Annotated in this window: 53 protein-coding genes, 1 other RNA gene and 1 pseudogene (1 of these 55 running past the window's edge); 32 read left to right on the top strand and 23 right to left on the bottom strand. The window is 45.7% G+C overall.

Annotation, left to right across the window (positions count from 1 at the left end):
• From tyrS to Q366_RS14670, 20 genes are all read right to left on the bottom strand, one after another.
• Positions 1-77 carry the 5' portion of a tyrosine--tRNA ligase gene (gene tyrS / locus Q366_RS14760; RefSeq protein WP_035240359.1) on the bottom strand. 1,210 nt of this gene lie to the left of the window's left edge, so the window shows 77 of its 1,287 coding nt (coding positions 1-77); it begins with the start codon at positions 75-77; its stop codon lies beyond the left edge, outside the window.
• A gap of 15 nt (positions 78-92) precedes the next feature.
• The gene (gene rny / locus Q366_RS14755; RefSeq protein WP_035240358.1) at positions 93-1,655 is read right to left on the bottom strand and encodes a ribonuclease Y; all 1,563 of its coding nucleotides are present in this window, start codon (positions 1,653-1,655) and stop codon (positions 93-95) included.
• Between the two features lie 126 nt (positions 1,656-1,781).
• Positions 1,782-1,971: non-coding RNA, 6S RNA (gene ssrS / locus Q366_RS20950), on the bottom strand.
• Positions 1,972-1,998: 27 nt separating this feature from the next.
• Complete coding sequence (locus tag Q366_RS14750) at positions 1,999-2,295, bottom strand: cell division protein ZapA (protein WP_035240357.1); 297 nt, start codon at positions 2,293-2,295, stop codon at positions 1,999-2,001.
• A 37-nt stretch (positions 2,296-2,332) separates the two neighbouring features.
• Complete coding sequence (locus Q366_RS14745) at positions 2,333-2,593, bottom strand: hypothetical protein (RefSeq protein ID WP_245619978.1); 261 nt, start codon at positions 2,591-2,593, stop codon at positions 2,333-2,335.
• A gap of 63 nt (positions 2,594-2,656) precedes the next feature.
• On the bottom strand, positions 2,657-3,409 hold the full coding sequence (locus Q366_RS14740) for a sugar phosphate nucleotidyltransferase (protein ID WP_035240355.1): 753 nt from the start codon (positions 3,407-3,409) through the stop codon (positions 2,657-2,659).
• A gap of 134 nt (positions 3,410-3,543) precedes the next feature.
• Complete coding sequence (locus Q366_RS14735) at positions 3,544-3,951, bottom strand: F0F1 ATP synthase subunit epsilon (protein WP_035240354.1); 408 nt, start codon at positions 3,949-3,951, stop codon at positions 3,544-3,546.
• A gap of 18 nt (positions 3,952-3,969) precedes the next feature.
• Positions 3,970-5,376, bottom strand: a complete 1,407-nt coding sequence (atpD, locus tag Q366_RS14730) for a F0F1 ATP synthase subunit beta (protein ID WP_035240353.1) — start codon at positions 5,374-5,376, stop codon at positions 3,970-3,972.
• 47 nt (positions 5,377-5,423) lie between these two features.
• Complete coding sequence (atpG, locus tag Q366_RS14725) at positions 5,424-6,323, bottom strand: ATP synthase F1 subunit gamma (protein ID WP_035240352.1); 900 nt, start codon at positions 6,321-6,323, stop codon at positions 5,424-5,426.
• Between the two features lie 64 nt (positions 6,324-6,387).
• Positions 6,388-7,905, bottom strand: a complete 1,518-nt coding sequence (gene atpA, locus Q366_RS14720; RefSeq protein WP_035240351.1) for a F0F1 ATP synthase subunit alpha — start codon at positions 7,903-7,905, stop codon at positions 6,388-6,390.
• Positions 7,905-8,456, bottom strand: coding sequence for an ATP synthase F1 subunit delta (atpH, locus tag Q366_RS14715; RefSeq protein ID WP_035240350.1), 552 nt, complete (start codon positions 8,454-8,456; stop codon positions 7,905-7,907). The genes atpA and atpH overlap by 1 nt, the downstream gene beginning before the upstream one ends.
• Positions 8,456-9,049, bottom strand: a complete 594-nt coding sequence (gene atpF / locus Q366_RS14710) for a F0F1 ATP synthase subunit B (protein ID WP_035240349.1) — start codon at positions 9,047-9,049, stop codon at positions 8,456-8,458. Before atpF ends, atpH begins: the two co-directional genes overlap by 1 nt.
• Complete coding sequence (locus Q366_RS14705) at positions 9,049-9,480, bottom strand: F0F1 ATP synthase subunit B family protein (protein WP_035240348.1); 432 nt, start codon at positions 9,478-9,480, stop codon at positions 9,049-9,051. The genes atpF and Q366_RS14705 overlap by 1 nt, the downstream gene beginning before the upstream one ends.
• A gap of 189 nt (positions 9,481-9,669) precedes the next feature.
• A complete protein-coding gene (gene rodA / locus Q366_RS14700) occupies positions 9,670-10,779 on the bottom strand; it encodes a rod shape-determining protein RodA (RefSeq protein WP_035240347.1) in 1,110 nt (369 codons plus the stop codon).
• 16 nt (positions 10,780-10,795) lie between these two features.
• Positions 10,796-12,661: a penicillin-binding protein 2 gene (mrdA, locus tag Q366_RS14695; protein ID WP_035240346.1), complete on the bottom strand. Its 1,866-nt coding sequence runs from the start codon at positions 12,659-12,661 to the stop codon at positions 10,796-10,798.
• Position 12,662: 1 nt separating this feature from the next.
• Entirely contained in the window at positions 12,663-13,196 is a 534-nt protein-coding gene (locus tag Q366_RS14690) for a hypothetical protein (RefSeq protein ID WP_035240345.1), read from the bottom strand.
• Between the two features lie 18 nt (positions 13,197-13,214).
• The gene (gene mreC / locus Q366_RS14685) at positions 13,215-14,027 is read right to left on the bottom strand and encodes a rod shape-determining protein MreC (RefSeq protein ID WP_156968187.1); all 813 of its coding nucleotides are present in this window, start codon (positions 14,025-14,027) and stop codon (positions 13,215-13,217) included.
• A 5-nt stretch (positions 14,028-14,032) separates the two neighbouring features.
• The gene (locus Q366_RS14680; RefSeq protein WP_035240344.1) at positions 14,033-15,079 is read right to left on the bottom strand and encodes a rod shape-determining protein; all 1,047 of its coding nucleotides are present in this window, start codon (positions 15,077-15,079) and stop codon (positions 14,033-14,035) included.
• 111 nt (positions 15,080-15,190) lie between these two features.
• Positions 15,191-16,321: a serine hydrolase domain-containing protein gene (locus Q366_RS14675; protein ID WP_035240342.1), complete on the bottom strand. Its 1,131-nt coding sequence runs from the start codon at positions 16,319-16,321 to the stop codon at positions 15,191-15,193.
• A complete protein-coding gene (locus Q366_RS14670; RefSeq protein ID WP_035240336.1) occupies positions 16,318-17,223 on the bottom strand; it encodes a S66 peptidase family protein in 906 nt (301 codons plus the stop codon). The genes Q366_RS14675 and Q366_RS14670 overlap by 4 nt, the downstream gene beginning before the upstream one ends.
• 205 nt (positions 17,224-17,428) lie before the next feature.
• Between Q366_RS14670 and Q366_RS14665 the strand changes: the two genes are divergently transcribed.
• The 4 genes from Q366_RS14665 to Q366_RS20425 all read left to right on the top strand — a co-directional run bounded on the left by Q366_RS14665 (position 17,429) and on the right by Q366_RS20425 (position 20,442).
• The gene (locus Q366_RS14665; RefSeq protein WP_035240334.1) at positions 17,429-17,878 is read left to right on the top strand and encodes a hypothetical protein; all 450 of its coding nucleotides are present in this window, start codon (positions 17,429-17,431) and stop codon (positions 17,876-17,878) included.
• Positions 17,879-17,919: 41 nt separating this feature from the next.
• Positions 17,920-18,189, top strand: coding sequence for a Nif11 family protein (locus Q366_RS14660; protein WP_035240333.1), 270 nt, complete (start codon positions 17,920-17,922; stop codon positions 18,187-18,189).
• Between the two features lie 153 nt (positions 18,190-18,342).
• Positions 18,343-19,635: a sodium:solute symporter family protein gene (locus tag Q366_RS14655; RefSeq protein ID WP_035240367.1), complete on the top strand. Its 1,293-nt coding sequence runs from the start codon at positions 18,343-18,345 to the stop codon at positions 19,633-19,635.
• Positions 19,636-19,827: 192 nt separating this feature from the next.
• Positions 19,828-20,442: an Ada metal-binding domain-containing protein gene (locus Q366_RS20425; RefSeq protein WP_051958078.1), complete on the top strand. Its 615-nt coding sequence runs from the start codon at positions 19,828-19,830 to the stop codon at positions 20,440-20,442.
• A gap of 49 nt (positions 20,443-20,491) precedes the next feature.
• Here Q366_RS20425 and Q366_RS14640 read toward each other — a convergent pair whose 3' ends face one another.
• Positions 20,492-20,821 (bottom strand): cupin domain-containing protein, encoded by a 330-nt coding sequence (locus Q366_RS14640; RefSeq protein WP_035240332.1) that lies wholly within the window; start codon positions 20,819-20,821, stop codon positions 20,492-20,494.
• 154 nt (positions 20,822-20,975) lie between these two features.
• Between Q366_RS14640 and Q366_RS14635 the strand changes: the two genes are divergently transcribed.
• Entirely contained in the window at positions 20,976-22,976 is a 2,001-nt protein-coding gene (locus Q366_RS14635) for a peptidase U32 family protein (protein WP_035240331.1), read from the top strand.
• Positions 22,977-22,989: 13 nt separating this feature from the next.
• On the opposite strand, the gene Q366_RS14630 is transcribed toward Q366_RS14635, so the two are convergent.
• A complete protein-coding gene (locus Q366_RS14630; protein WP_035240327.1) occupies positions 22,990-24,405 on the bottom strand; it encodes a transferase in 1,416 nt (471 codons plus the stop codon).
• 463 nt (positions 24,406-24,868) lie between these two features.
• On the opposite strand from Q366_RS14630, the gene Q366_RS14625 reads away from it, so the two are divergent.
• The 27 genes from Q366_RS14625 to Q366_RS14500 all read left to right on the top strand — a co-directional run bounded on the left by Q366_RS14625 (position 24,869) and on the right by Q366_RS14500 (position 56,940).
• Entirely contained in the window at positions 24,869-26,290 is a 1,422-nt protein-coding gene (locus Q366_RS14625) for a sigma-54 interaction domain-containing protein (protein ID WP_035240325.1), read from the top strand.
• A 160-nt stretch (positions 26,291-26,450) separates the two neighbouring features.
• A complete protein-coding gene (locus tag Q366_RS14620) occupies positions 26,451-26,813 on the top strand; it encodes a hypothetical protein (RefSeq protein ID WP_035240323.1) in 363 nt (120 codons plus the stop codon).
• 186 nt (positions 26,814-26,999) lie between these two features.
• Positions 27,000-27,881: a cytidylate kinase family protein gene (locus tag Q366_RS14615; RefSeq protein ID WP_035240322.1), complete on the top strand. Its 882-nt coding sequence runs from the start codon at positions 27,000-27,002 to the stop codon at positions 27,879-27,881.
• 110 nt (positions 27,882-27,991) lie between these two features.
• Positions 27,992-29,461 carry an SLC13 family permease gene (locus Q366_RS14610; protein ID WP_035240321.1) on the top strand — a complete coding sequence of 490 codons (1,470 nt, stop codon included), beginning with the start codon at positions 27,992-27,994 and terminating at the stop codon, positions 29,459-29,461.
• A 217-nt stretch (positions 29,462-29,678) separates the two neighbouring features.
• Entirely contained in the window at positions 29,679-31,373 is a 1,695-nt protein-coding gene (locus tag Q366_RS14605) for a bifunctional sulfate adenylyltransferase/adenylylsulfate kinase (protein ID WP_035240319.1), read from the top strand.
• 45 nt (positions 31,374-31,418) lie between these two features.
• Positions 31,419-32,783, top strand: coding sequence for a Trk system potassium transporter TrkA (gene trkA, locus Q366_RS14600; protein ID WP_035240317.1), 1,365 nt, complete (start codon positions 31,419-31,421; stop codon positions 32,781-32,783).
• The gene (locus Q366_RS14595) at positions 32,783-34,234 is read left to right on the top strand and encodes a TrkH family potassium uptake protein (protein ID WP_035240315.1); all 1,452 of its coding nucleotides are present in this window, start codon (positions 32,783-32,785) and stop codon (positions 34,232-34,234) included. Before trkA ends, Q366_RS14595 begins: the two co-directional genes overlap by 1 nt.
• A gap of 464 nt (positions 34,235-34,698) precedes the next feature.
• Entirely contained in the window at positions 34,699-34,917 is a 219-nt protein-coding gene (locus tag Q366_RS14590; RefSeq protein ID WP_156968186.1) for a hypothetical protein, read from the top strand.
• 157 nt (positions 34,918-35,074) lie between these two features.
• Positions 35,075-37,483 (top strand): SLBB domain-containing protein, encoded by a 2,409-nt coding sequence (locus Q366_RS14585; protein WP_035240314.1) that lies wholly within the window; start codon positions 35,075-35,077, stop codon positions 37,481-37,483.
• Entirely contained in the window at positions 37,473-39,629 is a 2,157-nt protein-coding gene (locus Q366_RS14580) for a YjbH domain-containing protein (protein ID WP_035240309.1), read from the top strand. The genes Q366_RS14585 and Q366_RS14580 overlap by 11 nt, the downstream gene beginning before the upstream one ends.
• 227 nt (positions 39,630-39,856) lie before the next feature.
• Positions 39,857-40,819 carry a PD-(D/E)XK nuclease domain-containing protein gene (locus tag Q366_RS14575; RefSeq protein ID WP_051958076.1) on the top strand — a complete coding sequence of 321 codons (963 nt, stop codon included), beginning with the start codon at positions 39,857-39,859 and terminating at the stop codon, positions 40,817-40,819.
• Positions 40,820-41,032: 213 nt separating this feature from the next.
• Entirely contained in the window at positions 41,033-42,589 is a 1,557-nt protein-coding gene (locus Q366_RS14570; RefSeq protein WP_035240306.1) for an ATP-binding protein, read from the top strand.
• Positions 42,590-42,986: 397 nt separating this feature from the next.
• Positions 42,987-43,874: an RpnC/YadD family protein gene (locus Q366_RS14565; protein WP_035240303.1), complete on the top strand. Its 888-nt coding sequence runs from the start codon at positions 42,987-42,989 to the stop codon at positions 43,872-43,874.
• A complete protein-coding gene (locus Q366_RS14560; protein WP_245619977.1) occupies positions 43,831-45,522 on the top strand; it encodes an ATP-binding protein in 1,692 nt (563 codons plus the stop codon). Before Q366_RS14565 ends, Q366_RS14560 begins: the two co-directional genes overlap by 44 nt.
• A gap of 292 nt (positions 45,523-45,814) precedes the next feature.
• Positions 45,815-47,368: an ATP-binding protein gene (locus Q366_RS14555; RefSeq protein ID WP_211251903.1), complete on the top strand. Its 1,554-nt coding sequence runs from the start codon at positions 45,815-45,817 to the stop codon at positions 47,366-47,368.
• A 130-nt stretch (positions 47,369-47,498) separates the two neighbouring features.
• On the top strand, positions 47,499-47,870 hold the full coding sequence (locus Q366_RS14550; protein ID WP_035240300.1) for a four helix bundle protein: 372 nt from the start codon (positions 47,499-47,501) through the stop codon (positions 47,868-47,870).
• Between the two features lie 170 nt (positions 47,871-48,040).
• A complete protein-coding gene (locus tag Q366_RS14545; RefSeq protein ID WP_035240297.1) occupies positions 48,041-48,340 on the top strand; it encodes a nucleotidyltransferase family protein in 300 nt (99 codons plus the stop codon).
• Entirely contained in the window at positions 48,321-48,482 is a 162-nt protein-coding gene (locus Q366_RS22285) for a HepT-like ribonuclease domain-containing protein (protein ID WP_342668599.1), read from the top strand. The genes Q366_RS14545 and Q366_RS22285 overlap by 20 nt, the downstream gene beginning before the upstream one ends.
• A gap of 219 nt (positions 48,483-48,701) precedes the next feature.
• Positions 48,702-49,121, top strand: a complete 420-nt coding sequence (locus Q366_RS14540) for a nucleotidyltransferase substrate binding protein (RefSeq protein ID WP_035240294.1) — start codon at positions 48,702-48,704, stop codon at positions 49,119-49,121.
• The gene (locus tag Q366_RS14535; protein ID WP_035240292.1) at positions 49,118-49,429 is read left to right on the top strand and encodes a nucleotidyltransferase domain-containing protein; all 312 of its coding nucleotides are present in this window, start codon (positions 49,118-49,120) and stop codon (positions 49,427-49,429) included. Before Q366_RS14540 ends, Q366_RS14535 begins: the two co-directional genes overlap by 4 nt.
• Before the next feature lie 213 nt (positions 49,430-49,642).
• The gene (gene rfbA, locus Q366_RS14530; protein WP_035240290.1) at positions 49,643-50,521 is read left to right on the top strand and encodes a glucose-1-phosphate thymidylyltransferase RfbA; all 879 of its coding nucleotides are present in this window, start codon (positions 49,643-49,645) and stop codon (positions 50,519-50,521) included.
• Entirely contained in the window at positions 50,518-51,060 is a 543-nt protein-coding gene (gene rfbC / locus Q366_RS14525) for a dTDP-4-dehydrorhamnose 3,5-epimerase (RefSeq protein ID WP_035240288.1), read from the top strand. The genes rfbA and rfbC overlap by 4 nt, the downstream gene beginning before the upstream one ends.
• Complete coding sequence (gene rfbD / locus Q366_RS14520; protein WP_035240286.1) at positions 51,057-51,917, top strand: dTDP-4-dehydrorhamnose reductase; 861 nt, start codon at positions 51,057-51,059, stop codon at positions 51,915-51,917. The genes rfbC and rfbD overlap by 4 nt, the downstream gene beginning before the upstream one ends.
• The gene (gene rfbB, locus Q366_RS14515) at positions 51,914-53,011 is read left to right on the top strand and encodes a dTDP-glucose 4,6-dehydratase (RefSeq protein WP_035240284.1); all 1,098 of its coding nucleotides are present in this window, start codon (positions 51,914-51,916) and stop codon (positions 53,009-53,011) included. Before rfbD ends, rfbB begins: the two co-directional genes overlap by 4 nt.
• Before the next feature lie 39 nt (positions 53,012-53,050).
• A complete protein-coding gene (locus Q366_RS14510; protein WP_035240282.1) occupies positions 53,051-54,046 on the top strand; it encodes a Wzz/FepE/Etk N-terminal domain-containing protein in 996 nt (331 codons plus the stop codon).
• Between the two features lie 541 nt (positions 54,047-54,587).
• Positions 54,588-55,916 (top strand): flippase, encoded by a 1,329-nt coding sequence (locus Q366_RS14505; RefSeq protein ID WP_051958075.1) that lies wholly within the window; start codon positions 54,588-54,590, stop codon positions 55,914-55,916.
• Between the two features lie 211 nt (positions 55,917-56,127).
• Positions 56,128-56,940 carry a sulfotransferase domain-containing protein gene (locus Q366_RS14500; protein WP_035240280.1) on the top strand — a complete coding sequence of 271 codons (813 nt, stop codon included), beginning with the start codon at positions 56,128-56,130 and terminating at the stop codon, positions 56,938-56,940.
• Between the two features lie 420 nt (positions 56,941-57,360).
• Here Q366_RS14500 and Q366_RS21600 read toward each other — a convergent pair.
• A pseudogene (locus Q366_RS21600) lies at positions 57,361-57,671 on the bottom strand (IS4 family transposase); the annotation flags it as partial.

Here is a 57,671-nt window from a genome sequence, read left to right as displayed (position 1 = left end):
AAATAGTCTTCAAGCTCCTGGGTATGGGTTGTTGCCTCTATGAATCCACGTTCTTTTAAAACCGATAAAACACCCATTCTGTTTTTTCCTTATCATTTCCTGGTATATTCAACTGCTCTGGTTTCCCGAATCACAACAACTTTAACCTGGCCCGGAAATGTCAGATTTTCTTCAATCTGCCGGGCAATATCCTTTGAAAGCAGCATTGCACTTTCATCGGTAATTTTTTCACTTTCAGTGATGACCCGGATCTCACGACCGGCCTGAATGGCATAGGTATTTACCACACCGTCAAAACTATTCGCAATATTTTCAAGGTCTTCTAAGCGCTTTACATAATTTTCAAGGCTCTCTTTTCGGGCACCGGGCCTGGCACCGGAAAGCGCATCCGCGGATTGAACGATAAAATCATAAACACTTTCAGGCATCTGGTCTTCATGGTGGGCTGCAATGGCATTAACAACACTTTGTTTTTCACCGTACTTTTTAGCAAGGTTGGCGCCAATAATGGCATGGGCACCATCGACTTCATGATCCACAGCTTTTCCAATATCGTGAAGCAGCCCCATACGTTTGGCAAGTTTTATATCCAGACCAAGCTCTGCAGCTATGACCCCGGCCAGAAACGCCACTTCAACCGAGTGCTGCAGGACATTCTGGGCATAGGATGTCCTGAATTTAAGTTTGCCGAGCACCTTGATAAGTTCAGGATCAATGCCGTGTACCCCTAAGTCAAATGCAGCCTGCTCACCTGCTTCTTTGATAGCCAGATCAACTTCTTCCGTTGCACGCGCCACAACATCTTCGATACGGGCCGGATGTATTCTTCCATCTGAAATCAACTTTTCAAGGGAAAGTCTTGCCACTTCCCGTCTGACTGGGTTGAATCCTGACAAGATAACAGCTTCCGGGGTATCGTCAATAATCAGATCAATACCGGTTGCGGCTTCCAAAGCCCGGATATTGCGTCCTTCCCTGCCGATAATCCGCCCCTTCATTTCATCTCCGGGCAGGTTAACCACAGAAACCGTGCGCTCAGCCACATAGTCGCCCGCATAGCGCTGGATGGCAGTAGATATAATCTTTTTAGCCTCTTTATCCGCGTTTTCTTTAACTTCGGTTGTGATCTTTTTAACCATTTTGGCACCTTCATGTCTGGCTTCGTCCTCCATGGTTTTAAGCAGCAGCGCTTTGGCCTGCTCAAGGGTCATCCCAGAAACTTTTTCAAGCTCTTTTTTTGTATCTTCAAGAAGCTGGGCATAATATTCCTCCTTCTGAATTACAGATTCGAGTTTTTCCGCAACATCCCGTTCATTTTTTTCTATGGATCTCTCTCTTTTGACACATTGATCTTCGAGATTATCAAGCTTTTCACTTTTTTTAGAAAGTCGTCGTTCCTCTTTTTTCAATTCAGCCCGGGTCTCTTCTGTCTCGGCATCAAAGGTGCTTTTCATTTCAAGCAGGCGGGAACGGGCCTCAAGTTGTGCTTCCTTAAGCAGCGTTTGCGCTTTTTTAGTGGCGCCTTCCATGGCAACGCGTTGTTCTTCATAAAAATCAAGTTTCTGCTGATCAAGTTTTGTTTTTATCACATATAAAATGACCGCACCAACAGCCAGCAGCACCAGCATTAATGCAAGCATCATTGTAGAATTCATACAATTCATCTCCTGGAATAATGGGACACAAAAAAATGTATACCCGTGTTTCATTTCGGTAAAAGAAAAAGAATAATACTTTAGGATTAGGAGGGGATGCGGCAAAGCGTCTTTAAGATTACAACAAAATCCCCCACAGCTGCCGTGCTGTTTTTAAGGCTTTGAACCAAGGGTCCAAAAGACGGGGATTCAATAATACCTTTAGGCTTTTCCCCTGTATTCAAGGGAACGTGCTCACCAGTATCAGCGTGCGTCCCCTAAGTATTTATGCGTTAGGCTAAAGGCTGTCATACAATCACGCACATTGCAGGGGATTTTGTTATAATTTTAAAACAATGAAAATTTATTTCATTGTTTTGTCTATTTTCTCCAATAAGGATGATACTCTGTTTTCAATGTCTTTTTCAAGGTCGGAATACTTCAAACGCAGTTCATGATAATCCTTGGATAAATTCATGGCTGCAAGAAGCAGAATAGCCATCCTGTTTTTACTGCTGGTTTTGTTCTGGAAGAGGCCTTCTGCTTCATTTATATATTCCTTGACATGCGCTGCAATCTTTACCGGATCATATGTTTGATCTTTTTCCGGTTTAAACTTAAATTCTTCCCCGAAAAGCTCAATTTTAACGATTTCATCCAAGGAAATCCCTTTACCGAGTTAATATATTCATAACACTTTATAACTTTTCATCCCCGGGTACGATTTCCGAAAAACCATCCAGTTTTGAAAGGAGTCTGTCAATTTTTTCATTCATCATGGACTCCTGTCCGACATAGACATCTTCTTTTTTTATTTTCTGTTCCAGCTGATCTTCAAGCTCTTTAATTTTTGCTAAAAGCTCTGTGTTTTCTTTTTGAAAACTCTGACAAGATTCTATTAAAAAGTCGACATGAATGTTAATGTCATCAAACTTGGTTGCTATATCCTGATTATCCAATTTCTTAAGTCTCATAAAATAGTAATAAATTAGCTACTAATATATTCAGCAGCCGGATGAAAGTCAAGATAATTCATTTGATATCTTGTGAAACGCTGTATTGATGCGGCTTAACTGCGCAATGTTATTAACGCCCATGACCTGTTCAGCGTCTTGGATTATCTGAACAAATGCCTTGGCTCTGTTCCGGGCAGCTATTTCCACAAGGTCGGTAAGATAATATTCTGCCTGACTGTTATTGTTTTTAATCTGCTCTAAACCGAATTCAAGAAATTGTTTTTCAAAACAGAAAATCCCCGAATTGACGATGCAAATCTGTTTTTCCAAATCAGTTGCATCTGCCTCCTCACGTATGGCAAGAAGTTTTCCGTTGTTATCCTGGATAATTCTGCCATAACCGGTTGGGTCATTTACCTTTACTGCGAGAACAGTCAAATCTGCCTTTAGGTTTTGGTGCGCTGAGACTAAATCCGCGATGGTCTGCGTTCTTATCAACGGAACGTCGCCGCACAAAACCACAACGTGCTGAATACAGGCATCAACCCCCGGCAATGCAGCCCTAACCGCATCCCCTGTTCCCAACAACTCTTTTTGAAGGGCAAAATACACATTATGTTTTTTTAGGACATCCTTCCGAACTTGTTCGGCCTGGTGTCCGACCACGACATGAATATGACCGGAAGCAACAGGGAGAGCCGCTTCGATCACGTGGTGGATCATGCTTTTACCTGCGACTTTATGGAGCACCTTGGCCAAATCCGATTTCATGCGGCTGCCTTTTCCGGCAGCCAATATGATCACTGCAATATTGTTCATTCATCCCCCATTTCAAATAACAAATCAAGGCAATGAAAACAAAAAAGGGATGCCTTAAAAGGCATCCCTTTTTTATTCCATATTTTTTGACATTACAGGCCAGATGGTTGTCAAACCATCAGACAAGCAGGACCTCAGCGGGTTCCGGCAATTTTAGTCCGAAACATAGCCCGCTGCAAAGCAGCCTGAGCACGAACAATATCCGTATCTGCTGCTTTATCACTCAACCGCTTCTCAGCACGGCTCTGGGCCTCTCTTGCCCGGTCTATATTAATATCCTTACGACGTTCAGCAGATTCAGCAAGGATAGTCACTTTATCCGGAAGCACTTCGGCAAATCCGCCGCTGACAAAGAGCATGCGTTCTTTACCGGATGCATCTTTATAACGGATACCGCCGATTTTCAATGCGGCCAGAAAAGTTGTATGCCCTTTCAAGGCACAGAACTCACCTTCGCTGCCAGGTGCTGAAATGCTTTGGATCTCTTCACTGACAATTGCCTTTTGCGGCGTTACAACTTCAAGAAAAAATTTATCAGCCATTATGAACCTCCGAATGGGTTATTCAGCTTTGGCTTTTTCAATGGCGTCTTCGATGGCTCCCACCATATAGAAAGCATTTTCGGGAAGATCATCATGCTTACCTTCGATAATCTCTTTGAAAGACCTGACAGTATCTTCAACCTTTACAAACACGCCGGCCATACCGGTAAAGGTTTCAGCTACATGGAAAGGCTGGGACAAAAACTTCTGCAGTTTTCTGGCCCGCTGTACAGTAACTTTATCCTCGTCAGATAATTCATCCATACCAAGGATGGCAATGATGTCCTGGAGTTCTTTGTATTTTTGCAGGGTCTGCTGAACCACCCGGGCAACACTGTAATGCTCTTGGCCAATGTAAGCCGCATCAAGAATTCTGGATGTGGAGTCAAGGGGATCCACTGCCGGATAAATACCAAGCTCTGCAATCTGACGGGAAAGTACAACCGTTCCGTCAAGATGGGCGAATGTGGTGGCAGGGGCCGGGTCAGTCAAGTCATCAGCAGGCACGTAAACGCACTGTACCGCGGTGATGGAGCCCTTGTCTGTTGATGTAATACGTTCCTGAAGCTCACCCATGTCAACCGCCAGTGTCGGCTGGTAACCAACAGCAGAGGGCATACGGCCCAGGGTTGCAGAGACCTCTGAACCGGCCTGGGTGAAACGGAAGATATTATCCACAAAAAGAAGCACGTCCTGGCCTTCTTCATCACGAAAATACTCAGCACAGGTCAACGCGGAAAGCGCAACGCGGGCACGGGCTCCGGGAGGTTCTGTCATCTGACCGTAAACCAGCGCACATTTGGGAAGAACGCCGGAGTCCTTCATTTCATGGTAAAGGTCGTTACCTTCACGGGTTCTTTCACCAACACCGCCAAATACAGAGATACCGCCATGCTGCATGGCGATATTGTTAACCATTTCCATCATGATAACGGTTTTGCCAACGCCGGCACCGCCGAACATGCCCATTTTACCGCCGCGGGGGAAGGGAACCAGAAGATCGATAACCTTTACACCAGTCTCAAGAACACGAACACTGGTGTCCTGCTCTGTAAATGCGGGCGCATGTCTGTGAATGGGTCTTTGTTTTTCTCTTGAAATCTCGCCAAGACCGTCAACTGCACGACCGACAACATTAAGAACCCGACCCAGAGAAGCTTCGCCAACCGGCATCATGATGGGCGCGCCCGTATCTTTTACAGGCATGCCTCTTTGAAGACCGTCGGTAACATCCATACCGATGCAGCGAACAACATTGTCACCCAGGTGCTGGGCAACCTCAATTACAAGGTTATCTTCCATGTCCCCGATGGTGGGGTTGGTAATGGTCAAAGCGGTCAGTACCGGAGGAAGTTTTCCGGGCTCAAACTCAACGTCAACAACAGCGCCGAGGACCTGTGAAATTTTACCTATATTTTCAGCCATTTTATTCTCCTATAAAGCTGTTTTATCTATGCCTGTCTATCTGTTAATTATCCCTTAAGGGCTTCGGCACCGCCGACAATATCCATAAGGTCTGCCGTAATAGCAGCCTGACGGGTTTTATTAAATATGGTCTGCAGTTCACCCACCATATCTTCACATGCCTTGGTCGCATTCTCCATGGCCCGCATACGGGCAGCATGCTCGGATGTGGATGTTTGAAGCAGTGCGTCATATATCTGAATAAAAACATTCTTGGGGAGCATTTCACCCAGGAGCGCGTCAGATGACGGCTCGCAGATATGTTCCGGCAGGAAGGCTTCGTCTTCGGCAGGAGACTGAAGCTCATCTGCCACCACTTCATCAAGAGATGGAATGGGAAGAATCTGTTTGACCGTAGGAACCTGTTTTGCCATTCCCTGGAAGTCAGAATAAATCAGATATACTTCATCAACAGCGCCCTCAAGGAAACTGTTAATCAATGTCTGGCCTGATCCGGAAGCCACTGAGAATTCCACATTGCCGCCCACAACACCGATATACTCGGCATCCCTGGTATGGCCCTGTTTCCTGGCCCAGTCACGTCCCTTTTTGCCATAGCAGACAAAAGAGACCTCTTTTCCTTCAAGCTCAGATGTGAGCATTTTTTCAGCTTTATCAATCAGATTGATGTTAAATCCGCCACACAAGCCCCTGTCAGACGTGCACAGAAGCAGGGCCACCTTTTTTACTTCTTCCCTGGGCACCAAAAGAGGGGATGCATCCTCTCCTGATTTCCCGGCAATGGAGCCCAGAACTTCGGCAAATTTGGAAGCATAGGGTTTAAATGCTTCCATTGCATTCTGGGCACCGCGCAATCTTGAAGTGGCGACCATTTTCATGGCAGAGGTAATCTGTCTAGTCTTTTTAACACTGACTATTTTCGATTGTACTTCTTTTAACGTTGCCATATGATCTACCTTTGCGCCTATAAGTTAGTGTTTGTTTTCACAAATCCGTCCAAATCCGTCCTGATTACTTCAGGGTTTCCTTGAATTCTTCGTCATAGGCTGCAAGGCATTTTTTGAGCTTGGCCTCGAGTTCGTCATCAATCTTTTGTTTCTCTTTCAAACCGGCGAAAACTTCGGGGAACCGGCTTTCGACAAAGGGATACAGGCCAGCTTCATATGCGGCAACGGATTCTTTGGGGTATTTATCCAAAAACCCTTTGGTACCGGCATAAAGCAGGGTAACCTGTTTTTCCATGGGAAGCGGCTGGTACTGGGGTTGTTTGAGCAGTTCAACCAGTCTTTCACCACGGGTCAGCTGTTTCTGGGTAGCGGCGTCCAAATCGGAACCGAAAGCAGCAAAAGCCTCCAGCTCTCTGTACTGGGCCAGATCCAGACGAAGGGTTCCGGCCACCTGTTTCATGGCTTTTACCTGGGCTGCGCCGCCTACCCTGGATACGGACAATCCAACGTCAATGGCAGGACGGATACCTGCAAAGAACAAATCCTTGTCAAGGAAGATCTGTCCGTCCGTGATGGAAATAACGTTGGTGGGAATAAAGGCGGAAACATCACCTTCCTGGGTTTCAATGATGGGAAGTGCGGTTAAAGACCCTGCGCCAAGCTCATCACTCATCTTGGCAGAACGTTCCAGCAGACGGCTATGGTTGTAGAAAATGTCCCCAGGGAAGGCCTCACGTCCGGGCGGACGTCTGAGCAGCAAAGAAACCTGGCGGTAAGCAACAGCCTGTTTTGAAAGGTCATCATAAACAATCAGGGCATGCTCGCCTTTATCACGGAAATACTCGCCCATGGCGCAACCTGCATAGGGTGCCAGGTACTGCATGGCAGCGGACTCGGATGCAGATGCCACAACAACAGTGGTGTATTCCATGGCCCCGTGTTCTTCAAGTGCGGCTACAACCTGGGCAACCGTTGATTTTTTCTGGCCGCAGGCAACATAGATACATTTGATGCCACTTTCTTTCTGGGCAATGATCGCATCGACAGCAACAGCAGTTTTGCCGATCTGACGGTCACCAATGATCAGCTCACGCTGGCCGCGACCAACCGGCGTCATCCCATCAACAGCCTTTGAGCCGGTATAGCAGGGTTCGTGAACCCCTTTTCTGGCGATAACACCCGGTGCTACCAGTTCCATGTTCATATATATATCGGAATTGATGGGACCTTTGCCGTCAACAGGCTCGCCTGTGGTGGTTACAACCCGGCCCAGCAGCGCTTCGCCAACCGGGACGGAAGCGATACGGTCGGTTCTTTTAACGACATCGCCTTCTTTGATGACCTTGTCATCACCCAGAATGGCCACACCGACGTTATCTGCTTCAAGGTTGAGTGCCAGCCCCAGAATACCGCCGGGAAACTCAACCAGCTCCATGGCTTTTACTTTTTCCAAACCGTAAACACGGGCAATACCGTCACCCGCTGACAGAACGACACCTGTTTCGCTCAGATCAACCTGTGCATCAAATCCTTTAATTTGATCTTTTATAATCTGGCTTATTTCTTCTGCTTTAATTTCCATTATACACTCTCACCTTTTTTTAAAGTTTCCCTCATATTGATCAGCTGGGTTTTTACGCTGCCGTCAAGAACAAGATCACCGATTTTTGTGATAATACCGCCGATAAGGCTTGAATCCTTTTGCACATCAAGCACAACGGTTTTACCGGTTTTCTGGGACAAAGACTTTTGAATTTTTGTAATGTTTGTCTTGGACAGGTTCGTGGCAGCCACAACACTTGCCCTGACAACACCTTTAAGTTCATCAGCCATTGTACTGTAATACGTCGCAATGTCTCTGAGAAAACCGATCCTGCCTTTATCAAAAAGCAATGATAAAAAAGAATTCATCACTTTTGAAAAGCCTGCAGCAGCGATTACCGCCTCAAGAAGTTTTTTACGGTCACTTTTTCTGATTAGCGGGTTGATAAGAGCCTGTTCAAAACCCAGCTGGGAGTCTAAAAGCCCAACCATTGCGGAAAGCTCATTATTGTACCCATCTGCCTGACCATCCTCCTGGCCTATCAAAATCAACGCCTTGGCATAACGCCTTGAAACTGCAAGATTTTTCATTATGCCTCCACCTTTTTCAAATATTCATCGACCAGACGGTTCTGATCCTGGGTAGTGATGGATTTTTTAACGAACGCCTCTGCCTGCTCCATTGCAAGCTCCACAACTTCCTGCTTAAGAAGCACTTTTGCAGCTTTGAACTCTTGTTCGATATTGCGTTTTGCCATATCTTCAAGTTTTTCAGCCTGGGCTTCAGCCTCTGCAAGAATCCTTTTTTTGGCATCTTCACCCTGTTTGATGTAATCTTCAACAATCTTTTCAGATTCCTGTTCAAGATTCCTGAACCGGGCTTCGTATTCGGCAAGTTTCTTTTCTGCATCGGCTTTTTTCTGTTCCAGGTCTGTCAACTCCTCTTCAATCCCCTTTGTGCGGGAAGAGAAGAACTGCGCCACCGGTTTTTTAGCGATGAAAAAGCAGCCAAGCGCAAGGATCACGAAGTTGAGCACTTTCCAGGTATCAACATCATGCCATGCATTGTGATACGCTGCTTCACCGTGACCGCCGCCGGAAGCCCATACCACTGTCGCACCAGCCACAAGGGCCACGACAGTTGCGGAAACCTTAAGGTGTTTTTTCCAATTCATTTTTTCCATTAACATGCCCTCCCGAGTATCTTTTCGCCGATGGCTTTGGCATACACCTCGACCTCGGCCTCAAGCGCTTTGCGGGCCTGTTCGGTTTCTTCAGCCACTTGTGCCTTAATTTGGGCAAAGTTGGCCTGCGCTTTCTGATTGATCCGGGTAATAATTTCCTTTTCCTGAGCAGACGCCTCCTCAATGAACACCTCTTTTTTCTTAAGGCCTTCACCCCTTGCCTGTTTCAACCCTTCTTTGTAATCATCCTTTTGTTTTTCAAGATCAGCCCAGGCTCTTTCAACACCCGAGTTTAAGGTGCCGACCTTGGCTTTTCTTTCGAGAATGACCTTTCGAATAGGTTTGTACAGAACCAAGTTGAGGAGGAATAGCAGGACCAGAAAATTGACCATCTGATATATTGCTGATATATCAGGAATCACAGTTATCATAAAATTCCTCCGCCAGTTAATAATTACAAAAAAATCAACTACCTATATCCTATTGGCTGAAATCGCTCGGATCCAGCCTAAATGCTTAAAATGATCGTGACTTGAGTACCATCCAGTAGGCCTTTTGTCAACACAGAATGCAGCAATTCTAAATAGTGTCTAAACGAAAAGCCAATCACGGGTTTCCGGTCAGGCCGTGTTGAATTTTCGCATGCTGATATTGAGTAAGATTCCAAAACCGACCATGTTGGTCACAACCGAGGACCCCCCATAGGAAACCAGGGGCAAAGGCACCCCGACCACCGGCATCAGGCCCATAACCATGCCGACATTTATAAAAATTTGCCAGAATATCATAATACTGACACCCATTGCCAGAAGGGAGCCAAACATATTCCGGCAACTATAGGAAATATTCAACCCCCAGAACAGCAAGATAAAATAAAGGGTTAACAGCACCCCGCACCCCACAAGCCCCCACTCTTCGGCCAGTACGGAAAGAATAAAATCAGTGTGCTGTTCAGGCAGAAAATTTAAAGCATTCTGGGTTCCATGGAGAAATCCCTTCCCGGTAAGCATGCCCGAACCTATGGCGATCTTGGACTGAATGATGTGATACCCTGCACCAAGGGGATCCCGTTCAGGGTTCAAAAAGGTTAAAATTCTGTCTTTCTGATACGCTTTAAGGCCGAAAAACCATACCAGGGGCACCAGGGAGAGCCCCGTCCCCACCAGGGTGAATAAAACTTTTTTTTCGACTTTTACAAATAAAGTAAGACACCCGGCAATAAGCAAAAGCAGAAGCCCTGTACCAAGATCGGGCTGGATAACGATGAGACTAAAGGGGATAATACATAAAATCACCGGCTTGATCAGATGCCTGAACCCTAGGCCTTCTGGACTGATACTGTCTGCGTATACCGAAGCCAGGCTGATGATCAAAGAAATTTTCATCAGCTCCGAGGTCTGTATGCGAACAGGGCCTAATACCAGCCAGCGCTGGGAACCGCCGCCGGTATGCCCCGCAAGCCAGGTGGTCACCAGAAGTCCGACACAGGTGGCATAGATAAGGAGATGAAGTTTGCCAAACTCTTTAAAATCAATGACAAGGCACCCCATCATGATGACAAACCCAACGGCCATCCAGACAACCTGTTTTTTAAAAAGGGCGGGCAGAACATTTCCGGCGTATCCTGCGGTCACCGCCGAATAAAGAATGGTCAATCCCAGAATACAAATAACGAAAATAAGTAATAAAAATCCCCAGTCAAAATTTGATATGAGACGGCGGTCAAACATTTTTTTCCCCACAGTTTTACTCTACAGATTCCTGGTCGTCCTTGACCACGGCGCTTGGGATTTCAGGGTCTCCGAGATAGGCATGGATCAACTCTTTTGCCACGGGCGCAGCCGCACTGGAGCCATGCTCCCCATGTTCAATGATCACGGCAATGGCTATTTTAGGGTCCTGTGCAGGCGCATAACAGACAAACCAGGCATGATCCTGGAGGGTACGCTTCAGCTTTTTGTTATCAAACTTCTCCCCGGCTTTGCGGGAAAACACCTGTGCCGTACCTGTTTTTCCGGCGATTTGAACGCCGGGGAGACGGATGTGCCGGGCAGTGCCGCGATTGCCGTGAACAACGTCTAAGAGCCCTTGCCTTACAATGGCCAGATTTGCTTTGGAAGCCGGCAACCCGCCGGCAATCTCGGGTTCAATTTCCCTTATCACCTGCCCTTTTGCATCCTGAACAGATTTGACAAGCCTTGGCCGGTAAAGGGTCCCGTTATTTCCAATCGCAGAGATGAACACAGCCATCTGCAACGGGGTAACCAGATTAAACCCCTGGCCGATACTGATGGACAGGGTTTCACCGGCTTGCCAGGGCTCCTTGAACCGCTTTTTCTTCCATGCCGAAGTGGGAATCAAGCCCGGGTGCTCATGGGCCAGGCGAATGCCGGTCAACCGCCCCAGACCAGAGCCATGCGCATACCTTGCCAGTGCATCGACCCCGACTTTTTCACCGGTCTGATAAAAAAATACATCGCAGGACTGGGCAATGGCATCCACAACATTTAAATTACCATGTCCGTATTTATTCCAGCAATGGTAGCGCCGGTTGCCAAACTTATAAAATCCCGGGCAGAAAAAGGTTGAATTGCGGTCAATGACTTTTTCTTCAAGCCCTGCCAGGGCCGTGATGATCTTGTATGTGGACGCCGGGGGATATTCTGCCTGAATTGTCTTGTTGTTCATGGGTTTGCCCGGATCATCCCTTAAAATCTGCCATTTTTTATTAGAGATACCGCCAATAAAATCATTCTGGTCAAAGCTGGGAGACGATGCCATAACCAAAACATCTCCGTTTGAGGGGTCAAGGGCCACAACGGCCCCGTCATTCTCCCCAAGCAAGGTTTCAGCTTTTTGCTGAAGCGCCAGATCCATTGTCAGGATCAGATCCTTTCCGGAAACCGGTTCCACAGTCTTAAGAATTTTTATCACCCGGCCATTTACGTCCACTTCGACCTGGTGCCCTCCCCTTTTGCCCTGCAGATCCGCCTCAAAGCTTTTTTCAACCCCGTACCGGCCAATGGAATCCCCGGACCGGACATTAGGAAATTTACCGGAAGCCAGTTCTTCCTTATTGATCTCACCAAGGTAACCGATCAGGTGAGCAGCTGTTTTTTTATAGATGTAATTGCGGGTGGGCTCGATATCAATGTGAATACCGGGCAGATCAAACTGATGGGCCTCGACAACCGCAAGCAGATCCCTTGTGATGTCCCGTTTGAGGACAAGTGGTTTGTAAAATGCTGATCTCCCGGCTTTTTCAATGGTTGCCGCCAGGTCCTCACAAGAATCCCCGGTCAGTTCGGCCAGGCGCTCAAGGGTTGTCGCCAGGGGTTTGGCATCCTCCAGAACAATGGTCAAGTCAAAGGCCGGCCGGTTGTCCACAAGAAGATTGCGATTGCGGTCATAAATCAGCCCCCGGGAGGATTTAATGCTTTTGAGCCGGACACAATTGGTCATTGACAGCCGCCGGTACTCTTCGCCGCGGATCATCTGAAGATAAACAAGCCTTAAAAAAAGGACGCTGAAAATAAAAACAATGCACAGACCAGCCCCCATAAATCGATGCTTGATCCATTCTCTATCTGAATTTTTATTGATTCCGCCCACATTACCCCCTGTATTTGCGAGCCATCTGCCGGCAGGACTGTTTTACAACATGTAAAAAGTTCTGGTGTACGGTTCCCAAAACCCACACGCCCATGGGAATACCAACGGCGGCCCCGATGATTTGACCGATACAAAGGCGGTAATCCGTAGCCGCGATGATCATTTGGCCCTGGAGCAGAAAAACACTGAATATCACCAGTCCCTGATAAATGCAGGCGGATGCAAGGCTGACAATAAAAACAAAAACAGCACTGCGCTGAAAAACCAGCCGGCGCAGAAAAAAAACGATCAGGTAAATACACAGATACGAGGCGGTATGAAGGAAGAACGGCGCACCTGACAGGCTGTCCATAATGCTGCCGATGATCACCAGGCAGAAAGGCACCCAGTAGCGCTGGGAAAAAAGGCTCAGGTACAATACATTGATGATCATCAGATCAAAACAGTTGGGGAACCAGGAAAAATCCGGAATAACAACGGTCTGAAGGATAACCAAACCTAAGGTGGTAAAGAAAAAAAATATGAAATCCATCATACCGGATTCATCTGCCTGTCAGTCGGCATTTTTGTACACAAGCACTTCTTCAAGCTTGTCAAAATCCACCGCCGTTTTTATGATGATATCCTGGAACAGCTGGGAATGATTTTTTTTTACATCAAGTACTGTTCCGATTCTCAATCCTTTTGGGAATACCTGGTCCAGCCCTGAGGAAATAATGACCTGGCCCAAAGACACCTGATCTTTTCTCAAGGTATAAACAAAGGAACAGGTATCTTCATTATTGCCCTTGACCATGCCGCGGACCCGGGTGTCCTGAATCAGCGCATCAACAGCTGAATTTCGGTCGGTAATCAGCAGGACCCGGGAAAAATTTCCGGCCACTTTAATAATCTGCCCTACGATGCCTTCTGACACCAGCACCGGCAGGCCCTTGATCAACCCGTCTTTTTCACCCTTATCAATCATGATGGTTTTAAACCAGGGGGACGGATCCCGGGCAATCACCTGGGCGGCCACATAGGCCGCAGGCACGGAACTCTGGAAATTGACAAATTTCTTTAAACGGGCATTTTCAAGCTCAAGCTCTTTGCACCTGTTCGCTGTGTGCCAGGCCTTTGACAGCTCACGTCTCAACACCTGGTTTTCTTCCACGGCAAGCACACATGAAAAATAGGTCTGCCATACCGATTCCGTAAAACCGATAATACGCGAGGCCGCAAATTGAAAAGGAGAGGTAAGTGTTATGGCCAGTCTTTCAATACCACCCGCTGGCAGGGTCTCCCGGCTGGACATGGTGATTACGGTAAGTGCCACCGCAATAAAAAAGCCCACGCCGACAATCATCATGATCCGCCTGGAAAACATTACTTTTAGCTGATGACCACTTCTTTAAGAATTTCGATGTTGTCAAGGGATTTGCCGCAGCCCAGTGCCACGGTGGATAAGGGATCATCAGCCACGACAATGGGAAGGCCGCATTTTTCTTTAAGCAATTTGTCCAGATTTTTCAACAAGGCACCGCCACCGGTTAAAACAATGCCGGAGTCCACGATATCAGCGGCCAGTTCCGGCGGGGTCTGTTCCAGGGCAATGCGAACGGTTTCGACAATCGCTTCAATCTGTTCGGAAATAGCCACCCGGACCTCTTCGGAATCAATGGCCAGGATTTTGGGAATACCGGAGACCAGATCACGGCCCTTGACCTCAATGGTCTCAAGGTGTTCCGGATCAGGATAGGCATTGCCAATGGTTGTTTTGATAATTTCCGAGGTTCTTTCGCCAATGAGCAGGTTATATTTGCGTTTGATATGCTGGCTGATGGAGGCATCCATCTTGTCCCCGGCCACTCTCAGGGAACGGGTATACACGATCCCGGCCAGGGAAATGACCGCCACCTCAGTGGTCCCCCCTCCGATGTCCACAACCATATTGCAGGTGGGTTCCGTAATGGGAAGGCCTGCGCCGATTGCCGCAGCCATGGGCTCTTCTATAAGAAAAACTTCCCTGGCACCGGCGGATTCCGCGCTTTCCCTGACCGCCCGTTTTTCCACCTGGGTGATACCGGAGGGTACGGCAATAATAATCCGTGGGCGGACCAGGGTTTTTCTGTTGTTATGAACTTTACGGATAAAATGCTTGAGCATGGCTTCGGTCACTGCAAAATCAGCAATAACCCCATCCCGCATGGGTCGGATGGCCACAATGTTACCCGGTGTCCGTCCCAGCATGCGCTTTGCTTCCAGCCCCACTGCCAGCACTTTGCTTCTGGACCGTTTGTCCGTTCTGACCGCCACCACAGAAGGTTCACTTAATACGATTCCCTTTCCCTTAACATAAACCAGCGTATTTGCAGTGCCAAGATCAATGGCCAGATCATTGGAAAAGGCCCCAAGCAAAGTATCAGTTACAAAGTTCATTTGTCCTCTTTCATACAAAATTGGGAGTTGTATTTTATCAATAGATGAAAAAATGCCGCTAAAAAACAGTTGCTAACAAACTTAGGTTTTTTTTACAAGAATAAAAGTGTTTCACATTTGTATATCCGCTTTATAAACCGTTGCGATCAAATCATGAATCCTGGGCCTGAATTTCCTGATATCAATATTTCCCCGGTCAGGGTGTACCCGATTTGTCAAGAGTACCGTGATCAAGCCGTTGTCAGGATCTATCCAGAAGGATGTGCCGGTAAAGCCCAGGTGTCCGACCGATCTTTTAGAAAAAAAATGACCTGAGGAAGCGTTCTCTTCGCTTGGAGAATCAAAACCTGCCGGCCGCATCAATCCATGTTTTTCACCACTATTTTTATCTGCAAAACATCGAATGACAGATGAATTTATTACTTTTGTTTCTTTATTTTCAAGGGCCTGCAGGATCTGACAGCAGAGGCGATGGATCCCGTCAGCGGTGCCAAACAGACCGGCATGCCCTTCAATGCCGCCCGCAGCCCAGGCATTTTCATCTTCCACCTCCCCCACCATCATTTTTCTTCGCCAGGGGCAATGGGAGGTAGCGGCAAAAACAAAGGGTGTTTGATTTGCCTTAGACCTTGCCAAATCAAAGCAAAGGGGATTGAAAAACAACGCGTTGATTTTTAAAGGCCCAAAGATCCGGTCATTAACAAATATATCCAGCCGGACACCGGACAGATACTCCACCACCCAGGCCAACAGGATAAACCCCAGGTCACTGTAATTTTCCTTGAAACCGGGCTCATATTCCAGGGGTTCCTCCAGCACCAGCCGCCGCAGGCATTTTCTGGCCTCCATACCGGGAACAGGGACACAAAGCGCTTTAAAATACGGACGGTGGGCAGGCAGACCTGACCTGTGGCGCAGCAGCATGTCAATGGTGATCCTGGCCTTGTCCGTTCCCCGGGCTGCCGGCAGGACATCCTGTAAATAAGTTTTTTGGGACAACTGCCCTGATGAAATCAGATCTGCCACAGCCAGAGCTGTGGCCAGGGGTTTGGTCAGAGACGCCAGGTCAAAAACCGTATTCAATGTCACAGGTTCCCCAAACCTGATGTCTGTTACACCAAAAGCCTTGTGATAAAAAATATCTTGTCCGCGGGCACACAGCAGCACAGCGCCCGGAAACACGCTGTCTGCCACAGCATTGACCATAACGCCATCAATTTCTTGAACTGAACAGGTTTTCATGGTGCGGCAAGATCCCATTCAAGGCAGGCACGGTCTGCATCCAGAATAACGCCCACCCCCATGGGAAGGGAAAGGTTAATGGCTCCGTGGCCCACTGCAAGTCCCATGCAGATCGGAATGTTGGCGTCAAAGAACGCCTCTTGAATGATCTGGGGTATATATTCATCATTATCACAATCTTCAAAAGACCCGGTCACGACCCCGTTGACACCTGCCAGCACACCTGCCATTTTCATCTGGGTCAGCATCCTGTCAATCTTGTATGCCGGTTCCCCCACGTCCTCCAGGAAAAGGATGCTGCCCGTAAAATCGGGCTGATAAGCTGTCCCGATCATATGAACCAGGGTGGCCAGATTCCCTCCCGCAAGCCGTCCTGTGGCACGTCCACCCGCAAGCACCTGATCAGAAGGCAGATCAATACGCGTAAAGCAGCCTGTCACAGTTTGTGCAAAACTGTCCAGTGTATTTTTATCTGCCCGGCCAAGGGAAACCAGATTTGGACCATGCAGGGCACAGATCCCGGCTTTGCATACCAGGGAACTGATCAAAGCCGTGGGATCTGAAAACCCCATAAACAGTTTCGGATTTCCGGCAATGGTATCCCAGTCCAGCAACGGCAAAAGGCGCATGGCACCGAATCCGCCCCTTGCCGCAATGATACCTTTGATCCCAGGATCTGCGAACAGCGAGTTAAGCACATCCGCCCGTTGCCGGTCCGTGCCGGCAAGATATCTGTACTGCTCTGTGATGCCATTGGGGATATGTACGTCAAACCCCATGGATTCAAGACACAGAACCCCTTTTTTGAACGCCTGGGCATCAAATCTGGCCGATGGTGCGGCCACGCCAATGAGATCTTTGGGTTTTAGACTGCAAAAAACGGGTTCTACACCTGGTTTCATTAACTGATTAATTCCCTTTGAAATCCGCAAAAGAATAAATTTAATTTTTACTTAAATTTTTAATATCCCATTCCGATATACATTTTAACCGGGTAGTTATATATTGTTTTATATTGTGTGTTGTTGATCTGTACCACAAAGCTAAAAATTAAGAAACACCCGGACCATGAAACAATCCACAAATTAGGAACAAAGGAGTAATAAAATGACCAGTTCGATACTTTCAAATTTTTCAAGCGTTGGACTTCAGCTCGCCCAACAAAAAAACGCCAGCATGACCACCCTGTTATCAGAGGGAAAATCCATGGCATCCATGACCTATGACATCTGTACAGCCGCTTCCGACTCATGCGCCATTTCCTCCATTGCCCAGAGGGTGGCCCAGGTGGCAAGCACAGCGTCTGACGCAGGTGCGTCCAATGAAGCCCTTGGCAATATCAGAACATTTGCAGCCGCACTCCAGGAGGAAGGGTATGACACCCTTTCCATTATCACATATCTGGGAGATGCCAAAAATCTTGCTGAATCAGACATAGATACGTTCAACAAAGTGTTCAGTGATTCCGACGATACCACAACCACACTGATCGCATCCATTGACGCGGGAACCGCATCCGAAAAAACGGATACAACTGGCACTGATATTGCGGAATAATTGCAGGGCCGTTGCCTATTAAAATTTTTCAGGGAAATGACATGACCATTCAAAATGCCATCAACTTTATCCGGCAAGGACAACATGACGATGATCTCAGACACAGGCTGGTAAAAGCAGACACCAGTCAGACACGGCAGGAAATTCTGGATCAAAAGAATTTAATTTTTACTCCGGAAGAGTTTGAAGAGGCATATTCCCTGAGCCTTTTTAAATGCCAACACCAGGCAGATGCCCAGGCCCTGATGGCATTCAGGATGTGGTGGCTCATGCTTTACCGAAGCCCTGATGCCGGTGTACCGTCCCCCTAGGGACACAGACGCGTCTTTAAAAAAACATAATACCCCCCGATTCTTCCATTGCCTTATGTACAAATCAGGCGTAGAACTGCACTTTTAAAAATGGAAGCCGCTTCCTGCTTGAAGGATTCGGCCGATATCAAGCGGATATCAAGGAGAAAAGGGGTGGGGCAATTTATATATGCAGCCGTATTTGTCGGCGCATTTGTTCTTTTCTGCGCTCTGATTTTAAAAAATCAGCGGCGCGTGGTCAGTGGATCAGATTTTTCAGTGGCAGGCAGATCCCTTTCCACCACCCAGGTATCCTGGGTGATTATCGGCACCCTGGTAGGTGGCGTCTCAACCATCGGGACAGTTCAATCAGCCTATGATCATGGTGTCAGCGCCTGGATTTTCACCCTGGGCAGCGGTATCTCCTGTTTTCTCCTGGGATGCTTTTTTGCAACAGCATTAAGACGTGAGCAGGTCACCACCGTTTCCGAACTGCTCGGCAGATACTTTGGCCAGGGCTTTCAGTATTATTGCTCTGTGCTCAATTCCTGCGGCATGTTTATCCATATTATTGCCCAGTACCTGGCAGCCATGGCTATTTTGAACTCAATATTCCACTTCCCGTTGCCGGTCTCTTTGTTTATTACCATGGTGCTTATGGGATTTTTTGTCATGTCAGGCGGAATTTCCGGTGCCGGCATGGTGGGAAAAATAAAATTTTTCCTGCTGTACGCCATCATGATCGTCTGCGCAACCATTGCGCTGATCAAAGGCGGAGGGATCACCGGCATTACAGCCCAATTACCCAAAACCACTGATTTTTTCAATTTCTTCTCCAATGGTATTGAAACAACGACTATCGATATTATTTCCATGATCACGGGCGTGTTATCCACCCAAATTTACTTGCAGGCTATTTTTTCAGCTAAAACCATACGGGAAGCCAGAAATGGTGCATTTCTTACTGCCATTGTCATCCCCCCCATCGGCATTTTAGGTATTATTGTGGGACTTTTTCTCAGGGCCAACTGTCCGGAACTTGAAGGCAACAGTGCCCAGGCACTGCCCTTTTTCTTTCAATATACCCTGCCCCCGGTCATGGCTGCTTTTTGCTCTGCTGTACTGCTTCTGGCAGTTCTGGGTACCGGCGCAGGCCTGATCCTTGGGGTGACCACCAATATTTATATGGATGGAATTCGGCGCTTGTTTACAAAAGAACCGGATCACAGTCTAACCATTGTCAGGCTGTGTATGCTTGCGGTCCTAATTCTTTCGGGGGGTGTTGTTCTGGCTGGATTTAGTACAACAATTTTGCGCTGGAGTTATCTTTCCATGGGGTTCAGAGGGGCGTCTGTGTTTGCAGGATTATGTATTGTGGTGTTTACGGGACAAAAAAGATTTTCTCCCATGGTACGGGGTATTCTATATTTTCTGCCGGTCGGTTACTTTATCCTGGCTGTGCTATAAGGGACTTGGAAAAATAACGCCAAAATTTTAACAAAAGAAATTTTTTTCTTTTATTTCGCCATTTAAGTGTCATTTTTTAAGCCATTGCCTTGACAATGCAGCAAATTTTGCCCTAAAAGGGGTAGCATACGGCCTTGGCTTTGAAATCCTGATCCTTTTTTAACAGACCAGACACTTCTATGGAGCGGATGTATGAAAAAATTTATCACCGGTGCCCTGCTACTACTTATTGGTATCTCGGGTTTTTCATTTAATTTCATTAATTTTTTAAATTTTGCGGCAGGACTGGTTCCTGTATTAATGATTATTGGCGGTGCATTTGCAGTATATCTTGGCATTGAAGAACTCAAGCAATCCGACAATAGTAACAAACAGGCAAAGTTGGCGTCACCGCATACACAGCAAGAGAAACTGAACAAGGAAATCACCGGGAAGTCAGAAGGCCAAACCAAGCCGATTCCTGACACACAATCAACTGAGCCTGAGCCTGCACCGGAACCCCAAATAAAAATAGAAGAAAACCGTGCAGACAAGCAACCGGAAGCACAACCGGAGGAAAAAGCGTCCCCCCCTTCAATGTCTTCCTCTCAGGTTCCTGAACCGCCTGCACCCGAAGCGGCGGCACCCGAAGAAGCGGCACCGGAAGGTGCAAGTGTTCAATTTAAAGGAAATATTGAAACCCTGGTTTTCCACAGCGTAACATGTAATTTTGCCAACGGTAAAAACTGCAGCATGGCGTTCACCACGAAAGAAGAGGCTGACGCCCAGGGCTACAAACCCTGTAAAATATGCATGCCTGACACTTAAAGGTTTATTCCCCTTTTAGCGGTGGCAAAAACCCCATGGATTGATTGATTCAGGTTCCGGGCAGGTATTCCTCCCGTACCGGTGAAAAAACTTCAATGGCAATGCTGTCTTCCAAGATTTCAGCACGGTGTTCCACCCCGGATTCAATGCACCAGGAATCTCCGGGGCCGGCATTGCGGCATTCACTTCCAATGTAAAGATTAATGCGACCGGAAACAAGATATCCGATCTGCTCGTGGGGATGGGTGTGGGAGGGCAGCTGTGCCCCTTTGGTCATTTTAAACCGGACCAGAAGCGTCTTATCCCCATATACCAGGGTTTTCATCTCTATACCTTCCACGGACATGGCATAACCGTTTTCATCATGAATTGCAAACATGTGCCCTCCTCATTGTTTTGCTATAATCTTTTAAATGGATTTTTTGAATGTTTACCAGCACTGCTTTTACGACAAAAAAAAAGATATTCTGACATTATTATCTGAAATTGCAACATGAAATAACTATTTATCCATACTTGGGCATGAAGAACCTATGACCGACCCATCATCAAAACAACCAACCATCCTTGCACCTGCCGGAGATATTCACTCTTTTCTTGCGGCAATAGCGGCTGGTGCAGACGCGATTTACTGCGGCCTTAAAATATTTTCAGCCCGCATGGAAGCGAACAATTTTTCCATTGAAGAACTGGCAAGACTGACCACGCTTGCCCATTCAAAAGGGATTCAGGTGTATGTTGCTTTCAACTCTATAATTAAGGAATCCGAAACCGACAAGGTGCTTCATATTCTGGACAAACTTGTCCGGTATGCGGATGTCGATGCCCTGATTATCCAGGATACGGCCATGGTCAGCCTTGCCGGCAAAGCCGGATTCAAAGGAAAACTCCACCTGTCCACCCTGGGCAACTGCACCCATCCTGCCGGACTTGAGGCCGCCCAAAAGGCTGGTTTTTCCCGGGTGGTGCTGCCCAGGGAATTCAGCCTTGATGACATCAGGGCCATGGCAGCGGCTGCCCCGGAAACCATGGACCTAGAGGTGTTTGTCCATGGCGCACTTTGCTATTCCGTGTCAGGCCGGTGTTACTGGAGTTCCTGGTTTGGCGGCAAAAGTGCGCTGCGGGGTCGTTGCGTTCAACCCTGCCGGCGGCTGTATGAACAAAATGGAAAAAAGGCCCGGTATTTCTCATGCCTGGATCTGTCAGCGGATGTACTGGTCAAGGTGCTCAAGGAGATCCCCAACATCAGTACCTGGAAAATTGAAGGCAGAAAAAAAAGCCCCCATTATGTTTACTACACGGTGATGGCGTATAAACTGCTCAGGGATGCGCCGGACCAGAAAAAACAGGCCCTGTCGTTTTTAGAATATGCGCTGGGAAGACAGGGCAGCCATTACAACCTGTTATCCCATCGGGTGTTAAATCCCCTGGATCATGCGTCTGAAACCGGCTCCGGCCTGTTTCTAGGCCGGATAAAAAATCCTGAAGATCCATATTTTATTTCAAGGGAGGCGCTTCTGCCGGGGGACCTGTTACGCATCGGATATGAAGAAGAGACCTTTCACCAAATCCGGAAGGTGACCCGGGCCATCCCCAAGAAAGGAAAATACTTTTTATCTTCCCCAAAAGGCAGGCGTATCAACAAAGGCACGTCTGTTTTCCTTATTGACCGCAGGGGAAGTGAACTGGAAGAAAAATTATCACGCCTTGGTGCCGAACTTGATGGAATTTCCAAGGTAACGATCAGGCCTTCCAATCTGTCCTCCATCCACAAAAAAGCCTGGGACAGAGTAAAATTTTCAGGCCAGGCAAGTGATCATAATAGAGGCAGAAAACAACCTGATATATATGAAATGGATGTTTTCAGAAAACAGCCACCTGCGTTAAAAACACACAATGATACGGCCTTCTGGATTTCTGCAAACAGCTATGGAATAAAAGCCCCGGTCCGATCCTGGTTGTGGCTGGATCCCGTGCTTTTCCCGGAAGAGGAAAAAATCTGTCAAAACTATGTCAAAACCGCACTGAAAAAAGGGGCAAAAAACTTTGTACTCAACTCCCCCTGGCAGATAACCCTGTTTGAGAATCCCCAAAGGCTCAATATTTGGGCAGGGCCTTTTTGCAATATCACCAATTGCCTTGCAGTGGAAATACTGAAGAGCAAGGGTTTTTCAGGGGTCATTGTAAGCCCGGAATTAGATAGCCAGACCCTTTTGACCCTGCCGGAACGCTGCTGCCTGCCTTTGGGCGCGGTCTGCCGGGCCAACTGGCCCCTGGCCATATCAAGACTTGCGGCCCCGGATCTGGATCTTGCCAAAGGCTTTACCAGTCCCATGGGAGAAGGCGCCTGGACCAGCAAGTACAATGCGACCTACCACACCTTTCCCAACTGGCCCCTGGACCTGTCATCCAAAACCGGGGATTTAAAACAGGCCGGCTTTGCCATGCTTGTTAACCTGTTTGAAAATATACCCAAAGGCGTCCGGATGAAGCCACGTCCAGGCACCTGGAACTGGCATTTGAAGCTGCTTTAAAAAAACGGTATTTTTAAGGCGAAATACGGATGGACGGATACATACCTGCATTTTCCCCGGATCTGTACGGTTGCAGGGTATTATATGAAATCTGCTGGTCATCCTGGGCATGTCCGTTCATCTCACCATCTTGATTGCAATAGGCACCGTTGGCCTCAAGAATATGTTCAATGCGTTGGGAAAAGGCTTCAACAAAACTTTCTCCCGAACCTGTAAAGGTCATGTCTCCAATGGACTGGCTACCCCTGAACCCATTTATTTCATCAATGGGAATTGAATTTTTTGAAAGGTCATCGGCGCAGGTGATATATCCCCAGACCAGATGACGCTTGGGAATGGTCAACGGCTCTTTTATATCAATAATGGTATGGGGCATAATAATGCAGCCCTTACCAATAGTAAGTTTTGCATCCTTTTTTCCGTGGAGAAAACAGTTGAAGCCCACAAAGGTTTTCAAGCCGATAAACGCGTTGATGATTTTCCCGCCATGGGCAGTTACACACATGCCTTCAAGATGGGAATTGATAATAAATGTATTTTCCTGGGCATTGGAACCGTCTCCCATTTTGGTATTTTCCACATAAGCCCGCTGGGAAATCAGCACGTTTGCCCCGATTTCAGTCTTGGGTTTGATCACGGCATAACGGTTTACAGCCGAGCTTGCCGGGACTTTGATGGGCTCAAGGTCCACCACTTCAAACAACCTTTCATACTCTGCCTCTTTTTCACTGACAAACTCGTAGATCAATCCCCTGGGCTGATATTTTTCATTCACGCCAATATATTTATCCAGGACAGCACTTTCATGCTTGAATTTGAATTTAAAGGCATCCGTCTCAATCCAGACAACACCGGGATCAATTTTGCGATGGAAAAACTCCTGGGCCTGTACATAGGAGAACTCTCCTAAAACACAGGAATGAAGATTCATGAGATCCACCGTGGCAAAGGGTCCAAGGAAGCACCCTTCCATGGTTGAGCCGTGAATATTGGCGTAATGGGCGGAAATGGTATTTCTGATGGTGAATTCCTCGGGGGTTTCAGGATTATGAGATTTGCTGTGCACCAGGGTTTTATACAAGAGGCTGCCTGTTATCACAAAAATCTCATCATCCACCAGGGGTAAGGGGTTGTTCTTATCCAGAATATCGCCTTTACGCTTGAGTTCATCCCCCCTGATATCACTTTTATAAATGCATGACTGCCTGACATTCGCCTTGCCTAGGAAATAGGATCCGGCCATACTTGAATTTTTAAAATGAAAATAAATGGGATGACGGGTGGTAATGCCGTAAAAACAGTAAAATTTGGCCAGTTTGTCAAACTCAATGGTATTATCAACAAAGGTCCGGGTATCAAACTGGAACTCTCTTAAGTTTGCGTTGGCCCGGCTGGTAATTCTTTCAAGCAAAAGCTTTACATTCTCCATTGTTCTGTCCCTTGTTTATGTTATGGATTTTCTAAATCTTTTCCTTCTTCTTCAATTTTGCATGTTCATAGCATAGGATCAAAAGACAAACAACGATATTGCATAAATAATGTTGAGGAATGAAACGTAACAGTATCAAAATGAAACGTTCGTCCATGTTATCATATCAGAACGTCCTGTGGTAAGGTCCTGCCGCTGCATCCTTAGATATCTTGAAGCTGAAATCTTCGTGTTTACTGGAAATATTGGGGTAAACTTCACATACCCAATCCTTTCGGTTTTTTATTTGTAAATCCGGCAAGGGGATGGTAAAAACCGGTTTACGGTCTGTTTAATGGGATGCCCAATAATTTTTTAAACTGCTTTCATATTTTTTTTGCGGGTTGAGTCCGGGTGTTGACAAGCCAGGTCAACCCGTGGCTGTTTTTGATGGAACCGCAGATAAAAGGAAACCCGTTCAAGGATGCAATCATTTCCTGAAATTCATCGGTTAATGCGATCACCGCTGGATTTTGCCCATATCCTGGATGAAATTCCCTTGGGCATCCTGGTGATGGACAAAGATTTACGAGTGGTTCATCTCAACCGGTTCTTCCAGGCCCTGACAGGATTTTCCCTGGATATGGCCCGGGGCATTCCCTGCAAAAATGTCCTGCGCAGTTCTGCATGCATTCTCAACTGTCCGGTCCTTGCCACCCACCGCAAAGACCGGTCCATATCCTGCACCAGCGATATGATCAATACAGACCGCCAGAAGCTGCCCGTACGCATCACCACCGCACAAATCATGGATACCCAGGGCCATCTCACAGGTTATATTGAAACCATTGAGGACTTGAGAAGCAGTGCCACCAATGACCCGGAAAAAAACGTAGCCTACAGTTTTGCCAATATCATCGGCCGAAGCCGGAAAATGGAAATGATCTTTCAAACCCTTCCCATGCTTGCCCAGAGTGATGCCTCCATCCTGATCACCGGGGAAACAGGCACAGGTAAGGATCTTGTGGCAGAAGCCGTACATCAGACATCCCAGCGCGCAGGCGGTCCATTTATCAAAATCAACTGCGGGGCTTTGCCCGAGACCCTTTTGGAATCCGAAATTTTCGGTCATATGAAAGGGGCGTTCACCGGCGCTGTGGAAAACAAACCCGGCCGGTTCAAACTGGCACACAACGGCACGATTTTCCTGACGGAGATCGGAGACCTGCCCCTGCCCCTTCAGGTTAAACTGCTCACATTCCTGGATGACAGGATCATTTATCCGTTAGGTGCCACCAAGGGATTCAACGCCAATGTCAGAATTATTGCCGCCACCCACCGGGATCTTGAATCCATGGTCTCCATTGGTAAATTCAGAAAAGATCTGCTGTTCCGCCTGAATGTGGCCAGGGTGCATCTGCCGCCCTTACGGGAACGGGGCGCAGACATCCGCCTTTTGCTTGACCATTTCCTGAACAACTACACAAAAAAACAGGGTAAAAAAATCAATGGGTTTTCCGAACCAGCCCTGTCTGTTTTATTGAATTACACCTATGAGGGAAATATCCGGGAACTGAAAAATATCATGGAGTATGCAGTCAATGTGGCCCAGGGAACCAGAATCGAAGCAGATAACCTGCCGGCCTATATCCTGGATTATGAACCTGTGCAGCAAAGGTTAAAGATGCCGGCCGCAGAAGATGTCACCCAAACCCAATCGGAACAACCGCAGATGCCGGAATCCCGGCAGACAGGTGAAACCGGACAAACCTGGTCCTCGGTGCAGCGGCAGATGATTATGAATGCGTTGAAAACTGCCCGGGGCAAAAAGAATAAAGCCGCGCAAATTCTTGGCATGAGCCGCAGCACTCTATGGCGGAAAATCAAGGAGTACCAAATCGAATAGTGTTTGAACGAAAAGCCACCCATCTGCGGCGTTGCAGAGGAATTTGCAATCCTCACAACCAAAAGGTTGCTCCGGTTACAAATTCTTCTGCGCCTTGCATCTGGGCAACTTTTCGTCCAAACACGGCTTTCAATTCAGGGATTAGAATAGAATAAAATTTATGACACTGCATAAAATAGCCATCCCAATACTTGGTGAAGAGATTGTACCCAGGTTTGACCTGACCACTGAAGTCATCATTCTGACAACAGCTAAAAATCTCTGTATCCAGGACAAAAAAATTATAGTGCTGCCCAGGTCCTCCTCGGATGAACTGTGTCATACCCTCCTGGCCCAGGAGATCAACACACTGATCTGCGGTGCCATTGAAGATGAATATTATGAATTTCTCAAATGGAAAAAGCTTCATGTATTTGACGGGGTGTCCGGTACCTGGCCCCACGCTTTTGAACGGTGGCAGACCCAGACCCTGAACCCGGGAGACATTCTGTTTATCCGCATGGTTGAAGGCAATTTAATATAACGTTTCAAAGTGTCTCAAAATGTATTGTTTATTTAGTTTCATATTGTTTTATTTTGGGTTTTTGCTTTTTCCGTAAAAACACAACCGCCTGTTCTACAAACCGATTTAAAACATGGCATACTCCTTGCTCTTTGTGTTTCCGATTTTAGCGGATAACCTGAAACCTGGCTGAGCAGATAAGAGACCATGCCCCTGATTGCAATTACATGCGGTTTATATGCCTCCCCCTACAGATTCATTGACGCATTATCTACCTTATATCAATGCACGGTGTATGAAGATCCGGTACTGGTAAAACAAACCGGCCAGGCACATGATTTGAAAACAGATCTTATTTTCAAGTCCATCCAGGGCAGACACATTCCCTTTGACAATTTTACCCACGACAGAAAAAAATGTCTGGCCGCACTGAAAGTACAGATCTCAGAAAATATTTTAAGTGGCCCCTGCCTTTTTTCAGGCGTTTTATCCCACCTGATCCCCGCATCTGTTTGCGGCATTTACAGAATCATGTCAGCAACACCCATGCAGGTCCGCAACCAAAGGGCCATGACCCTGTACCAGCTATCCAGCCAGGCTGCCGCGGCTGCCATCTCCCGGTCCGACCACAGGGACCAGCGCTTTGCTGCCCAGTTAAATTTAGATTCCCTGTGGGATCCCGCACTGCATGACATGGTTCTGGAATGGAAAAAAACAGATCCTGTAGCACATGATATGACCGGGGAAGAGGTTACCCGGATCCTTGGAAAAATACGGTCAGACATTGAAAGTGCAATGGAGAATGCCAATAAGAATATGCATGCCGTTGATTTTAATATCAGTTCCAGGGTTGATGCAGCCTTATCCTGCCTTGGACACCACCTGATTATCGAATCGGATTCAGGCCATGTGCTTGTCACTTTGGACAAAAAAGTGATGAATCTTGCCCGAACACAAAAGGAGATCATGGATCTTGCCTGCGTGGTACCCGGCGTAAAATCCGTTAAAACGAAAATAGGTCCGAACTTCTACAAGGGCGGTATTGTCCGCAATTTAAATTTGACCGCCCCGTTTAAACGAAAAACTTAAATAAAACACCATTGATAAAAACAAAACGTTGAAAAATGAAACAAATACAAATAAAAAACAAAATCTAAATGAGGCAATGATTCATTAACCCAAAGGAGAGAGAGACCAAAATGACAACTGAAATTGCAGATACACCCAAAACAAAACTGGACTGGAAAAGAATCCTGTTTATTCTAATCGGCTTGGCCCTGTTCGCGATTGTCAATTTTTCTCCGGCATGGCCCGATGCTGTGGACCCTGCCGGAAAACATTTTCTATTAAGCGCCCAGGGCAAAGGTGCACTTGCCATCTTTCTTCTGGCCGGCACCTGGTGGGTCTTTGAGGTTGTGCCCATTGGTGTGACCAGCCTGGCGTTAGGTGCGTTTCAGGTGCTTTTTGCGGTCCGTACAGCCAAGGAAGCCCTTAAGGATTTCATGACGCCTTCTGTTCTGTTTATTTTCGGATCCCTTGTTATCGGCATGGTGTTTACCAAGACGGGTCTGACCAAACGCCTGGCGTACAAGATGCTGGCCATTGTGGGGGAAAAGACCAGTATGATCTACCTGGGCTGTTTTGTGGTCACCGCAGCATTAACCCACATTATGGCCCACACTGCGGTGGCAGCCACCATGTTTCCGCTCTTGATGACCATCTACGGTATGTATACCGATGAACCCGGCCCCACGAAATTCGGCAAAGGACTGTTCATCGGCATGGCATTTGTGGCAGGTGCCGGCTCCATTATCACACTTTTGGGCGCGGCACGGGGTGCGGTGGCCCTTGGATTTTTCAAGGACATCGTGGGCCGGGAGATCTCATTTTTTGAGTTGACCTATTACATGTTTCCCGTGGGCTGGGGTGTAACTTTTCTCCTTTGGGGCTTTTTCATGATCGTATGCAAGCCCGAGAAAAAAACAATTCCAGGCCTTAAAGAAAAAGCAAAAATGCTGGAAAAAGCCATGGGGAGAATTACAAAACAGGAAATCCTGGCAGCAACCATCATCTTTATCGCCATCGCCATCATGTCCGCAAAACAATTTATCCCGGCCATATCCAATCTGGACAAAAATGCGATCATGCTTGTGGCAACGGTTTTATTTTTTATCTTCAATATCCTTGACATCAAAGATCTTGAAACGATTCCCTGGAATATCATCCTTTTGTTTGGCGGTGCCATGAGTATCGGTTTCTGCCTGTGGGAAACAGGGGCTGCGGAGTGGCTTGCCATCAACTGGCTGACCATGTTCCAGAAAGCCAATTACTTTGTGTTTATCTTAAGCATTGCCTTTTTTGTCATGATCATGACCAACTTCATCATGAACGTGGCCGCCATTGCCATATCCCTGCCCGTGGCACTGGTTATTGCCCCCTATCTGCATGTGGCACCTGAAGTGATTCTGTTTGCTTCCCTTGTCACCGCAGGCATGCCGTTCCTTTTACTGGTGGGCGCAGCCCCCAACGCCATTGCCTACGACTCCAAACAGTTTACCACAGGTGAATTTTTCATGTACGGCATTCCAGCGTCCATCATCCTGATGGTGGTTGTCGCATTGTCCATATTCCTGTGGAAACTCATGGGGATGCCCATCACAACGATGTAGCAAACTCTTTTTTTATTCTGAACAGCACAATATAAAGCCCCGGTTCATTTTCTCTGATGAACCGGGGCTTTGGCATTGCCAGCCCAGGGCAATCGCATGCAATGTTTCTTAGAATCGCTGTCCAAACATGACTTCATCTTGACAGTCTGACCGGGTTTACTCTATAGGTACATGAATTTGCGGCCAAATTTGGAATAATAATTATAAGGATAACCACATGCCCCAAGGCACATCTCTTGTCAACCTCCTGGTGGACCAGGAACGTCATACAACACTTAAACGGCTATTATCCTCTTTTCCGGATATCACATTGAATCTGCGTCAGATCTGTGATTTTGAACTGTTAACCACGGGTGTGTTCAGCCCGTTGAAAGGATTCATGACCCGGGAGGCGTACGAAAGCGTCCTGGACCGTATGCGCCTGCCTTCCGGCGAAATCTGGCCCGTGCCCATCTGCCTTGATGTTTCCCGGGATCTCGCAGACAGGTTTGAGGCCGGACAGTCCGCTGTACTCCGTGACCCCGAAGGGTTTCCTTTAGGCATCATGGCCATTGAGGATATCTGGCAGGCGGACCGGGAAAAAGAGGCCATGGCGGTCTATGGCACCACAGATATGGCCCATGACGAGGTGGCCCGGCTCCAGAACGAACGCGACAGATACTACGTTGGCGGCACTATTGAAGCGCTGAATCTGCCGATTCATTCTGATTTCAAGCAGATCCGCAATACGCCCTCAGAGGTGCGGCAGCAGTTTTGCAAGCTGGGATGGAAACGGGTTGTGGGGTTTCAGACCCGGCAGCCCATCCACCGCCCCCAGTTCGAGCTGACCATCCAGGCCATGAAAAAGGCAAAGGCAAACCTGTTGATGCTGCCCATCGCAGGCATTCCCAGACCCGGGGATTTTGATCATTATACCCGGATGCGCTGTTATCAGAAGGTGGCAGCCCATTATCCCCCGGACACATATATGCTCAATCTGCTGCCTTTATCCACCCGGCTGGCAGGTCCAAGGGATGCGGTGCTTCACATGATCATCGGGAAAAATTTCGGGTGCACCCACTTTGTCATCGGGCATAACCATGCAACCCCGGGAAGGGACAGTTGCGGAAATCTGTTCTACGATACCCCCCAGGTCAGAGAGCTGGCCCGGCAGGCCGGGGAAGAGATCGGTATTGAGCCGGTATTTTTTGAAGAGATGGTCTATCTGCCCTTTGAGGATGAGTTTAAGCTGACCAGTGAGGTGAAGGAGGGCCAGGAAACCCTCTCTTTTACCAATGACCATATCCGTGATCGGGTTAGAAGGGGCAAGCATATACCGGAATGGGCCAGTTTCCCGGATGTGATCAAAGAATTGCGCCGTTCCTATCCATCCCCGGCCACCCAGGGGCTTACCGTTTTTCTCACAGGGCTTTCCGGGGCCGGAAAATCCACCATTGCCAATGTGCTGTATTCAAAATTCATGGAAATCGGCACCCGGCCCGTAACCCTTTTGGACGGCGACATTGTCCGGCGCAATTTGTCTTCGGAGCTTAATTTTTCCAAGGAGCACCGTGATATCAATGTCCGGCGCATCGGGTTTGTGGCTTCCGAGATCACCAAGAACAGAGGCATTGCCATCTGCGCCCCCATTGCCCCCTACGAGCGGACAAGGTCGAAAATCCGTACATCCATTGAAGCCCATGGCGGATTTTTTGAAATCCATGTGGCCACCCCCATCAGCGTGTGCGAAAAAAGGGACCGCAAAGGCATGTATGCCAAAGCCAAGGCAGGACTGCTCAAAGGCTTCACCGGGGTGGATGACCCATATGAAGCACCTTCAAACCCGGAGCTGTCCATTGACACCGCCAACCTGACTCCTGATGAGGCGGTTCAGCAGATTTTGCTGCTGATCAGTGAAAAGGGTTTTGTGTGACGTTATGTCAATTCATATGCCTGACATTAAACCAGGAGTTTTCATTTGAAAATAGTGATCATCGGTGCCGGGGGCGTGGGTTACAACATTGCCGGCCGATTGGCCCTTGAAAGCAAGAATGTGGTGGTGGTTGATGTGGACGCCCATGCCACCAGAAAAATTGCCGAAGACCTGGATGTCAAGGTCGTAACAGGATCAGGCAGTAACCCGGATACCCTGCGGGAGGCAGGAATTTCAGGTGCGGATATCCTTCTGGCTGTCACAGACAGTGACGAAATCAATATCGTGTCCTGCCTGATTGCCAACCAGATCTCGCCGATGACCCGAAAACTGATCCGCCTGCGCAATGAAGGATTTGTCCCTTTTCATACCAGCCTTAAAAATGAAGCCCCGCACATTGACACCATCATCAACCCCGAAGCCGAGGTTGTCAAAACCATTAGAAAACTGATGACCATTCCAGGTGCCGTGGACAAGGGCGAATTTGTTAACGGCCGTGTCAAATATGTGGGTATGCGGCTTTCCGAAGCCTCCCCCATCGCCGGAATGGAGTTGGCTGATTTTCATCATGTTTTTGGCCAGGACCGGCCTTTGATTGCCGCCATTATCCGGGCCAATAAAGTCATTGTGCCCAGGGGCAAAGACAAACCCATGGCAGGGGACCTGATCTATTTTGTAAGTGACACCAAAAAACTTGAAAAAACCCTGAACCTTTTAGGGGTAACGGTCAGGCCGGTTAAAAGGGTGCTTATCGTGGGCGGCGGCCGCATCGGTGCCAAACTGGGCCAGTCCCTTGAGAAAGACAATATTCAAGTTAAAATCATTGAATCCAGTATAGACCGGTGTAACGACCTTTCCATGCAAATGGGGAAAACCGTGGTGCTCCACGGTGACGGCGGCGATCAGAAACTGTTCATGGAAGAAAATATCAGCCAGATGGATGCGGTGGTCTCGGTGACCAATGACGATGAAACCAATATCCTTGTATCCCTTTTGGCAAAAAACATGGGTGTGGACAACACCATCACGCGCATCGGTAAAGCAAGCTACTACCCTTTATTATCCACCATCGGCATTGAAAAAGTGGTCAGTCCCAGGGTATCGGCGGTTTCTTCAATCCTGCAGGATATTCGCCAGGGCAATGTGATTTCCGACATCTCCATTTTCGGAGAACAAGGAGAATTTATTGAAGCCGTTGCACTGGCATCCTCGGCCATCACCACGGGCCCCATCAAGGAGATCTCCTTTCCCAAAGGCACCCTGCTGGTCTGTATCATCCGCCAGGACGAAATTATTATCCCCATGGGCGACAGCCGGGTACAACCAGGGGATCGCATTATTTTATTTGCGATCCAGGCAGCAGTGAAAAAGCTTGAAAAAATGCTTACTGTAAAGCTTGGTTTTTTCTGATGCGCTGGCCCTTTATCATACGCATCATCGGGGTTCTTCTTTTTGTACTGGGACTTTCCATGACGCTGCCTTTGGGCTGCAGCCTGTTTTTCAAGGACGGGGCCCATCAAGGGCACCTTATTGCCATGGCGGTGACCACAATTATGGGCGCGATAATGATTTTTATCTCAAAAAAAGCCGGGCGCCATGACTATATCAACCAGCGGGAAGGCATCGCTGTTGTGGCATTAGGATGGCTTGGCATTGGCCTTTTCGGTGCCCTGCCCTTTTTCCTGGCCCCGGATTTTTCCAACTTTACAGATGCTTTTTTTGAATCCGTGTCCGGATTCACCACTACGGGTTCCTCTGTGATGACCAATATTGAAGGGGCCGCCCCCAGTCTTTTGTTCTGGCGAAGCCTGATCCAGTGGCTGGGCGGCATGGGCATCATTGTTCTCTCACTGGCCATTCTGCCATTTCTTGGGGTGGGCGGCATCCAGTTATATAAGGCTGAGGTGCCAAGTCCTGTACCTGATAAACTTACACCCCGGTTATCCGATTCCGCCAAGATTCTTTGGATTGTGTATGCGGGCATGACTTTTCTGCTCATCTTTTTCCTTTATTTTGGAGGAATGAATCTATTTGAATCGGTCTGCCACGCCCTGACGACACTGCCCACCGGCGGATTCTCACCTAAAAATATTTCCATTGCCCACTATGATTGTGCCTATTTTGACTATACAATTACTATTTTTATGCTGCTTGCAGGCATCAACTTTTCTCTGCATTACCAGATACTGCGGGGCAATGGGCTTGCGTTCTGGAAAGATTCTGAATGCAGATTCTTTCTGTGTGCTGTCCTTGTGGGCACCCTGATCATCACACTGAACACCTGGGGGCCATTGTATGACAGCTTTTCCAAAGCCTTCAGGTTTGCCTCATTCCAGGTGGTTTCCATTGTCACCACCACAGGCTATGCCACGGCTGATTATGAATTATTCCCGGGCCTGTCCCAGGCGCTCTTGTTTTTTGGTATGTTCATGGGTGCCAGTGCCGGCTCCACAGGCGGCGGCATGAAGTGTGCCAGGATCATGGTCTGCATTAAATACTGCTACCGGGAACTGTTCAAGCTGATCCATCCCCGAAGCGTCAGCCATATCAAACTGAACAACACCCTGATTCCCGAAGACCTGCTGCGATCCATCCTGGGATTTATCGCCTTATATATCCTGGTTTTTGTTATCGCCACCGTCTTGTTGTCCGCCATGGGCGTGGATCTTTTGAGTTCCCTGGGTGCTGTGGCCTCGTGCATCGGCAATATCGGCCCGGGTTTCGGCACAGTGGGACCGGCGGAAAACTTTGCACACCTGCCCCAGGCCGGCAAATGGCTTCTGTCCTGGTGCATGCTGGCAGGACGACTGGAAATTTATACGGTGATTATTCTTCTGGTTCCCGAATTCTGGAAACAATAATACCCTAACTGCATGACATTGCAGTCATTCCTCATTCAATCCGCCACGTTCTTAAATTTACACCTGTTTTTAGGCTTGACTTGATCCGTGATATGCAATAGAACCCATCTACGCATGGATATGCGTTCGAAAAAAATAAGAATACGCTGATAATTTTAAAATTTGTATAAATTCATGTTGCTTACAGAGATACCACTGTGTAAGCGACCATGCGAAGCTATGTTTCCGGGGCTTGAACAATGGAATTGGCGAAATTTAATACGAATTTGGCTTGACAAATCATCCTTAAATGATGTTAATACTAAACCATAAAATATTTGGCGTAAATATTAAGTCTCATGGCATCTGAATCATTTTGGATTATTAAATCACAAATTTTAGGAGGAGAAAATTCATGAAAAAAGCAATTATTTTGCTGATTAGCGTTGTGTTTCTTACCTTTAGCACTGCTGTGTTAGCTCAAGATGCCGGCAGTGTTGGTGCAGGTGTTCCTAGTACCGGCGGTGCTGGTGCGGGCGGTGCAGCAGGAGGCGCTGCTGGTGCGGGCGGTGCAGCAGGCGGTGCTGCTGGTGCGGGTGCTGCTGCTGGTGCGGGTGCTGCTGCTGCAGGTGCTGCAGGTGTTGGAATTTCTGCAGCGACGGTGGGGGCCGTCGTCGCTGGTGCAGTGGTTGCCGGCGCCGTAGTTGCGGCAGTTGCCGATGACGGTTCTGACCACGGTCATGGTCATTGACAATTAATCCAAAACACTACAAAAGATCCATAAAGCTGGCTTATATTAAGGTTTATGGATCTTTTTCTTTCATCCCCATCCACCCCTAATTTTCCATACATGGTTGTGACATGATAAAAAAAAGTTTCTTTTTTATTTGCTTTTTTGTGTTTGCCGGTATTTCATGGGTTTCAGCCCTGGAATTTAACGGACAGACAATATCTTCAGAACAATTAAACAGTTTGCCTCCGGAAATTCAGCAAAAACTTGAACAGGATACGAACAGCCAATCAGATACGGGTACCGGTCCGGATGAAACTGAAGATGATGATATACTAAGGACAAAAGCACCGCGACTTTCCGAAAGAAAAGTTTCTAAAATCGAAACACAATACCGCGACATGTATCAGTCAAATTTAAGCAAAAATTTGAAACAATATGGATACGGTATATTTAATACAGGTGCTGTAAAACCAAGTAGTCTGGCAGTTCCTGATGAAAATTATGTGATAGGAACCGGAGATGAACTTTTAATCCGAATATGGGGAAGTGGACTGGATGCATCCTACCCGGCAAGAGTGGATCGAAACGGAAATATCAGCCTTCCTAAGATAGGCGTCCTCAAGGTTGCTGGTGTAACGTATAAAAATATTGAAACCATCATTCAAAATGAAGCAAACAATTATATTCAGGGGATAACCATCAACGTCACATTTGCCAGGCTGCACAGCCTTGAGGTTTATGTAGTCGGTGCCGTGCAAGAACCCGGACTCCATATTGTCCCGGCTTTTTCCACTATTTTTGACGGATTGATGGCTGCAGGCGGTGTATACAAAAAAGGTACCCTCAGACGCATTCAATTAAAAAGAAATGACAGGCAAATTCAACTTTTTGATTTATATGATCTGTTGTTCAAGGGGGAAAGAACCTCAGACATACAGCTGGAAAACAAGGATGTGATTTTCGTCCCCGGGATCGGCGAAACTGTTGCTGTTGCCGGTGCAGTGAATGATGAAGGTATTTTTGAAACCAACGGAAAGAGCAGTATTAAAGATATCGTCTCCATGGCAGGCGGTGTACTTCCCCAGGCCTGGGGGAGCCGCATCTATCTGCGGCGATTCAAAAACAACCGAGAATTTGTTGTCAAAGTTGTTGAGAGCCAAACAGAACTTTTAAAACACTGGGAATCGGTTCCCGTTCAAAACGGTGATCTGGTGGATGTTACTTTTTTCCAGAATCAACCTAACCTGGTGTATCTTACGGGCCATGTATGGAAAGACGATATTTTTCAATATAAAGACGGGTTGAAGCTTTCCGATATTCTGATTTCAAAGGATCTGTTAAAAACAGATGCCATGCTGGAATTTGCTTTTCTCAACAGGTACAACCCGGACACCACCCGTGTCACCCCCATACAATTTCCCTTGGGCAAGGTATTCTCAAAAGAATATGATGCCGAACTAAAACCATTTGATCAAATACAGATTCTTTCCAGACAGGAAACCGGTATAAAGGAAAATTTCAACATCAACGGTGCTGTGCGAAAACCAGGCCGGTACGAACTCAAGGCGGATCTGACACTGAAGGATGCCATTGCCCTTGCAGGGGGGATAAAATTCGGTGGCAGAAAATCCCATATTGAACTGGCCAGGCAGAAAATTAAAAATAATGCCGTAGTCACTGAATACAGCGTACTGAATCTGGAAACTGACGGAAATAAAAAACTGATGCCCTTTGATTCAGTGCTTATACCGATGCTCAAAGATGCCACCCTCATCAGACAGATAACCATTACAGGTGAAGTGGGGTGTCCGGGTACCTATACGATCAGTGAAGGGGAAAACCTATCCGATATCATAAAGCGGGCCGGAGGGTTTACCCCCAATGCCTATTTGTATGGAGCAAAATACACATCGGAACAGGCCCGTGAAATCCAGCAGCTAAGTATCAACAATATGATCAAGCAGCTTGAACTGGAATATATCCAAATGGCATCGAAACAGACACAGGAAGCATTGTCTGAAGCAGATGCAAAAGCGCAATTACTGGCCAAACAGCAGATGGGATCCCTCCTGGAAAAACTAAAGAAAATCAGAGCCGAGGGCAGAGTTACGATCTATTTGGCAGATCTGAAAACATTTGCCGGCAGTTCCTATGATTATGTAGTGAAAGACGGGGATACGTTTTTTATACCGGAAAAACCTTATTTTGTATCTGTTGTCGGTTCTGTGTATATGCCCGGATCATTCCTTTACCAGCCCAACCAGACACTTGAAACATATCTTGACAAAAGCGGCGGACTGGCAAAGGGAGCAGATGAAAAGCATGTATACCTGATGAAGGCGAACGGTGAAATTTTATCTGCCCAACAGGCAAAGGGCTTATTTTCTTCAAACTTTGAAGATACAGTACTGATGCCGGGTGATACAATTGTAGTCCCCGAAAACCTTGAGAAAATTCCTTATCTTAAACTCGTAACTTCAATTACAGATATTGTATTTAAAATTGCCGTATCGGCCGGAATTGCCTTTGCCATTTAAGCATCACGCTTTTTCTGCGGTTTTATGTATTGTCTTCACGTTGTGTCTGTTGGGCACTGCTGCCAAGACGGTGTCTGCCTATGAAAACAATGCCCAGGCATTAGGCTCGCTTCAGTCGTATACAGGACTTATCTATATGCCCAATGCCCGGGTAAAACCGGATTGGTCAGTACGGCTAAAAATCGGGCACAATGATCCCTATACATATTACGGCGGGGCATTAGGTGTGTTTGACAGGTTTGAATTCCATGGACAATTCACCCAGATCAATACCGTAACTGCTTTCCCCGGATACGGGTACGGAGATTACAAAGACCGGGCAGCAGGGATGCGAATTGTTCTGATCAAAGAAAATGAATTCATACCTCAGGTCGCCACCGGATTTTATGACGCCATTGGTACCGGTCTTTTTCCTTTTCGTTATGTCGCCGCATCTAAAATGATTGGTAATGTTGACCTGACATTTGGCCTGGGACAGGGTACTCTTGCCGGTGATTATCCCGCAGACGAAAATTCAGGAGACAATATCGGACAGTCCTTTCTGCTTACAACGCCGTTTAGAAAAACAAAACCATTTATGGGGGCAGAGTGGCATTGTACGCCGGATTTGAGTTTCACTGCTGAATATTCCACAATCAACTGGCGCAATATGTATGGATACCGGGATAACAGCAATAAGAAACTAAAAGATGATGATACGCTTTTTGATGTAAATTTAGGTGTTAAGTATAAAATTACGGATTATCTTCATGCAACCGCCGCATTGATAGGCGGTAACACCTATGCTGCGGGCATAAACTTTGAGGTCCCCCTGGAACCCGAAGGGATGCTGGCCTGGGATAAACCGGAAAGCTACACCCCCACTGAGAGACTGAAATGGAAAGCTGCCGAATCAGATAACGCAGAATTGTCTTCCCTGGTTTCAGAAGAGATAAAAAAAATGGGGTTCTCAAATGTCTCATCTGCCTGCAGTACGGATTCGGTGTGGATAGAATTTATAAATTCAATCCATCTTTCGGATGCCCGGGCCATTGGAAGAATAAGTGCGGTTCTTGATAAAATTTTACCGCCACGCATTCTGACATTATATATCAACCTGAAAAGACAAGATACTGTTATAAGCAGTCTTAGATTTGGAAGAAACGAACTCAGGGCGTTCTTAAATTCCAAGATGGATGACCAGGGATTAATGGCTTTTTCAGATTTCACCCTGTATAAGACCAAACACTGGCATTCCTTTGAAACAAAGCAGGAGGCATCCGATCTGCATGCTGCTGAAGAATCCAGATTCTCTTTTAATATAGAGCCCAAAATCCGGACATTTTTAAATAACCGGGCCGGCTTTTTCAAGCACAAAGGCCTGTTAAGGGCCCAGGCAGACTACAGGCTCTGGAAAGGGGCGACTGTTTTAGGGGAACTGGAATATACCGTTTTCAACCAATATGATGACCTCATTTACGATCCCCTGGAAAAGGAACATTCAGTAAGAACGGATCTGGTGGAATATGAAACCGGGCAAAAAATCAGACTGTCCCAGTTGGCCTATAACCAGTTTCTGGATTTGCCTTTAGATATTGAGGGAAGATTTTCTGCCGGATATTTTGAAACCCAGTATGCAGGAGTCGGTGTCGAGTGTTTCCGTTATTTTAATAACGGGCTTTGGGGCATAGGTTTTGACAGTCAAATGGTCAAAAAAAGAGACCCAGATTCAACCTTTAAACTCCACGAACAATATGATGACTGGTATAACACAGCCTTTTTGAATATCTATGCCCAGATCATCCCCTCACTGGGGTTGGAGGCCGGAGTAAAAATCGGCCGATTCCTTGCCGGAGATCCAGGCGTCAGACTTGACCTTAGACGCACGTTTAAATATTTTACTATCGGTGCATGGTATACCAAAACCGATACAGATCTGTTTGCCTCGGAAAAAAACAGGGATGCGGATCAGAAAGGGGTATATATCACATTTCCCTTATCCATATTTTTTCAAAAAGACACCCCCAAACGGTTGCGATACTCGTTTTCAAGTTTTACAAGGGACCAGGGCGCAACGGTCCGTCAACCTGGCGCTTTGTACCCGCTTGATCCTTTTTCAACACCAGCGCATATTAAAAAAACTATTAATGACATGAGGCAGAATTGAAAAAAAAGGTGTTAGGTTTTAAAGTGTTAAGTGTTAGGTGCTTTAATCTCGACCTTCTGTCAGAAAAATGAAAACCGGCTGAACCTAACACCTAAAACTTTAACACCTAAAACTTTTTAACAATTTGCTGTGAATAAGTATCAAAAACTCCCCATCGGCATACAGACCTTCAGGAGATCCGAGAGGAGAACTATGTATATGTCGATAAAACCGGGCATGCTGCACGGTTGATTGAAACAGGGAAGTACTATGGCCTGAACAATCTTGAAGATATTACATTAAACGCCACATACTCCGCTATCTGCGGATACACCCAGCATGATCTGGAAACCGTTTTCCGGGCTCATCTGCAGGGCGCAGATATGAACAAGGTCAGCCAATGGTACAATGGTTACAACTTCCTGGGAGAATCGGTTTATAATCCCTTTGATATTCTGTTGTTTATCAGAAACGACTTTGTCTTCAACAACTACTGGTTTGCAACCGGAACCCCGACATTTCTCATCAAACTGATCCAGAAACATAACTACTATATTCCGTCACTGGAAAACCTGCGTGTGAGTAACGCCCTGATTGACAGTTTTGACATAGAAAATATCAAACTGGAGCCTATCTTGTTCCAGGCCGGTTATTTGACCATCCGGGAAGTTGATCAGGCCGGCGCCATCACCATGTACCAACTTGCTTTTCCCAACCTTGAAACAAAATACGCTTTCAATGACTGTGTCCTTGGATACTTGACCGGACAGACCGCAGAACGTGCCGCATTCCAAACAGAAATTTATTCCATCCTGCAAACAGGAAATCTCAACGCCCTGGAAAAAACCCTCACAGCCCTGTTTGCTTCAATCCCTTACAACAACTACGTCAACAACACGATCTCAAGTTATGAAGGCTACTTTGCCAGTGTTATCTATGCCTACCTGGCAAGCCTGGGCCTCGACATCACAGCAGAAGACGTAACCAGCAAGGGAAGGATCGACCTGACCGTCAAGCTGGAAGGCAAAACATACATCCTTGAATTCAAGGTGGACCAACCCGGATCAGCCATGGATCAACTCATGGAAAAAAACTACCAGGAAAAATATCTGTCAAAAAATAACAGCATCTACCTCATCGGCATTGATTTCAGCTCGACCGAAAAAAACATCACCACGTTTGCCTGGAAAAGAATGACAGTTAAGTTTTAAAGTTTTAGGTGTTAAAGTGTTAAGTGCTTTAGTTCCAGCCTTTTACCATGAAAACAAAAACATGCTGAAACCGATTGAACCTAAAACTCTAAAACCTAACACCTTAACACCTAAAAAAACATTTAATGTAAAATAGCCATACTTTACCTCCCAACAACGCCCATAAGCCGAGCCTGACCCCACAAGTTACTCAAATAACCGGCGAGGTGTCCCGTGCAGAAAAACAAAAAACTTCCCATTGGTATTCAGACCTTTGAAAAGATTGCCCAGAACAATTATTGCTACGTTGACAAAACGCATTTTGTGCGGCAGTTGTTAAATGACGGCACGTACTATTTTTTGTCCCGTCCCCGGAGATTCGGGAAAAGCCTGTTTCTGAGCACACTTAAAGCCGCCTTTGAAGGCCGCCGGGAACTGTTTCAGGGTCTTTTCCTGTATGATAATTGGGACTGGAGCCAGAATAATCCCGTGGTGCATATCAGTTTTGGGTCCGGGGTGATGCGCTCAGTGCGTGATCTGGAGATCCGCTTTAGTGCGATTCTTGATAACCATATCCGCCTGCATGGGTTGCAATTACGTCAGGATGACCTTCGCGAACGCTTTGCCGAGCTGATTCAGACCCTTTATGAAAACACCGGCCGTAGAGTGGTGGTTCTGGTGGACGAGTATGACAAGCCGATTCTGGACAGCATTGAAAACACTGAAATGGCCATTGCCCTTCGCGAGGAACTCAAGAACTTCTATTCCGTGATCAAGGATGCCGACCCTTACATCGAGTTTGTGTTCATCACCGGGGTATCGAAATTCAGCAAGGTATCTCTTTTCAGCGGGCTGAACAATCTCAAGGATATCTCCATAGACAAGCGTTTTTCAGACATTTGCGGTTACACCCAGGAAGAGCTTGAGAATGTGTTTTCCGGCTGGATAGGCGATGATGTGGATCTGGCAAAGGTCAAAACCTGGTACAACGGGTACAACTGGCTGGGGCAGGAGGTTTACAATCCCTTTGATATTCTGCTTTATCTGGATAGTGGCGAATTCCGGAATTTCTGGTTTGAGACCGCCACACCGACATTTCTGATCCGGATTCTGCAGAAGAAAAAATATTATATTCCGGCATTGCATGATTTAAGGGCAAGCGAGAAAATTCTGGATGGCTTTGATGTGGAGCGCATGGAAATTGAAACCCTTTTGTTCCAGACCGGTTATCTAACCATAAGGGAAACCATGCACATGGGCGGCATGCATTGGTTTCAGCTTGGCTATCCCAACCAGGAGGTGCGGCAGAGCCTGAACGACTATATCCTTTCCTTTCTCACAGATACCACAGTTGCCCAGGAAAACAACAAGTTTGCATTGTATGAAGCTCTATCTATTAACGATTTTCATGCGTTAAAAGAGATCTTGCAGGCTTTTTTCTCCTCCATCCCCCATGACTGGTACCGCAAAAATCAACTGGCCAACTACGAAGGCTATTACGCCTCCATCGTCTATTGTTATTTTGCCGCCCTGGGTCTTGATCTGTGTGTGGAGGATGCCACCAACCATGGCCGCATCGACATGACGGTGAAGCTGGGCACCCATATCTACATTTTCGAATTCAAGGTGGTGGAACTTCTCCCGGACGGCAGTGCCTTACAGCAGATCAAAAACAAAGACTATGCCGGAAAATATCGCACCCTGGGGGCGACAATCCACCTGATCGGGGTGGCGTTTTCAAGCAAGGAGCGAAACGTGGTGGACTTTGAGGTGGAGACTGAAAAACATTGATCCGTTTATATGATATTAATGATTGCTGCCGTTAAAAATAAGGATTTCATCCAAGCTGCTGCGGCGATGAAGAATTCCCGGTGGTATTCCCCAGGTGGGGCAACGGGCCAGGATCCTTGTGGATACGATGCAGTCTGCCTGAGTCCATTCATAATTTTATATGAAAAAGTTTAACCACGGAAATCACAGAAGACACTGAAGATAGAATTCTGTGTGTTCTGTGGTTAAAATGTTTTTCATAGTTTGTTGTGTCCGAGAGGACATGGGATTCTTAGGATACTGTTTTTGCCTCCCAAAAGTGGGTTTCAAAAGATAAAATTAGACTTTTAAAAAGCAAATCTTATTATAATATTAAGCACTTAACGGGGTCAGACCCTCCATCAAATCCGTAAACCTTATGATATCACACGACCCTAATTTCAAAAATCTGTTTCAAGACTTTCCCCGTGAAACGCTGAAATGGTTGTTACCCCAGGCAGAACAAACCTGGGGTAAGATCGTTTCAATTGATTTTACACGTCAGGAGCCCAAAAAACACCATCTCTCAGATGCGGGCCTGGTGCTGGATCTTCCGATACTGTTCCATTTTGAAAAACAGCAACTGCTGTTATGGCTGGTGGAATTTCAGGAAGATAAATCCAAATTTTCCATATACAAACTGCTCCGGTACACCACCGATATGATGGAGGCTTATCCGGATGCATTGGTTGTCCCGACTGTGCTGTTTACTGACAGGATAAAGTGGCGCAAAACAGTGCTCCGTGAGCTGCACACACAAATCAATGACCGGTTGTTCCTTCATTTTGAATATGTGTTTCACAAGTTGTTTGACTTGAATGCCCGGGATTATTACAATATGGATAACCCGGTGGTGAAAATCCTTTTGCCAAAGATGAAGTATGAAAAGCACGAACGGATAGAAGTCATCCGCCAGGCATACAAAGGACTGTTTCAACTGGCTACCAGAGGGCTTTTTGATAAATATGCGGATTTTATTGATGTATATTCAGAAATAAGCGATCAGGAACAGCAACAGCTTTATGAGACCATGATTCAACATAAGGAGACTGCCATGTTGGCACAATATATTAGAGAAAAAGGCAGGCAGGAAGGCATGGAGAAAGGCATGGAGAAAACTGTGATCGCATTGGTTAGAAATGCCCGCAAAAAAGGACTGTCTGAAAAAATAATCGCTCAGGTTGTAGATATAGACGTAAAACTGGTCAGACAGATATTGAACAATGAGCCGGTGGAAATCCCGCTGCATCTGCTGTCAGACACCTGAACCCATCCCGTTTTGCCAAACACCCAATACTTTTACCCCTCCCAACAACACCATGAAAAAGCTGCCCATAGGTATCCAGACCTTCAGCGATATCATAAGGGAGGATTATGTCTATGTTGACAAGACAAAAATCGCCATTGATCTGATCAGGAATGGTAAATATTATTTTCTTTCCCGCCCCCGGCGGTTTGGAAAGAGCCTGTTTCTCGATACCTTAAAGGAAATTTTCGAAGGAAACAAAGCGCTTTTTGAAGGTCTCCATATTTATGATCAATGGGACTGGACCCAGAGCTATCCGGTCATCAAGATTGATTTTGCAGAAGGGACGCTGCAGAGCCGGGCAGAACTGGATGAAATCATTTATGAGATTCTGGAGGATAATCAACACAGATTGAACCTGCAGTGTTCAGTGGGCAGTATTCGTGGGCGTATGGGGGAGTTGATTCGCAGGGCGAAAGAGAAATACGGCAATCGGCCGGTGGTGCTGGTTGATGAGTATGACAAACCTATTCTCGACAACATTGACAAGCCTGGGATTGCCGCTGAAATGCGGGAGGGTCTGAAAAATCTCTATTCTGTCTTCAAGGGTCAGGATGCCCATCTTCAATTTGTTTTCATGACCGGGGTAAGCAAATCCTCCAAAGTGAGCCTTTTTAGCGGGATCAACCAATTACTGGATATTACCCTGGACGGGAATTTCTCTGCCATCTGCGGTTATACACAAGAGGATCTGGAGCGTGGTTTTGCAATGCATCTCAAAGGCGTTGATCTGGAAAAACTTCGCATATGGTATAATGGGTACAAGTGGTTGGGCAGTGAAACGCTCTATAATCCATATGATATTTTGCTGTTTATCCATAAAAAATTTTCTTATCGCAACTACTGGTTCGAGACCGGCAATCCCAGCTTTCTGGTCAGGCTTTTTGAAAAAAACGGATATTTTCTGCCAAGTCTTGAAGATGTGGAGGTTACCGAAGAGATTCTGGACTCCTTTGATGTAGAGCGCATAAACCCCCTGACCCTGCTTTTTCAGACAGGATACCTGACCATCGATACCACCTTCATCCGTCGCCAACGCATGATGTTCAAGCTGAAAATACCCAATCTGGAGGTTAAGATTGCCCTCAATGATCAGTTCATCAACGGCTATACCGACCTTGTCAATGAAAAGATTGGCTATCAGAACCATCTGTACACCTCTCTTGTAAATGGTAATCCTGAAGAGATGATTGGCGTGATCAGACGCCTTTTTGCAAGTATCCCCTGGCGCAATTTTACAAAAAACAACCTTCCGGATGTGGAGGGATATTATGCTTCGGTGCTGTACGCTTTTTTTTCATCCCTTGATGCCCGGATCATACCTGAAGATATCACCAGCCACGGCCAGGTGGATTTGACCGTGAAACTTGCCGGTCATGTCTATGTGATGGAGATCAAGGTGGTGAACGGGAGGTCGGGCCAAGATGGGGATCTTGATGGAACAGTGGAGAAAATGGATCAGAATTCCGCCCTCAAACAGATCAGGGAGAAAGGCTATGCGAAAAAGTACCTTGGAGAAAAAGGGGTGAAGGTCCACGAGGTGGGGCTTATCTTCAGCAGAAAGCGGAGAAACCTTGTGAGCTGGGCCTGGGAATGCAGCAGCTCATAGGTAAATTATTGATCGCAAAAGTATCAAATCTGTTTTGTTCCGGTCTGTTTACTCCCTAAAGAACCCTCTTGGAGCCAGAGCATTGCTGTCGGAAAAAAGCAACTTCTTACTCATGAAACGCCAAATGATACAATCAATCATTTTGTTCTTGACACCCCATACCCTCTGTTATAGAAAGCTTCCTGTATGAACAGATGTAATCCAAAGGGCGGAGCTGTATCTACACGCAACGATCATGGCGGATTCCGGCCACCTCCTCCATGGTGTACCGGGTAGTGGTAAATCGGACAATATGATGCTTAAAAAACTCCCCATCGGCATCCAGACTTTCAGCAAAATTCAGGAAGGCAACTACCTGTATGTCGACAAAACAGGCATGTCCGTTGATCTCATAGAAAACGGGGAGTACTATTTCCTGTCCCGCCCGCGCCGCTTTGGCAAAAGCCTGTTTATCTCCACCCTGCAGGCACTGTTTGAAGGACGACAGGAACTGTTCACGGGTCTGGCCGCTGAAACCCGCTGGGACTGGTTGGTGAAATACCCGGTCATCAAGATCAGCTTTGCCGGTGTTGCCCGTACGGTCGCAGACATGAAACAGGATGTCTCCAATATTCTGCAGGATAACCAGGAGCGTCTGGGCATCGACTGCCCGGATACGACTGATATGGGCGGCTGTCTCAGGCTTCTGATAAAAAACGCAGCAGAAAAATACAGGCAGAAAGTCGTTATCCTGGTGGATGAGTACGACAAGCTGATTCTGGACAACCTTGATCAGATTGAAATGGCCCGGGAGGCCCGGGAAATCCTCAAGGATCTCTACACCACCATCAAGGACAGTGACGAGTTCATCAAATTTGCCTTTCTCACCGGAGTGTCCCGTTTTGGCAAAGTGTCTGTCTTCAGCGGCCTGAACAACCTGAAGGATATTACCCTGGATAAAAGGTACGCAACCATCTGCGGTTACACCCAGGCCGACCTGAACACAACCCTCAAGGCCCACTTGCAACAAGCGGACAAGGATCGTGTTCGAGAGTGGTATAACGGCTACAATTTTAACGGTGAGCCAGTGTATAATCCTTTCGACATCCTGCTTTTTATCGACAATGATTTTATTTTTAATAATTACTGGTTTGCCACCGGCACCCCGACATTTCTCATCAAACTGATCCGGAAACATAATTATTACCTGCCCAAACTTGCTGATCTCTGGGTCAATAACAGCCTGATCGACAGTTTTCAACTTGAAGATATAAGGCTCGAACCGATCCTGTTCCAGGCCGGTTACCTGACCATCCGGCAGGTCCGGGAAAGGGAGCGTGGGGGGCTGGAGTATCTCCTCTGCATGCCCAATAAAGAAGTTCAGCTTGCCTTTAATGATATGGTCATTGATTATCTGACCGATCAGATCACAAGCAAGAACCGATACCAGGACCAGCTCTATGCCCAGTTGAAAAACGGAGATCTCAATGCCCTGGAAAAGACCCTCACCGCCCTGTTTGCTTCAATCCCTTACAACAACTACGTCAACAACACGATCTCAAGTTATGAAGGCTACTTTGCCAGTGTCATCTATGCCTACCTGGCAAGCCTGGGCCTCGACATCACAGCAGAAGACGTAACCAGCAAAGGAAGGATCGACCTGACCGTCAAGCTGAAAGACAAAACATACATCCTTGAATTCAAGGTGGACCAACCCGGATCAGCCATGAATCAGCTCATGGAAAAAAACTACCAGGAAAAATATCTGGCAGAAAATAACAGTATCTACCTCATCGGCATTGATTTCAGCTCGATAGAAAAAAACATCACAACATTTGCCTGGAAAAGAATGACAGTTAAGTTTTAAAGTTTTAGGTGTTAAAGTGTTAAGTGCTTTAGTTCCAGCCTGTTGCCATCAAAACAAAAACATGCTGAAAACACTTGGACCTAAAACTCTAAAACCTTAACCCCCTAACACTTTAAAACCCTTCTCCCCCATGCCCTACAAATCATTCGAAGATCTAAATGTATGGAAACAATCTTGCCGTTTGACGGTCAGGCTGTACCGGGAGTTGAAAGACTGCCGCGATTTCGGATTAAAGGACCAAATGACCCGAGCAGCAGTATCCATCGCTTCAAATATAGCGGAGGGCGCCGAAAGAGATAGTAAGGCCGAATTTACTCGATTTTTACATATTGCCAAGGGTTCTGCCGCCGAACTACGAACGCAAATCTATATTTCCATGAAAATCAACATGATACCAGAAGAAACAGCCCAAAAATTCGTAGCAGACCTTAAAAAAATATCAGCCATGCTACATAACCTGATAAAAACTTTAAAATCCAATGCAGCGAAGCCGCAGAATTAGCCGGAACTAACGTACTTAACACCTAATACTTTAACACCTAACACCGAAACGCTATCAAAGGAAACCCGACTGGTCCATGGGCAGATATCGCAGTGTTTTGGAGACGATTTCCATTTCACAACAAATGCTTAGCAGGGTCAGACTCTGAAGTTGAAGTTGAAGGAGACATCATGCCCCCAATTGATCGTAATCTAATCAAAACAATTGAAGCTCATAAAGATATTATAAAAGGAAAATTTTCAGTTGAGTCAATGTCAATTTTCGGTTCCATGTCAAAAGGCACAGCAAAATCTGATAGTGACATTGATATATTGATCAGATTTAAAACCACACCAGGCCTTTTCGGCTTCATTGATTTAAAACAATATCTGGAAGGCATTGTTGGACGCCCGGTCGATCTTGTAACGGAAAATGCTTTAAAAAAACAGCTCCGCGATGATATTTTGAGGGATGCAGTGCATGTCGCTTAGAAGTTGGAAATTTCGAATTGAAGACATCATTGAAGCATTGGATCGAATATTCCATTATGTGACGGATTTAAATTACGATGGCTGGATGAAGGATCAGAAGACAATTGATGCTGTTATTAGAAATCTTGAAATAATAGCATGAAAGAGAATAATCGTTAAGTTTTAGGTGTTAAAGTTTTAAGTGTTAGGTGCTTTAGTCTCGGCCTCTTGCCATGAAAACAAAAACATGCTGAAACCGGTTGAACCTAAAACTCTAAAACCTTAACACCTAACACCGAAACCCCATTCCTTTCCAGGAAAATATGGCAAAAAAAAGTTTAATTTTACCCTGCCCCCCCTTTTTTTTTATTCAGGAGTTGTAATGAACCTCGGAAAAGAAGAGGAAAATGATATCCGCTGGCGGCAAAGGTATGTTAATTTTTCTAAATCATACGCATTGTTGGCGGACACCATTCAAATCAAAGCGCCTTCTAACGCGGAAAGGGCGGGTCTCATCCAGTTTTTTGAGATGACTTTTGAGTTGTCGTGGAAGTTGATGAAAGACTATCTTGAGGCAGGCGGATTTAGGATTGGAAGCCCGCGAGAGGCAGTAAAACAGGCTTTTCAATCAGGTTTGCTTGACGATGGGCATCCTTGGCTTGATGCCCTACATAATAGAGATCTTACGACTCACACTTACGATGAAAACACAGCCATCCTGGTAGAGGATAAAATCCGCAAGAAATATTTTCCAATGTTGAATAAGCTACATTGTGATTTTGAAAAGCTGTTCAAAAAATGAAATATGGTCTTCGGCAATCCGACTTAAATTTAATTATGGAAGCGATTCGTTATTTTCCAGAAATCAAGGAGGTCATTTTATTCGGTTCACGCGCCAAGGGAAATTTTGCACCAGGATCTGATGTTGACTTGGCAGTGAAGGGAAAGAATGTAACGGATAAGACCGTTACCAGCCTCTCTATACACCTTAACGAAGAAATGCCGTTGCCCTATTTTTTCGACGTGATCCACTATGAAGGGATTCATGAACCGTTATTGACGGAACATATCAACCGAGTTGGATGCGTCTTGTTTATTTTGGAATCCTGAACCTTGAAGACTGCGTTTAATGGACTGTTTCTGGCTTATAAGTGCCTAACCCGCAAGGTTAGGTTTTAAGTATTAAAGTTTTAGGTTTTAGGTCAAACCGATCACATCACCTCCTTGTTTTCATGACAGAAGGCAGCAAATAGAACGCCTTAACACTTTAAAACTTAACACCTTAAAACCTAAAAAAAACAACCCATGAAAGAAATATCAAAAATGCGTAAAGGAATTATACTGGCAGGCGGTTCCGGCACGCGCCTTTATCCCCTGACCTATTCAGTCTCCAAACAACTCATGCCAGTGTATGACAAACCCATGATTTATTACCCCTTGTCAACACTCATGCTTGCCGGGATAAAAGACATTTTGATCATTACTACGCCAAATGACCAGGAAAACTTCAAACATCTGCTGGCCAATGGCTCACAATGGGGCCTTTCCATACAATATGAGGTTCAGCCCTCCCCTGACGGTCTGGCCCAGGCCTTTATTATTGGCGAGGATTTTATTGGCAATGACCCTGTTACATTAATATTGGGTGACAATATCTTTTACGGGGAAGGGCTTTCAACCCGGCTTCAGGTCATCTCAAAGCAGGAGCAGAGTACCACGATTTTCGGATACTATGTTAAAGACCCCAAACGTTACGGTGTAGTCGGGTTCGATGAAAACGGCAGGGTCACAAGCCTGGAAGAAAAACCTGAGACTCCTAAATCAAACTTTGCAGTCACCGGCTTGTATTTTTACGACACTAATGTGGTTCGAATTGCCAAACAGGTAAAACCCTCGGACCGGGGAGAACTCGAAATCACGGATGTCAACAAAACGTATCTTGAGCAAGGCAACCTGAATGTTGAACTGTTCAGCCGGGGCACTGCCTGGCTGGATACCGGCACCCATGAATCTCTCCTGGACGCCGCCACCTTTATAAAAGTGGTTGAAGACCGGCAGGGACTGAAAATCGCCTGTCTTGAGGAAATTGCCTTCCGGTTAGGGTTGATAGATAGCGGTCAGTTAGAGCAGCTTGCCCAACCAATGAAAAAAAACGGGTACGGCAAATACCTCCTCAGTCTCTTGAGCGGAATCAGAAAATGAAATACACATCCTTATCAATTCCGGATGTCGTACTGTTGGAACCCCGGGTTTTTGGAGACCACAGAGGATTTTTTCTTGAAACCTTCCGGCAGGATAATTTTGCAGAGCATATCGGCAATTATACCTTTGTCCAGGACAACCACAGCAAATCAACAAAAGGGATATTAAGGGGACTTCATTACCAGGTCAAACACCCCCAGGGCAAACTTGTCCGTGTTACCTCAGGGCAAGTTTTTGATGTGGCTGTGGATATCAGACAATCCTCCCCTTGGTTCGGCAAATGGGCCGGCCAGACACTCTCTGCCGAAAATAAAGCCATGCTCTGGGTTCCGCCGGGGTTTGCCCATGGATTCTATGTCCTGAGTGATGAAGCAGAATTTTCTTACAAATGCACAGACTACTATGCGCCGGAATATGAACGCAATATTCTGTGGAATGACCCGGACATTGGCATAAACTGGCCACTGGATATGGATCCTGTGCTGTCTTCCAAGGATGAACAGGGACTTAATCTCGTATCTGCCGAGGTGTTTAAATGAAAATTTTGTTATTTGGTGCTAACGGCCAGTTAGGATGGGAGCTGCAGCGGACATGTCCGTCAAACATCACATTAGTGGCATACGACTTTCCGGAAATTGATTTTTTCAATTCAGACAGTATTCTCACCTGCATTAAAGATACGCAACCGGATATTCTCATTAATGCAGCGGCGTATACAAATGTGGATAAAGCTGAACAGGAAAAAGACGCTGCAGACAGGCTCAATCATGGTGCTGTCCGGGAGATAGCAGAAATCTGCCGGCGCGAAAAAATCAGCCTGGTCCATATCTCCACAGATTTTGTGTTCAACGGAATGAACCACAAGCCATATCTGCCCCTGGACAAACCAGATCCCATTTCCATTTATGGAGATACTAAACTCAAAGGAGAACTGGCTGTCCGGGAACTTCTGGGCAAAGATGCCGCCATTATCAGGACAGCCTGGCTTTATTCCTCCCATGGCAGCAATTTCGTTAAAAGCATGCTGACATTGATGGATACAAAGCAAGAGCTGAACATTATTGACGAGCAGATCGGCACCCCGACATGGGCAAACAGTCTGGCCAACGCAGTCTGGGGCACGGTTGAAAAAAAAGTGACCGGGATTCACCATTTCACAGATGCCGGAGCAGGTTCCTGGTACGACTTTGCCATCGCCATCCAGGAAGAAGCCCTGAATTTACACCTTATTAATAGAGTGATCCCCATCAACCCGATTCCGGCCAGCCAATACCCCACCCCGGCCAGGCGTCCTTTATACAGCATTCTGGACAAAACCTCCCTGTGGCAGGCATTGGATATAAAGCCGGTACACTGGCGTAAAACCCTTCGATTGATGTTGCAGGAACTCCAATGAAACATCTTCTTGTAACAGGTGGTGCCGGTTTCATCGGCGCCAATTTCGTATATTACTGGCTCAACAAATACCCAGAAGATCACATTGTGGTTCTGGATGCATTGACCTACGCGGGCAACAGAACCAACCTGCTAGAGGCGGAAAAGAATCCCAAATTCGAATTTGTCCACGGTAATATTCTGGATCAGCCCCTGGTGGAAACCCTGCTGAAAAAGCACAACATTAACACAATTGTCCACTTTGCCGCCGAATCCCATGTGGACCGTTCCATTCACGGACCGGATGAATTTATTAATACAAACATCGTTGGCACCCATACCCTGCTTAAAGCCTCAAAAAAAATCTGGCTCGACCAAGGCAGGACAGACCACAGGTTTCATCATATTTCCACAGATGAGGTCTACGGCACCCTTGGCCCCAATGATCTGCCGTTCACGGAAAAAACAGCTTACGCCCCAAACTCCCCATACGCAGCCAGCAAGGCAGCTTCCGATCACTTGGTCCGGGCATACCACGAGACCTACGGCCTGAACACCACCATAAGCAACTGTTCAAACAACTACGGACCTTTTCAGTTCCCTGAAAAACTGATTCCTCTGGTCATCATCAATATTCTTTTTAACAAGCCTTTGCCGATCTACGGAGATGGAAAGCAAATCCGTGACTGGCTCTATGTGGATGATCATAACCGGGGGGTGGATTTGATAATAAAAAAAGGTACACCGGGCCAGACCTATAATATCGGAGGCTCCAACGAATGGGCCAACATTGATATTGTGAATTTGATCTGTGAACTTATTTTTGAAAAATTATCTGGTGATCCAGGGTTGGCTGAAAGATTTCCAGACTCTCCGGCCTCAAAAAATATTAATCCCAAAGTTCTGATTGAACATGTCAAGGACCGGGCAGGCCATGATCGCCGATACGCTATCGATGCAGGACAGCTGATTAAAAAATTGGACTACAGCCCTGCCGAATCTTTTGAAACCGGTATCAGAAAGACTCTAAACTGGTTTTTCGAAAATGAAATGTGGTGGAACAGGCTATTGGACGATTCCTACAAATGCTGGATTGAAAAAAATTATATAGGGTGAACGGATTAAAACAACATGAGGAGATATTAAAAAAAACTGATGAGCGATCAGATAAAACAGTCGGAAAAAGAATTCGTTTATATACCAGTGCCCCAGATGGACCAGGAGGATGAAATTGATCTTCTCGAACTCTGGAATGTAATCTGGAAAGGCAAATGGTTTATTTTTGGGTTTACTCTGCTGACAACCCTTATAGCTGTTTATGTCACCCTCTATGTCCTGCCGGTAACATATAAATCGGACATTGTTCTTCAGCCAACGGAAACAACGTCTAACTCAGGACTGTCGGCCCTTGCAACCAACCTGCCAATAAGCCTTCCAATTAGTGGAGGCGACAATAAAAATGAAAACATTGTTTCTTTTTTAAACAGCAGAACCATAAAACAGCGACTTATTGAAAAATATAATCTTCTTCCGAAAATTTACCCTGAAGTATGGGATACTGAAAATCAAAAATGGGAAATTGATGATCCTGAAGATCAGCCTACGATACTTAAGGCAATCCAAGAGAAATTTAAGGACATATACACAATTGAAAAGGACGAAAAAACAAGTTTAATAACTATCTCGTGGATTGACCAGTATCCTAAATTTACAAAAACCATGCTTCTGAGAACAGTTAAAGAACTTGAATATTACCTTGAAAATGAATATGAAAGCGATGCAAAAAGAGAACGTGAATTTGTTGACAACCAGCTTAAAAAGTCGGAAAAAGAGCTTGAATATTGGGAAAAACAGATTCCTTCCGATAAATTAACTTTGTCAAAAATCCAGAGGGAACGTTTAGCTTCCCTGACGGTTTATACAGAGTTGAGAAAACAGCTTGAGCTTGCAAAAATATCGGAAGTAAAAGAGATTATACGCTTTAAAGTTCTGGATCAACCCTTTGTGCCTGAAGAAAAGTTTAAACCAAAGCGATTGATGATTTGTGCCCTCACGATTGTGGTAGCTGGTTTTTTATCTATTTTTCTGCTTTTTTTAAAACAATTTTCAATTAATTTGCGGACCAAATCCAAGCTGGATTCCAAAATATAATTCAAGGCTACCTCTAATAATTTTCCTTCTCCTCTTTGGCAAAAAACTGACGGATATATTGTCATTAAGCTTTGTTCCTAAAAAATGGGGTTGTCCCACCTTTTACATGGCAACAATCGTTTAATGCAAATATTACTTGAAAAATTAAATTGTTACATAGTAACTGTGTTAACATAAGAATAATCCCAATGCATCATAATTCCTATGTAGAAGGTGGGACACACCCCAAAAAAACATGTCGCAAGCTTAATGTCTCGTTTTGGGATTATCTTGAAGATCAATTATCCGGCTTGAATGAAATTCTTTATCTTAGTGATCTCATCATCAACAAAGCTCTTGATTTGTCTGTTTAACTGCAATTGAATTTGCTATCCCTTTGTCTTTTTACCCGGACTAAGGGTCAAAAAATGAGCAATTTAAAACAGCGGATTTCGACATTTCATACCCGGATTTATTGAGAAGTTACTTTTAAACAAACCGTTAAACCGGGAATTATTTTTATCTTGATACTTATCAACTTGGAAGATATGCAATAAAATTTATGAAATTATCCTATATTGCCGTTTTGTTGGCACGTATCAATGCACACGCCGGATTCAAACGCTACTTTGCCAACACCTCCTGGATGATGGGCGAAAAGATCGTCCGAATGATTGTTGCTCTCGTTGTTGGCACTTATGTGGCAAGATATCTTGGCCCGGAGCGGTTTGGACTTTTAAACTACGCCACAAGCTTTGTGGGGCTTTTTTCCGCACTTGCAACACTGGGACTGGACGGGATAGTGGTCCGCAATCTGGTTCAGAGTATCGAATACAGAGATCGACTTCTCGGTACCGCTTTCACCTTAAAACTGGGGGGTGGGGTACTCCTTTTCGGGGTCGTTTTCTTTGCTGTACAGTTTACTTCCAGCGATGCATATGCAAAAATGCTGGTGCTTATTATTGCCGGTGGAATGATTTTACAGAGTTTTAAAGTTGTAGATTTTTATTTTCAATCCCAGATTTTGGGACGCTTAACCTCCATCGCTGGCCTTTGTTCCCTTTTTGCATCATCCATAGTAAAGCTCATACTTATTTTTTCCCACGCATCCTTGACTTGCTTTGCTCTTGAAATAGTTCTGGAAACAGGCATCCTTGGCTCCATGCTGTTTTTTTTATATGTGAAACAAAAGATTCGGATTTTAACATGGCGGTTTGAGTTGGATATGGCGAAAGAATTGCTGCGAGATTCCTGGCCTCTCATTTTGTCCGGCTTCGCTATTACGTTTTACATGAAGATTGATCAAGTTATGATCAAGGAGATGATGGGCAATACGGCTGTTGGGAGTTATGCCGCAGCAGTACGATTATCTGAAGTATGGTATTTCATTCCTGTAGCTATTAACAACTCTTTTTTCCCTGCCATAATTAATGCTAAAAAGAAAAATGAAAATCTATATTATCAACGGTTGCAATCGTTATATAATTTAATGGTATGGCTTTCGGTTGGCATAGCGATTCCAACAACATTTCTTTCACCATTGATAATTAATTTACTGTACGGGCAAGCTTATATATCTTCGGCAAATGTCTTAAGTATTCACATCTGGGCTGGTGTTTTTGTTTTTTTAAATAATGCGGCATGGAAATGGTATCTCATTGAAAATAAATTACTTTTTGCCAATTTACGATTATTTATAGGTTTAATAACGAATGTGTGTTTAAATTTTTGTCTTATACCAGCATATGGAATTGAAGGTGCTGCCATTGCTACCTTGATTTCAAGAGGGGTAGCATCGTATTTAGGGAATATTTTGTTTAAAGAATCATGGATACTATTTAGACAGCAAACGAAAGCATTATTTTTTTTTAATTTGCTTAATAAAAAATAACTTAGATTCTGTTGACATTTGTCGGTGCTCACCCGCTAATACTTTGATTATGATTTTGGCCATTCTAATACTCTGAATTTCCATGAAAAACAGAGGGTGAAAGCAACGGACTTATCTATTCCAACCATCTGAAATAATAAGTTAATTCTAAATCAAAGTATTAGCGGGTGAGCACCGTGATTTCTATTATAATAAAATTAGAGAGCTTAAAATGAACAAATTATTATTAGCGCATGCTTTATTAACCAGAAAAGAAAATCCTATAGAAAGTATCAAAAAATTCTTTCTAATACCCCAAAAAATACGTTATGATGACATATATCTTGTTTCGTTCCCAAAATCGGGGAACACATGGATTTCTTTCATCCTCTCCAATATCATAATAGAAAAATTAAAACTGTTTATTGATGTAAATTTTTTTAATATTCATGGCTTTATTCCAGATATTCACATGGGGCAGGACATCCCCGAAAGTTTAGAGTTCTTCCCTTTTAAAAGAATGATAAAAAGCCACTCGTCTTTTCATCCAGCCTATAAATATGTAATTTACTTAGTTAGAGACCCACGAAGTGTTATGGTTTCATATCATAAATTTTTAACGGGTATAGGAAGATATAGCGAAGATTTAAGTACAATGATTAAAGATAAAAGATTAGGAATTCATGCTTGGGTAAATCACTTACAAAGTTGGATTGATGGAACAATTCCATCTACCCGATTTAATATCTTCAAATTTGAAGATTTCAAACTACAACCAGATGAAAATACAAGAAAATTAGCAAGCCTAATAGGTGCGTCATTGACAGATGATGAAGTAAATAGAATTAGAGAAAAGACTAATCTTGAATATATGAAAGGATTAGAGAAAGTTACTGGCAGTCTCTCAACAAAAAAAAATGATCAAAATTTTAAATTCGTCAGGAAGGGCAGTGCAAATAGTTGGAAAAATGAGTTAAGTGAAGAGGACAATCTGTACATTATAAAAGCTGCTGAACGATTAATGTATCAATTCAACTATATTTAATGAGTTTTTTCGGGTGTGTCCCACCTGTTGCATCAGCAAAAATCAGACCAATCTTAAAATACCCATACATCCATTAAAAATGGATATATTTTTCTGAAAAATGGGGTTTGTTCCACCTGTTACATCAATGTCGTTAATTTAAGACACCTCAAAGTATCAAGCTGGTTGCCTGTATTCCAGATGGACTTTTTTATTCTTTTTATTGAAATTACGTTCATATGTTCTGCCAGGTCTTATGGATTCTATACATGTAATGTAAGCATAAGAGCTTGTAATTTTGTTACAGGCTCATGTTGCGTTTCAGGGTCGTATGATGGTAGAGAGTAAATTTTTTGCCTCAATTCACATAAGACCCTAACGGATGCAGGTAAACATAAAGACGCTGATTGATTATAGACCTCAACTTTCGGAGGAGTAAATTTACACCCCCAATAATTCCTCAGGACCACTTGAAAAGCCGAAATACTTGAGGGCTTGACCCATCACCTGATCAAGCATCTCTTGTACCATACGCTCGTTAAAATCAAATAGTCGCCGAATATTTACCAAAGCTAAACGCATGATCCGCTCCAAAGAAACCATAAAAGATAGATTGTTCATCTCATCATTACAAGCCCTGAAGAGTTCCCCGAATGACCGTTGATCCACACATTGCCGCTGATAAAGGCTGAGCATGTTATATCTGGCAATAACAAGAGATGTATGAGCGATCAGGCCATCGTAGTTCCTAA

The organism is Desulfobacter vibrioformis DSM 8776 (assembly GCF_000745975.1).
GTDB lineage: Bacteria > Desulfobacterota > Desulfobacteria > Desulfobacterales > Desulfobacteraceae > Desulfobacter > Desulfobacter vibrioformis.
The sequence above is the reverse complement of the archived record's forward strand: the minus strand, read 5'-3'. Positions and strand labels throughout refer to the sequence as shown.

Excerpts from the sequence above, each read along its gene's own strand:
- rny (WP_035240358.1), bottom strand. The coding sequence starts at position 1,655 with ATGAATTCTACAATGATGCTTGCATTAATGCTGGTGCTGCTGGCTGTT.
- Q366_RS14740 (WP_035240355.1), bottom strand. The coding sequence starts at position 3,409 with ATGAACAATATTGCAGTGATCATATTGGCTGCCGGAAAAGGCAGCCGC.
- Q366_RS14735 (WP_035240354.1), bottom strand. The coding sequence starts at position 3,951 with ATGGCTGATAAATTTTTTCTTGAAGTTGTAACGCCGCAAAAGGCAATT.
- atpD (WP_035240353.1), bottom strand. The coding sequence starts at position 5,376 with ATGGCTGAAAATATAGGTAAAATTTCACAGGTCCTCGGCGCTGTTGTT.
- atpG (WP_035240352.1), bottom strand. The coding sequence starts at position 6,323 with ATGGCAACGTTAAAAGAAGTACAATCGAAAATAGTCAGTGTTAAAAAG.
- atpA (WP_035240351.1), bottom strand. The coding sequence starts at position 7,905 with ATGGAAATTAAAGCAGAAGAAATAAGCCAGATTATAAAAGATCAAATT.
- atpH (WP_035240350.1), bottom strand. The coding sequence starts at position 8,456 with ATGAAAAATCTTGCAGTTTCAAGGCGTTATGCCAAGGCGTTGATTTTG.
- atpF (WP_035240349.1), bottom strand. The coding sequence starts at position 9,049 with ATGGAAAAAATGAATTGGAAAAAACACCTTAAGGTTTCCGCAACTGTC.
- Q366_RS14705 (WP_035240348.1), bottom strand. The coding sequence starts at position 9,480 with ATGATAACTGTGATTCCTGATATATCAGCAATATATCAGATGGTCAAT.
- rodA (WP_035240347.1), bottom strand. The coding sequence starts at position 10,779 with ATGTTTGACCGCCGTCTCATATCAAATTTTGACTGGGGATTTTTATTA.
- Q366_RS14690 (WP_035240345.1), bottom strand. The coding sequence starts at position 13,196 with ATGATGGATTTCATATTTTTTTTCTTTACCACCTTAGGTTTGGTTATC.
- mreC (WP_156968187.1), bottom strand. The coding sequence starts at position 14,027 with ATGTTTTCCAGGCGGATCATGATGATTGTCGGCGTGGGCTTTTTTATT.
- Q366_RS14680 (WP_035240344.1), bottom strand. The coding sequence starts at position 15,079 with ATGAACTTTGTAACTGATACTTTGCTTGGGGCCTTTTCCAATGATCTG.
- Q366_RS14675 (WP_035240342.1), bottom strand. The coding sequence starts at position 16,321 with ATGAAAACCTGTTCAGTTCAAGAAATTGATGGCGTTATGGTCAATGCT.
- Q366_RS14670 (WP_035240336.1), bottom strand. The coding sequence starts at position 17,223 with ATGAAACCAGGTGTAGAACCCGTTTTTTGCAGTCTAAAACCCAAAGAT.
- Q366_RS14665 (WP_035240334.1), top strand. The coding sequence starts at position 17,429 with ATGACCAGTTCGATACTTTCAAATTTTTCAAGCGTTGGACTTCAGCTC.
- Q366_RS14660 (WP_035240333.1), top strand. The coding sequence starts at position 17,920 with ATGACCATTCAAAATGCCATCAACTTTATCCGGCAAGGACAACATGAC.
- Q366_RS20425 (WP_051958078.1), top strand. The coding sequence starts at position 19,828 with ATGAAAAAATTTATCACCGGTGCCCTGCTACTACTTATTGGTATCTCG.
- Q366_RS14640 (WP_035240332.1), bottom strand. The coding sequence starts at position 20,821 with ATGTTTGCAATTCATGATGAAAACGGTTATGCCATGTCCGTGGAAGGT.
- Q366_RS14635 (WP_035240331.1), top strand. The coding sequence starts at position 20,976 with ATGACCGACCCATCATCAAAACAACCAACCATCCTTGCACCTGCCGGA.
- Q366_RS14630 (WP_035240327.1), bottom strand. The coding sequence starts at position 24,405 with ATGGAGAATGTAAAGCTTTTGCTTGAAAGAATTACCAGCCGGGCCAAC.
- Q366_RS14625 (WP_035240325.1), top strand. The coding sequence starts at position 24,869 with ATGCAATCATTTCCTGAAATTCATCGGTTAATGCGATCACCGCTGGAT.
- Q366_RS14620 (WP_035240323.1), top strand. The coding sequence starts at position 26,451 with ATGACACTGCATAAAATAGCCATCCCAATACTTGGTGAAGAGATTGTA.
- Q366_RS14615 (WP_035240322.1), top strand. The coding sequence starts at position 27,000 with ATGCCCCTGATTGCAATTACATGCGGTTTATATGCCTCCCCCTACAGA.
- Q366_RS14610 (WP_035240321.1), top strand. The coding sequence starts at position 27,992 with ATGACAACTGAAATTGCAGATACACCCAAAACAAAACTGGACTGGAAA.
- Q366_RS14605 (WP_035240319.1), top strand. The coding sequence starts at position 29,679 with ATGCCCCAAGGCACATCTCTTGTCAACCTCCTGGTGGACCAGGAACGT.
- Q366_RS14595 (WP_035240315.1), top strand. The coding sequence starts at position 32,783 with ATGCGCTGGCCCTTTATCATACGCATCATCGGGGTTCTTCTTTTTGTA.
- Q366_RS14590 (WP_156968186.1), top strand. The coding sequence starts at position 34,699 with ATGCCGGCAGTGTTGGTGCAGGTGTTCCTAGTACCGGCGGTGCTGGTG.
- Q366_RS14585 (WP_035240314.1), top strand. The coding sequence starts at position 35,075 with ATGATAAAAAAAAGTTTCTTTTTTATTTGCTTTTTTGTGTTTGCCGGT.
- Q366_RS14565 (WP_035240303.1), top strand. The coding sequence starts at position 42,987 with ATGATATCACACGACCCTAATTTCAAAAATCTGTTTCAAGACTTTCCC.
- Q366_RS14560 (WP_245619977.1), top strand. The coding sequence starts at position 43,831 with ATGAGCCGGTGGAAATCCCGCTGCATCTGCTGTCAGACACCTGAACCC.
- Q366_RS14555 (WP_211251903.1), top strand. The coding sequence starts at position 45,815 with ATGATGCTTAAAAAACTCCCCATCGGCATCCAGACTTTCAGCAAAATT.
- Q366_RS14550 (WP_035240300.1), top strand. The coding sequence starts at position 47,499 with ATGCCCTACAAATCATTCGAAGATCTAAATGTATGGAAACAATCTTGC.
- Q366_RS14545 (WP_035240297.1), top strand. The coding sequence starts at position 48,041 with ATGCCCCCAATTGATCGTAATCTAATCAAAACAATTGAAGCTCATAAA.
- Q366_RS22285 (WP_342668599.1), top strand. The coding sequence starts at position 48,321 with ATGCAGTGCATGTCGCTTAGAAGTTGGAAATTTCGAATTGAAGACATC.
- Q366_RS14540 (WP_035240294.1), top strand. The coding sequence starts at position 48,702 with ATGAACCTCGGAAAAGAAGAGGAAAATGATATCCGCTGGCGGCAAAGG.
- Q366_RS14535 (WP_035240292.1), top strand. The coding sequence starts at position 49,118 with ATGAAATATGGTCTTCGGCAATCCGACTTAAATTTAATTATGGAAGCG.
- rfbA (WP_035240290.1), top strand. The coding sequence starts at position 49,643 with ATGCGTAAAGGAATTATACTGGCAGGCGGTTCCGGCACGCGCCTTTAT.
- rfbC (WP_035240288.1), top strand. The coding sequence starts at position 50,518 with ATGAAATACACATCCTTATCAATTCCGGATGTCGTACTGTTGGAACCC.
- rfbD (WP_035240286.1), top strand. The coding sequence starts at position 51,057 with ATGAAAATTTTGTTATTTGGTGCTAACGGCCAGTTAGGATGGGAGCTG.
- rfbB (WP_035240284.1), top strand. The coding sequence starts at position 51,914 with ATGAAACATCTTCTTGTAACAGGTGGTGCCGGTTTCATCGGCGCCAAT.
- Q366_RS14510 (WP_035240282.1), top strand. The coding sequence starts at position 53,051 with ATGAGCGATCAGATAAAACAGTCGGAAAAAGAATTCGTTTATATACCA.
- Q366_RS14505 (WP_051958075.1), top strand. The coding sequence starts at position 54,588 with ATGAAATTATCCTATATTGCCGTTTTGTTGGCACGTATCAATGCACAC.
- Q366_RS14500 (WP_035240280.1), top strand. The coding sequence starts at position 56,128 with ATGAACAAATTATTATTAGCGCATGCTTTATTAACCAGAAAAGAAAAT.